Annotated in this window: 38 protein-coding genes and 1 pseudogene; 28 read left to right on the top strand and 11 right to left on the bottom strand. The window is 65.7% G+C overall.

Annotated elements, in window-relative coordinates:
- From VKM35_RS08065 to VKM35_RS08030, 8 genes are all read left to right on the top strand, one after another.
- The coding region (locus VKM35_RS08065; protein WP_324320199.1) for a 2OG-Fe(II) oxygenase at positions 1 to 453 on the top strand (453 nt) is incomplete at its 5' end.
- Between the two features lie 50 nt (positions 454 to 503).
- Positions 504 to 2,687 carry a glycosyltransferase gene (locus VKM35_RS08060; protein ID WP_324320197.1) on the top strand — a complete coding sequence of 728 codons (2,184 nt, stop codon included), beginning with the start codon at positions 504 to 506 and terminating at the stop codon, positions 2,685 to 2,687.
- Positions 2,656 to 3,708, top strand: coding sequence for a class I SAM-dependent methyltransferase (locus VKM35_RS08055; RefSeq protein ID WP_324320205.1), 1,053 nt, complete (start codon positions 2,656 to 2,658; stop codon positions 3,706 to 3,708). The genes VKM35_RS08060 and VKM35_RS08055 overlap by 32 nt, the downstream gene beginning before the upstream one ends.
- Complete coding sequence (gene wecB / locus VKM35_RS08050; protein ID WP_324320195.1) at positions 3,705 to 4,841, top strand: non-hydrolyzing UDP-N-acetylglucosamine 2-epimerase; 1,137 nt, start codon at positions 3,705 to 3,707, stop codon at positions 4,839 to 4,841. The genes VKM35_RS08055 and wecB overlap by 4 nt, the downstream gene beginning before the upstream one ends.
- A gap of 52 nt (positions 4,842 to 4,893) precedes the next feature.
- The gene (locus VKM35_RS08045; RefSeq protein WP_324320194.1) at positions 4,894 to 5,943 is read left to right on the top strand and encodes a two-component system sensor histidine kinase NtrB; all 1,050 of its coding nucleotides are present in this window, start codon (positions 4,894 to 4,896) and stop codon (positions 5,941 to 5,943) included.
- On the top strand, positions 5,930 to 7,348 hold the full coding sequence (ntrC, locus tag VKM35_RS08040; RefSeq protein WP_324320192.1) for a nitrogen regulation protein NR(I): 1,419 nt from the start codon (positions 5,930 to 5,932) through the stop codon (positions 7,346 to 7,348). The genes VKM35_RS08045 and ntrC overlap by 14 nt, the downstream gene beginning before the upstream one ends.
- Positions 7,349 to 7,446: 98 nt before the next feature.
- Entirely contained in the window at positions 7,447 to 7,917 is a 471-nt protein-coding gene (locus VKM35_RS08035; protein ID WP_324320190.1) for a GNAT family N-acetyltransferase, read from the top strand.
- A 5-nt stretch (positions 7,918 to 7,922) separates the two neighbouring features.
- Positions 7,923 to 9,725 carry a sulfatase-like hydrolase/transferase gene (locus VKM35_RS08030; RefSeq protein WP_324320188.1) on the top strand — a complete coding sequence of 601 codons (1,803 nt, stop codon included), beginning with the start codon at positions 7,923 to 7,925 and terminating at the stop codon, positions 9,723 to 9,725.
- A 21-nt stretch (positions 9,726 to 9,746) separates the two neighbouring features.
- Here the strand turns inward: VKM35_RS08030 and VKM35_RS08025 are convergent, their stop codons facing one another.
- Positions 9,747 to 10,622, bottom strand: coding sequence for a hypothetical protein (locus tag VKM35_RS08025; protein WP_324320187.1), 876 nt, complete (start codon positions 10,620 to 10,622; stop codon positions 9,747 to 9,749).
- Positions 10,623 to 10,692: 70 nt separating this feature from the next.
- Between VKM35_RS08025 and VKM35_RS08020 the strand changes: the two genes are divergently transcribed.
- Positions 10,693 to 11,646 carry a class I SAM-dependent methyltransferase gene (locus VKM35_RS08020; RefSeq protein ID WP_324320185.1) on the top strand — a complete coding sequence of 318 codons (954 nt, stop codon included), beginning with the start codon at positions 10,693 to 10,695 and terminating at the stop codon, positions 11,644 to 11,646.
- Positions 11,643 to 12,923: an acetyl-CoA C-acetyltransferase gene (locus VKM35_RS08015; RefSeq protein WP_324320183.1), complete on the top strand. Its 1,281-nt coding sequence runs from the start codon at positions 11,643 to 11,645 to the stop codon at positions 12,921 to 12,923. The genes VKM35_RS08020 and VKM35_RS08015 overlap by 4 nt, the downstream gene beginning before the upstream one ends.
- Positions 12,924 to 13,005: 82 nt before the next feature.
- Here VKM35_RS08015 and VKM35_RS08010 read toward each other — a convergent pair whose 3' ends face one another.
- Genes VKM35_RS08010 through VKM35_RS08000 form a run of 3 tightly spaced genes read right to left on the bottom strand, consistent with a single transcriptional unit; the run spans position 13,006 to position 16,114 of the window.
- Entirely contained in the window at positions 13,006 to 14,259 is a 1,254-nt protein-coding gene (locus tag VKM35_RS08010; protein ID WP_324320181.1) for a heme biosynthesis HemY N-terminal domain-containing protein, read from the bottom strand.
- The gene (locus VKM35_RS08005) at positions 14,256 to 15,284 is read right to left on the bottom strand and encodes a uroporphyrinogen-III C-methyltransferase (RefSeq protein WP_324320179.1); all 1,029 of its coding nucleotides are present in this window, start codon (positions 15,282 to 15,284) and stop codon (positions 14,256 to 14,258) included. The genes VKM35_RS08010 and VKM35_RS08005 overlap by 4 nt, the downstream gene beginning before the upstream one ends.
- A 50-nt stretch (positions 15,285 to 15,334) precedes the next feature.
- Positions 15,335 to 16,114 carry a uroporphyrinogen-III synthase gene (locus VKM35_RS08000; RefSeq protein ID WP_324320176.1) on the bottom strand — a complete coding sequence of 260 codons (780 nt, stop codon included), beginning with the start codon at positions 16,112 to 16,114 and terminating at the stop codon, positions 15,335 to 15,337.
- A gap of 39 nt (positions 16,115 to 16,153) precedes the next feature.
- Here VKM35_RS08000 and VKM35_RS07995 point away from each other — a divergent pair, with 39 nt between their 5' ends.
- The 5 genes from VKM35_RS07995 to VKM35_RS07975 all read left to right on the top strand — a co-directional run bounded on the left by VKM35_RS07995 (position 16,154) and on the right by VKM35_RS07975 (position 19,212).
- The gene (locus VKM35_RS07995) at positions 16,154 to 16,624 is read left to right on the top strand and encodes a YiiD C-terminal domain-containing protein (protein ID WP_324320174.1); all 471 of its coding nucleotides are present in this window, start codon (positions 16,154 to 16,156) and stop codon (positions 16,622 to 16,624) included.
- 13 nt (positions 16,625 to 16,637) lie between these two features.
- Positions 16,638 to 17,048: a hypothetical protein gene (locus VKM35_RS07990; protein WP_324320172.1), complete on the top strand. Its 411-nt coding sequence runs from the start codon at positions 16,638 to 16,640 to the stop codon at positions 17,046 to 17,048.
- Positions 17,049 to 17,129: 81 nt separating this feature from the next.
- Positions 17,130 to 17,567: a rhodanese-like domain-containing protein gene (locus VKM35_RS07985; protein ID WP_324320170.1), complete on the top strand. Its 438-nt coding sequence runs from the start codon at positions 17,130 to 17,132 to the stop codon at positions 17,565 to 17,567.
- 94 nt (positions 17,568 to 17,661) lie between these two features.
- Positions 17,662 to 18,171: a protein-export chaperone SecB gene (gene secB / locus VKM35_RS07980; protein WP_324320168.1), complete on the top strand. Its 510-nt coding sequence runs from the start codon at positions 17,662 to 17,664 to the stop codon at positions 18,169 to 18,171.
- A 15-nt stretch (positions 18,172 to 18,186) separates the two neighbouring features.
- Positions 18,187 to 19,212, top strand: coding sequence for an NAD(P)H-dependent glycerol-3-phosphate dehydrogenase (locus VKM35_RS07975; RefSeq protein ID WP_324320167.1), 1,026 nt, complete (start codon positions 18,187 to 18,189; stop codon positions 19,210 to 19,212).
- Positions 19,213 to 19,241: 29 nt separating this feature from the next.
- Here VKM35_RS07975 and VKM35_RS07970 read toward each other — a convergent pair whose 3' ends face one another.
- From VKM35_RS07970 to VKM35_RS07955, 4 genes are all read right to left on the bottom strand, one after another.
- Positions 19,242 to 19,697, bottom strand: a complete 456-nt coding sequence (locus VKM35_RS07970) for a tRNA (cytidine(34)-2'-O)-methyltransferase (RefSeq protein WP_324320165.1) — start codon at positions 19,695 to 19,697, stop codon at positions 19,242 to 19,244.
- A gap of 7 nt (positions 19,698 to 19,704) precedes the next feature.
- Entirely contained in the window at positions 19,705 to 19,962 is a 258-nt protein-coding gene (locus tag VKM35_RS07965) for a hypothetical protein (protein ID WP_324320162.1), read from the bottom strand.
- 131 nt (positions 19,963 to 20,093) lie between these two features.
- Positions 20,094 to 20,876, bottom strand: coding sequence for a hypothetical protein (locus tag VKM35_RS07960; RefSeq protein WP_324320160.1), 783 nt, complete (start codon positions 20,874 to 20,876; stop codon positions 20,094 to 20,096).
- Complete coding sequence (locus VKM35_RS07955) at positions 20,873 to 21,580, bottom strand: SDR family oxidoreductase (protein WP_324320158.1); 708 nt, start codon at positions 21,578 to 21,580, stop codon at positions 20,873 to 20,875. Before VKM35_RS07955 ends, VKM35_RS07960 begins: the two co-directional genes overlap by 4 nt.
- Positions 21,581 to 21,689: 109 nt before the next feature.
- Between VKM35_RS07955 and VKM35_RS07950 the strand changes: the two genes are divergently transcribed.
- The 11 genes from VKM35_RS07950 (at position 21,690) to VKM35_RS07900 (ending at position 34,408) form a co-directional block, all read left to right on the top strand.
- Positions 21,690 to 24,578 carry a pitrilysin family protein gene (locus VKM35_RS07950; RefSeq protein ID WP_324320203.1) on the top strand — a complete coding sequence of 963 codons (2,889 nt, stop codon included), beginning with the start codon at positions 21,690 to 21,692 and terminating at the stop codon, positions 24,576 to 24,578.
- Positions 24,579 to 24,653: 75 nt separating this feature from the next.
- Positions 24,654 to 25,037 carry a DUF4156 domain-containing protein gene (locus VKM35_RS07945; protein WP_324320156.1) on the top strand — a complete coding sequence of 128 codons (384 nt, stop codon included), beginning with the start codon at positions 24,654 to 24,656 and terminating at the stop codon, positions 25,035 to 25,037.
- Positions 25,038 to 25,195: 158 nt separating this feature from the next.
- Positions 25,196 to 26,212, top strand: a complete 1,017-nt coding sequence (locus VKM35_RS07940) for a 3-oxoacyl-ACP synthase III (RefSeq protein ID WP_324320154.1) — start codon at positions 25,196 to 25,198, stop codon at positions 26,210 to 26,212.
- A 104-nt stretch (positions 26,213 to 26,316) separates the two neighbouring features.
- Positions 26,317 to 27,138: an alpha/beta fold hydrolase gene (locus VKM35_RS07935; RefSeq protein WP_324320201.1), complete on the top strand. Its 822-nt coding sequence runs from the start codon at positions 26,317 to 26,319 to the stop codon at positions 27,136 to 27,138.
- A 279-nt stretch (positions 27,139 to 27,417) separates the two neighbouring features.
- Positions 27,418 to 29,079: an olefin beta-lactone synthetase gene (gene oleC, locus VKM35_RS07930; RefSeq protein ID WP_324320152.1), complete on the top strand. Its 1,662-nt coding sequence runs from the start codon at positions 27,418 to 27,420 to the stop codon at positions 29,077 to 29,079.
- The gene (locus tag VKM35_RS07925; RefSeq protein ID WP_324320150.1) at positions 29,076 to 30,101 is read left to right on the top strand and encodes an NAD-dependent epimerase/dehydratase family protein; all 1,026 of its coding nucleotides are present in this window, start codon (positions 29,076 to 29,078) and stop codon (positions 30,099 to 30,101) included. Before oleC ends, VKM35_RS07925 begins: the two co-directional genes overlap by 4 nt.
- Positions 30,102 to 30,158: 57 nt before the next feature.
- Positions 30,159 to 30,803: a ubiquinone biosynthesis accessory factor UbiJ gene (locus VKM35_RS07920; protein ID WP_324320148.1), complete on the top strand. Its 645-nt coding sequence runs from the start codon at positions 30,159 to 30,161 to the stop codon at positions 30,801 to 30,803.
- Positions 30,800 to 32,452: a ubiquinone biosynthesis regulatory protein kinase UbiB gene (ubiB, locus tag VKM35_RS07915; RefSeq protein WP_324320146.1), complete on the top strand. Its 1,653-nt coding sequence runs from the start codon at positions 30,800 to 30,802 to the stop codon at positions 32,450 to 32,452. Before VKM35_RS07920 ends, ubiB begins: the two co-directional genes overlap by 4 nt.
- 142 nt (positions 32,453 to 32,594) lie before the next feature.
- Entirely contained in the window at positions 32,595 to 32,966 is a 372-nt protein-coding gene (locus VKM35_RS07910; RefSeq protein ID WP_324320144.1) for an endonuclease domain-containing protein, read from the top strand.
- Positions 32,967 to 33,011: 45 nt separating this feature from the next.
- A complete protein-coding gene (locus VKM35_RS07905; RefSeq protein ID WP_324320142.1) occupies positions 33,012 to 33,704 on the top strand; it encodes a pseudouridine synthase in 693 nt (230 codons plus the stop codon).
- Between the two features lie 71 nt (positions 33,705 to 33,775).
- Complete coding sequence (locus VKM35_RS07900) at positions 33,776 to 34,408, top strand: thymidine kinase (RefSeq protein WP_324320140.1); 633 nt, start codon at positions 33,776 to 33,778, stop codon at positions 34,406 to 34,408.
- Positions 34,409 to 34,413: 5 nt separating this feature from the next.
- Here the strand turns inward: VKM35_RS07900 and VKM35_RS07895 are convergent, their stop codons facing one another.
- The 3 genes from VKM35_RS07895 to mutM all read right to left on the bottom strand — a co-directional run bounded on the left by VKM35_RS07895 (position 34,414) and on the right by mutM (position 39,006).
- Positions 34,414 to 37,206, bottom strand: a complete 2,793-nt coding sequence (locus tag VKM35_RS07895) for a serine/threonine-protein kinase (RefSeq protein WP_324320138.1) — start codon at positions 37,204 to 37,206, stop codon at positions 34,414 to 34,416.
- A 12-nt stretch (positions 37,207 to 37,218) separates the two neighbouring features.
- A complete protein-coding gene (locus tag VKM35_RS07890) occupies positions 37,219 to 37,779 on the bottom strand; it encodes an ECF-type sigma factor (RefSeq protein WP_324320136.1) in 561 nt (186 codons plus the stop codon).
- 414 nt (positions 37,780 to 38,193) lie between these two features.
- Positions 38,194 to 39,006 (bottom strand): bifunctional DNA-formamidopyrimidine glycosylase/DNA-(apurinic or apyrimidinic site) lyase, encoded by an 813-nt coding sequence (gene mutM / locus VKM35_RS07885; protein WP_324320134.1) that lies wholly within the window; start codon positions 39,004 to 39,006, stop codon positions 38,194 to 38,196.
- A gap of 200 nt (positions 39,007 to 39,206) precedes the next feature.
- Here mutM and VKM35_RS07880 point away from each other — a divergent pair, with 200 nt between their 5' ends.
- On the top strand, positions 39,207 to 40,496 hold the full coding sequence (locus tag VKM35_RS07880; protein WP_324320132.1) for a CVNH domain-containing protein: 1,290 nt from the start codon (positions 39,207 to 39,209) through the stop codon (positions 40,494 to 40,496).
- Positions 40,497 to 40,663: 167 nt separating this feature from the next.
- Positions 40,664 to 41,149, top strand: a pseudogene (locus tag VKM35_RS07875) (acyl-CoA desaturase); the annotation flags it as partial.

The raw sequence follows: 41,149 nt of genomic DNA, 5'->3' as shown, positions 1-41,149 counted from the left end.
TGGCGGCGCCTGGCGCAGGATCTGCGTTCGCGCGCTTATCGCGAGGCGATGTCCACGCTCACGGGTCTGGACCTGCGGACGGTGCCGATGGAGGTGAATGTTTTCCACTACGGGCCCGGTGCCTGCCTCGGGCCGCATCCGGACCTGCCTGACAAGTTGGCCACGCATATTCTTTATTTCAATCCATCGTGGCGTCGCGACGACGGTGGCTGCCTGGGTATTCTGCGCTCCGCAGATCCCGCCAGCATCGTTGCCGAAATCGAGCCGGTCGTCGGCAATTCCGCGGTGCTGGTGCGCTCGGACGACTCCTGGCATGCGGTGTCGCGCGTGGTCGAGCGCAGCGCCTCGTCGCGCCGCAGCCTGACCGCCACCTTCTATCGCCCCGGCTCCGCGAGTTCGATGTGGCCGGATGGCGATACGACGCTGCTGCATGATTTCCGGGTACGCGGCTGATGTCCGTGCACAACCATGACGTGCGCCGTCCGAATTCCGGAGCGCCGGTCGTGAGCGATGTCGATTCGCCAGCGTCCGAACGCGAAGCCCTGATCGCCGCGCGTGACTTCGCCATCGCCGAGCGCGATATCGCGCTCGCGGAACTGGACCGGCTGCACAAGACCCGCTCATGGCGACTGACCAAGCCCTTGCGCTGGTTGGCGAATGTGTTTCGCCGCGGATTGTCCTGGGAAGATCGGCAGCGCTGGCGGGCGCTGCTGCGCCATCCTTGGCAACGCACGACGATCGCGGGCGCGGTCCCGGCCATCGCGCCGGTGGTGCAGCCGATATCGCGACCGATCGCGGCGCCCGTGGCCGAAGGGCGCCTGGACATCGTCTGCTTCGCCAATATCGATTGGGCGGCGCGCTTCCAGCGGCCGCAGCAATTGATGAGCCAGTTCGCACGGCATGGCTACCGCGTTTTCTATGTCGTGGCATCGCGGCAGCCGCCCGCCGGTCGCCCGTATCAGATGCACGAGGTTTACCCCGGCGTTTTCGAGGTCGCGCTGCAGGCGCGGGCGGCGGCGGATTTTTATCGGCAGGCGGCGAACCGCGAAAATGTGCTCGCCTACGTCGACGCGCTCGATGCCCTCGTCGCCGACCAGCGCATCAAGACTGCGGTGTCGGTGGTGCACCTGCCGTTTTGGACGCCCTTGGTCGAGGCTCTCAGAGACAGGCATGGTTGGCGCATCCAGTACGACTGCATGGACGACTGGGTCGACTTTCCGAATTTCGGTCCGGCGCTGTTGCGCACCGAAGAAGCACTGGTCGCCAGCGCCGATCTGGTGACAGTGACGGCCGCCGTCCTGCAACGCAAATGGTCGGCGCGCAGTGCCCGCTGCCTGTTGGTGAGGAATGCCGTGGACTTCGATTTCTTCGCGCGCCATGGCGTACCGAGCACGCTGCTCGCCGGCATCGCGCATCCGATCATCGGTTTTTACGGCGCGCTGGCGGAATGGGTCGATCTGCCCTTGATCGCCGCGATCGCGGCGCGTCGACCGGATTGGAATTTCGTGCTCGTCGGCGACATCTTCGTCAACGATCTCGCCGGACTCGATCGACTCGCCAACGTCCATTTGCTCGGCCGCAAGCCCTACGAAGAAATGCCGCTGTACCTCTATCACTTCGATGTCTGCCTGATTCCGTTCCGGCTCTACAACGTCACCCATGCCGTGGATCCGGTGAAGTTCTACGAATTCGTGAGCGCCGGCAAACCGGTGGTGTCGGTTCCGCTCGAAGAGATGCAGATCTATGCCGAGTACGTCGAGTTCGCGACCGGTGCCGACGAGTTCATCGCCAGGATCGCCGCAGCGCTCGCCGAGAACGACCTGACGGCCGTCGGCAAACGCGTGGCGCTTGCCCGCAGCAACGACTGGCAGGCGCGATTCGAAGTGACCCGCGACGCGCTGGTCGAACTGCACCCGAAGGTGTCGGTCATCGTCGTGACCTATAACAACGTCGAGCTGACCCGGGATTGCCTGGACAGCATTCTGCGCAACACCACGTACCCGAACTACGAAGTGATCATCGTCGACAACGCGTCCAGCGACGATACCCGTAATTATCTGCGCTATTTTTCCCGCGGCCACGACAATGTCAGGATCATCCTCAACGACGACAATCGCGGCTTCGCCGCCGCCAACAACCAGGGGCTGGCGATCGCCAGCGGCGATTATTTCGTGCTGCTCAACAACGACACGGTAGTGCCGAAAGGTTGGGTCGATCCCTTGTTGCGCCACCTCGCCGATCCATCGATTGGACTGGTCGGGCCGGTCACCAATTCGGTCGGCAATGAGGCCAGGGTTCCGGTGACCTACAAAGACATGGCGCAGATGGAAGTGTTCGCCGACCGGCGCATGGCCCGGCACCGCGGCAGGATTTTCGATATCCGGATGCTGGCGATGTTCTGCGTGGCGATGCGGCGCGAGGTGGTCGATCGCGTCGGTCTTCTGGATGAAGCGTTCGGCATCGGCATGTTCGAGGATGACGACTACAGCCGCCGCATCCAGGATCTCGGCCTGCGCACTGTCTGTGCCGAAGATGCCTTCGTCCATCATCATGGTCAGGCGTCTTTCAAGAAACTCGTCGCCAGCGGCGCCTATCAGGCGCTCTGGGATCGCAACCAGGCTTATTTCGAAAGCAAATGGGGCGATTGGACGCCGCATGTGCTGCGCGATGCGCACACGGATCATTGATCAGGCGAGGTGGGCGGTGCTCGACAAGATACTGAGGTGGCGGACCGGCAAGACGGAAGCGGCGTCGATGCCGACGACGGCTGAAGCGAAACAGGTCACGGCCGCGCACTGGTCGGAAAACATGGCCGGGTCGGATGCGTTTTCACCGCAGGTCTATTGGCTCGCCGTGCCGGCCGTGCAGGAACGCCATCGTCGCCGCGCTTGCGCAGATACCGGCTACGGCGGATGGGTGAAATACTGCCTCGCACAATTCCTGCGTGCCGATGCGCCGGTGGAACACATGTTGAGCATCGGCTGCGGCAGCGGCGCACTGGAGCGCGAGCTGTTCCAGCTCAACGCGTTCGAACACTGCGACGCCATCGACATCGCGCCAGCCGCGCTGGACGTGGCGAAAAGAGAGGCGGCGGCGTCGGGCGCAGGCAATATCCACTACCAGCTCATGGACGTGGAAGCGGTCGACCTGCCGCAAGGCCGCTACGATGCCATCTGGTTCAATGGCTCGCTGCATCACATCCGCGAGCTCGAGGCGGTCTGCGCACGGGTGCGCGCCGCGCTCAAGCCAGGCGGCTGGTTGTTTTTCAACGAATACGTAGGCGCCAGTTGTTTCGATTTCGAACCGGCGCAGCGCGAAGCCATCCGCCATGCGTTCGCATTGATACCGCCGCGGTTCCGATATTCGTTTGTGGCCGGCTCGGCGGGCACGATCCAGGACAACGTACCGCTGCCGGATCCGCTCGAAGTCAGGCGCGTTGATCCGTCGGAGGCGGTGCGTTCGTCGGAGATCATGAAAGTGGTCGGTGACTTCTTCGACATCGAAACCAGCAATCCCTGTGGCGGCACGCTGTTGCAATTCGTGCTGCACGGCATCGCCGGGAATTTCCGCCAGGATGATCCGGAATCGATGCGGGTGCTGCGCATGCTTTTCGATATCGAAGACGGCCTGATCGAATCGGGAAGCCTTGCCAGCGACTTCGTGGTGGTCGCCGCCAGAGCCGGAACATCGGCAGGAGTGCCGTCATGACGGCGAGGGTGCTCGTCGTCTTCGGCACACGACCGGAGGCCATCAAGATGGCGCCGGTGATTCTTGCCTTGCAAAAGGACGACCAGATCGACTGCCGCGTGGTCGCGACCGCGCAGCACCGGCAGATGCTCGATCAGGTATTGCATGCCTTCGCCATCCGGCCCGACGTGGATCTCGACATCATGCGCGACGGCCAGTCCCTGACCAGTCTGACGGCGCGATTGCTGCACGCGTTCGACGATGTGCTGGGCAAGGAGCGGCCGGATGCGGTGCTGGCGCAGGGCGACACCACCACGGTGATGGCGATTGCGCTGGCCTGTTTCTACCAGGGCATTCCTTTCGGCCACGTCGAAGCCGGCCTGCGCACGGGCGATCTGGGCAATCCTTTTCCTGAAGAACTCAATCGCGTGATCGCAGGCAAGCTGGCGAAATGGCATTTCGCACCAACGCCCGATGCCCGCGCGAACCTGCTGGCCGAAGGGATCGCCGATGCCGATATCTTCGTCACCGGCAATACCGGCATCGACGCGCTGACCAGCCTCCCGGAACGACATGGCGACCTGCCGTTCGCGCTGGCCGCCGACCAGCGCCTGCTGCTGGTGACGGCGCACCGACGCGAGAATTTCGGCGAACCGTTCGAACGCATCTGCCGTGCCGTGCTGTCCCTGGTCGATGCCAATGCCGACCTGCGGGTGGTTTTTCCGGTACATCCGAACCCGAACGTGAAGCACGTGGCGCACGCGCTGCTCGGTTCGCATCCGCGCATCTCGCTGTGCGAGCCCCTCGATTACGCGACCTTCGTCGCGACGATGAAACGCGCCTACCTGATCCTCAGCGATTCCGGCGGCGTGCAGGAAGAAGCGCCCGCGCTGGGCAAGCCCGTACTGGTGCTCCGTCGCGGGACCGAGCGGCCGGAGGTGATCCGCGAAGGTGTCGCGAAGCTGGTGGGAACCGATCACGATGCCATCGTCGCAGCCGCGCAGTCGTTGCTCGATGATCCCGCCGCGTATGCGCGGATGGCGCGCGGCGTTTCCCCATACGGCGATGGCCGCGCGGCGGCGCGGATCGTTGCCGTCCTGCGCGCGCATTTCCAGCGGGAAAAACGGTCTTTGGGTAGCGTGCTGCCCGGATAAAGCGTGGGCGGGGCGGCGCCCACCGCTCCGCCCCTTGCCCTATCATGGTGCAATGACCGACCCGGTGATCCCTGCCCTCGACCAACTCGCCACGCCCGTGGCTTGGCTGGACGCGGGCGGGCGGATGGCGGGCTGCAACGCGGCGTTTGCGAGCTGGTTGGGGGTCAGTGTCCGGCGCTTGCAGGGGCTGACGATCAACGAGCTCGATGTCGAGGTCGGCCGGCTTTCGGCGTTGCTGGAGCGGTTTCCCGATCACGGCAACGCAGTGCGCGTGCATCGTGCGCGATTGGCATTTCCGGGCGGCGCCGAACATTTCGCCGAGCTCTGGCTCGCGCGCGATGAGGCCGGCGGCGTTCGCATCGAGGCGCATCCGGCCGACGAATTTCCCGGCGAGGATCCGGCGACGGCGTTGCCCGCCGCTTTGTCGGCGGCGCTCAAAGGCCTCGCGCACGAAATCCGTAATCCGCTCGCCGGTCTCAAGGGCGCGGCGCAACTGCTGGCGCGGCGCGTGGAGGGCGAGGACGCGCTGGAATTGCTCGAACTGATCGGCGCCGAAGTCGATCGTCTCACCACGCTGGTCGATCGCCTGATGAATCCGGCGCCGCCGCAGGAATTTTCCATCATCAACATCCACGCCGTGCTCGAGCGCGTGCGCCAGCTCGCCGATGCCGAGGCGGGCTGGTCGGTGAAACTCGTGCGCGACTACGACCCCAGCCTGCCCGATATCGCCGGCGATGCCGATCGACTCGCGCAGTCGTTGTGGAATCTGGTGCGCAACGCGCTGCAATCCGGCGCCGGCACGGTGTCGCTGCGAACGCGCGCCGAGCATCACGTGCTGATCGGCGACGCACCGCATCGCCTCGCGGTGCGCGTGGAAATCGCCGATGACGGCCGCGGCGTGCCCGAGGATCTGGCCGAAAGAATTTTCCTGCCATTGGTTTCCGGCCGCGCCGAAGGCACCGGTCTGGGCCTGCCGCTGGCGCAGCAGGTAGCGCGCGAACACGGCGGATCGCTGAGCTATCGCTCGCGCCCGGGCCACACGGTGTTCACGCTGTTGTTGCCGGTGCCGCTGGAAGAGGAGGTCGAAGATGGCGAACGTTGAACGCGGCGGCGCAGCGCGGATCTGGGTGGTCGATGACGACCGCGCCGTACGCTTCGTGCTGACCGAAGCCCTGCGCGAGGCTGGCTATCGCGTGCAGTCGTTCGACGGCGCGCAGGCGGCGCTCGCTGCGCTCGCTGCCGGCGGCGCACCCGATCTCGTCTTCACCGATGTGCGCATGCCCGGCATCGACGGCCTCGCCTTTCTCGACACGCTAAAGACACGCGCGCCGGAATTGGCCGTGGTGGTGATGTCGGCGTACACCGATATCGCGAGCACAGCCGGTGCATTTCGCGGCGGCGCGCATGAATTTCTGTCCAAGCCTTTCGATCTCGACGAAGCCGTCGCGCTCGCGGCGCGCGCGCTGCCGCAGGAAGCAGCGGTCGCGGCGGTCGTGACGACGATCGAGGCCGGCGATGCACCGGAATTGATCGGCGACACCGCGACGATGCGCGAACTGTTCCGCGCCATCGGCCGGCTCGCGCAGGCGCCGCTGGGCGTGCTGGTCACCGGCGAAACCGGCACCGGCAAGGAGCTGGTCGCACGCGCGCTGCATCGCGAATCGCCGCGCGCGGGCAAACCCTTTATCGCGCTCAATACCGCCGCGATTCCCGCCGAGCTGCTCGAAAGCGAATTGTTCGGCCACGAGGCCGGTGCGTTCACCGGTGCGCACAAGCGCCAGGTTGGACGCTTCGAACAAGCCAACGGCGGCACGTTGTTCCTCGACGAGATCGGCGACATGCCAGCGGTGTTGCAGACGCGGCTGCTGCGTGTGTTGGCCGAGGGCGAGTTCTTCCGTGTCGGCGGCCGCGAATTGATCCGCGTCGACGTGCGCGTGATCGCCGCGACCCATCAACCATTGGAGGCGCTGGTCGAGGATGGTCGCTTTCGCGCCGACCTGCTGCATCGCCTCGACGTCGTGCGCCTGCGCGTGCCGCCGCTGCGCGAGCGCAAGGCCGACATCGCCGGGCTGGCGCAGCGCTTTCTCGCTGTCGCGGCGAACAAGCTGGCGACGCCGCCGAAACATTTCCACGCCGACGCGCTCAAGCGCCTGGAACAACACGACTGGCCGGGCAACGTGCGCGAGCTGGAAAATCTCTGCTGGCGTCTGACCGCGCTCGCCGCCGGCGACACCATCAGCCTGCGCGATCTGAAAACCGCGTTGCGCACGGAGGCCGGCAGCCGCAGCGCCGACTGGACGCAGTCGTTGACCGAAGCGGTGGCGGCGGCGCTGGCGCGCGGCGAGACCGGACTGCATGCTGGCCTGCGCGCGCGCTTCGACCAGGTGTTGCTGGAAGCCGCACTTGAGCACACCGGCGGCCACCGGCAGCAGGCCGCCGAGCGTCTGGGCCTGGGCCGCAATACACTGACGCGCAAGCTCGGCTCGGTGCGTACGCGGAAAACCTAGCAGCGACAGTTTTCTTTTGCCGAAAGCGGCGCCGATTTTCCGGCGCACCGATCCCTCCCGCATCGTTTCAAACAGCCACTGCCGGCATCGAGGAAGCCATGACCAACATCGTGATCCGTCCCGCCCGCGAAAACGACATTTCGCTGATGGCGCGCTGGGCCGAGGCCATGGCCTACGAGACCGAGCACAAGCGCCTCGATCTCGCCATGGTCACGCGCGGCATCGAGACCGGGCTCGCCGATCCGATGCGCGCACGCTATTTCATGGCCGAACAATCCGGCGAGCCGATCGGCACGCTGATGCTCACGCCCGAATGGAGCGATTGGCGCAATGCCTGGTGGTGGTGGATCCAGAGCGTCTACGTGCCCGAACAGCATCGTCGCAAGGGCGCCTATCGCGCGCTGCATTCGCATGTCGTGGAGTTGGCGAAAGCTGCGCCGGAGGTTTGCGGGCTGCGCCTGTACGTCGAGCGCGAAAACGTCAATGCGCAACGCACCTACGAATTCCTCGGCATGGCGGACCCGGGCTACCGCATGTACGAATTCGCGATTCACCGCAGCGAGCGTTGAAGCGGATGGCATTGACCGGCGACGCTGCTTCGAAGCAGGAAGCGAGAAGTTTTTTTGGCCTGCGCGCCGCCGATGTCTGGGCGCTGCTGGCACTGCTGGCTCTGGCGGCGTTGTCGGGATACCGCGCGCATCTGGTCAACGCGGCGTTCGGACAATACACCGCCTGCCCGCACTGCCTGGATACGACAGTCTGGGTCGACGACGCATGGTTGTTCGCCGTGCTGCCGGTATTGCTGGTGCTGTCGCAATGGCTGCGCAATCGTCCGTTGCGGAGACTGTTGGCGTTGACGGTGGCGATCGCGGTGATCGCCTACGGCGTCGACATCGTGGTGTTCCGCTTGCTAACGCAGCGTCTGCTGTGGATCGATGTCCTGCATTTTGCCGGCGATGGCGCTGCGATGTTTTCGGTGTTCCGGCCGCTGCTGACGCGCTGGCAGGGTTGGGTGCTGCTGCTGACAATCCTGATCGCGGCGTTCGCCGCGGCGGCAGCGATCATCAGTGCCGCAAACAGCCGCCGCCGCATGTTGTTCTGGAGTGTCATCGCCGCGCTCGCAGTCGCGGCAGGCTGGCTGTTTCCGCCGCTGCCCTACATCAACATGCAGGCCTACCAGAATCTTTGGCAGGTCAATCACGAGATCGATCCGGGTCGCGCCTACAGCACCGAATTCCATCGCCAGACGCTGGCGCAACCGCCGCCAGCGCTGCAATGCGAAACCGGTCGCGCGCAGAAAACATCAGTGGTTCTCGTCGTGGTCGAATCGCTGTCGGCTTATCACAGCAAACTGTTTTCCGGACTCAACGACGACACGCCGCAACTCGACCAGCTGGCACGCGGCGGCAGTTACTTCAGCCACTTCTACGCCAACGGCTATTCCACCGAAGGCGGATTGATTTCCCTGCTCACCGGCTATGTGCCGATCCCGACCGCGGGAAGTTTCGGGACGACCATGGCTTTCACGCAGACGCAGGGCGATTTTCATCGCTGGTTGCGCGGCCAGGGTTACCAGACCGCCTTCTTCACCAGCGGCCTGATCACGCTCGGCAATCGTGGCGGCTGGCTGCAAAAGCTCGGCATCGAACATGCCGAGGGCAGCGAGCAGCCGTTCTATGCCGGCATGCCGCAGGGGGCGTTTGATGCGCCCGAAGATGGCGCGCTGGTCGAACGTTTTTTGCAGTGGCATGCGCACGAACGCCGGCCGGGCCCGTTCATGGCGACGGTGTTGACGGTGGGCACGCATCCGCCTTTCCTGCTCGCCAACAGCGGCCGCATGGACGAAACGGCGAGCGTCCGCGAAGTGGACCGGCAACTCGCGCATCTGGCGAGCGTACTCGCGGCGCGCGGTTTTTTTCGCGACGGACTATTGCTGATTGTTGGCGACCATCGTGCGATGACGCCGATCCGTCCCGCCGAGCAGCGCGTGCTCGGCGCGTCGGCATCGGCGCACGTGGTCGCGCTCGCGCTGGGCAGGACCGGCCTGCCGCTGGGCGAATCGCCGCAACACCTGCAGCAGACCGACCTGATTCCGTCGCTGCGTTATTTGATCGGCGACCGCGCCTGCCGCAACGATTGGCAGGGACTTTTTTTCGGCGGACCGCCGCAGCCGGCGAAATATGTCGTGCATACCGACCCGATGCGGCGTAACGAGGTCTCGGTGCTCGCCGGCGATAGCGACTACCGCCTGCTGCTCGATGGCGACGCAACGCATTGGCGGCAGGCGCCGGCGGATTCCGCCGAGGCCGATCGCCTGCGCACGCAGGTCAATCGCGAGCGCATGTCGCGCATGGTCGAGTTCGGTTATCGGCCGTGAGTTTGTAGCGACAGAGTGCGCTCAGCCGCGTAACAGCGCGCGTGCGTCCGCGCCAGTCGGGCAGTAGTCGAAGGTGACGGGAATGCCGTGCGCTTCGAGCAGCGCGGCGATCTGCCGCTGGCGCATCTGGAAGCGATCGAAGGCGCGCGACAAACGCGCATCATCGTTGTCCAGCGTGGTGAAGCCGCCCTGCGCCCAGGCTTCGCAATCGAGCAGGGCGATATGCGCTTCACCGGCGGAGACGCGCAGCAGCGGTTCCGGCGGCGCGTCCAGCCAGTGTTCCTGGTCGGGCGCGAACAAGGCCGTTTCGATCAGCGGCCAAACCGCGCCGAGGCCGACATGGTCGTACTGCATCGCGATCATCGCGGCGAGATCGTTGACGCTCAGATAGCGAGCGTGTTCGATGCTGGCGGCGAAGGTGCTCTGCGCGAGCAGTGCGGTATCGGCACCGGCCATGCCGATATCGAGCAGCACTTCCTCGAGATGCGAGCCGGTCGACGATACCGCGCCGGCATCGCCGCGCAGCACGAACGGCAGCAGGCGCATCGGACCGTTGGCGAAGGCCGGATCGGGATTGAGGCCGACGGGCAAAGCGCCATTGCTCGCACCCAGCGCGATGACGCGCCCACCGTTGGCGCCGGGCGCGAGCGCAAGCAGGCGTTCGAGTTCGGCATGCACGGGATAGCGCGGACGCAGCAGTTCGACCGGATCGAACAGCGCCGCGGCGACGATCAGGTCGAGTGCGCTCGCCGAGGGGGTGAGCTTGGCCAGGTCGCGGGCGATCAACTGCGCCAGCGCGCCTGCAGCTTCCGTTTCCGAATGCGGCTGCGCGGCCATCGTGCCGGGCACCATTTCGATGGCGAGCGCGCCGAGGAAGGAAAGGGCGGTGTCGGGCATGGGCTCTAAAAGAAAGCGGTTATCATCCAATCATAGCCTTCCCGCCTCGCTGCGGCTCGTCAGCGACCTCATGGATTATCTCGACTACAAGTCTTTCTGGAACGAGCGCGCGGCTTCCCCGGCCGGTGCGATCGCGGCTGTCGACGGCAGCCAGAACGAAACCACGCTGCAGCTCACCGGCGCCTATTCGGCGCGACAGGTCGCTGCCGCCCTTGCGCTGCGAGCCGGCGATCGCGTGTTCGAACTCGGCTGTGGCGTTGGCCGCATCGGTCGCGAACTCGCTGGACATTTTTCGCACTGGCATGGCCTGGACATCGCCGAGAACATGCTCGCCGTCGCCCGCGATCGCCTCGCCGGCATCGATGGCGTGCAACTGGATGTGCTCACCGAATCGCGACTGACGCCGCTCGCCGACGCCAGCGTGGATAAGGGCTACTGCGTCGCGGTGTTCATCCACATGGACAAGGAAGATTTCCTACTCTATCTGCGCGATGTCGCGCGCGTGCTAGTGCCGGGCGGGCTGTTTTATTTCGATCACTGGAATTTCGCGCATCCGGTCGGCTGGCGTCGCTTCGATCTCGAAGTCGCGCAGGCGGCGATCACACCGGCGAACACGCGCAAGAACGTCGCGCGCAACCAGTTCTGCATTCCCGAGGAAGTCGCAACCTATGTGCGTCACGCCGGTCTCGAGATCGTGCATGCGCAGGCGGATTCGCCCTGGGTGCAGATGGTGGTGCGCAAGCCCGATGGCGATGCCGCTGCTGCCGAACGCGAAAGCGCGCGTTGCCGCGCGCAGGCCGCGACGATCGCCTACGAACCGAAGTGGACGGAATATTTCGACGGTCTGCTCGATGCCGAAATCGATCGCCAGCCGCCGCATGCGCTGCAGGCGAAACTGGCGGCAGCAGCGCAGACGGAATTGGTGACGCGCATGTATCGCGCCTACTTGCGTGGGCTTTGGGCCCTGCGCACCGAACAATGGGGCCCCGTGCCCGCCGAGCTCGACCTGGAGATCACCGCATGAGCACTGCCCGTCGTGTCGCCATCCTTGGCGGCGTCCGCATCCCCTTCGTCAAGAACAACACCGCGTATTTCGACGTCGGCAACCTCGGTCTGTCCACCGTCGCACTCGGCGCGCTGGTGGAAAAATTCGGTCTGCAGGGCGAAATCCTCGGCGAGGTCGCGATGGGTGCGGTGCTCAAGCACTCCTCCGATTTCAATCTCGCGCGCGAAGCAACGCTGTCCTCGGGCCTGTCGCCATTGACGCCGGGCGTCACCATCCAGCGCGCCTGCGGCACCAGTCTCGACACCGTGATCACGGTCGCCAACAAGATCGCCCTTGGCCAGATTGACGCCGGCATCGGCGGTGGTTCCGACACCACCTCGGACGTGCCGATCGCGGTCAACAAGAAACTGCGCCGGCGTCTGCTCAACGCCAACATGGCCAAGAGTTTCGGCGCGCGCGTCGGCGCTTTCCTCAAGGGCTTTTCTTTCTCCGAACTGAGACCGGAGTTTCCCGGCGTCGGCGAGCCGCGCACCGGGAAGTCGATGGGCGAGCACTGCGAGATGATGGCCAAGACCTGGCAGATTCCGCGCGAGGCACAGGACCAGCTCGCGTTCGAATCGCACAAGAAAGCCGCAGCGGCCTACGAGCGCGGGTTTTACGACGACCTCGTCGCGCCGTTCCGTGGTCTCAAGCGCGACAACATCCTGCGTGCCGATACCACCGTGGAAAAACTCGCGACGCTCAAGCCGGCCTTCGACAAGACCTCGGGCCAGGGCACGCTGACCGCGGGCAATTCGACGCCGCTCACCGATGGCGCGTCGGCGGTGCTGCTGGCTTCGGAAGATTGGGCGCAGGCGCATGGCAAGGAAGTGCTGGCGTATTTCGTCGACGCGCAGGTCGCGGCGGTGGATTTCGTCGGCGGCGAAGGCCTGCTGATGGCGCCGGCCTGGGCCGTGCCGCAGATGCTCAAGCGCAATGGACTCACGCTGCAGGATTTCGATTTCTACGAGATCCACGAAGCGTTCGCGGCGCAGGTGCTGTGCACGCTCAAGGCCTGGGAGTCGGCGGAATTCTGCAAGGACCGCCTCGGCCTCGACCAACCGCTGGGCACGATCGATCGCAGCAAGCTCAACGTGGTTGGTTCGTCGCTGGCGCTCGGTCATCCATTCGCCGCCACCGGCGCGCGCATCGTTGCGACGGCAGCGAAACTGCTCAAGGAAAAAGGCAGCGGCCGCGCGCTGATTTCGGTTTGCACCGCCGGCGGCATGGGCGTGACGGCGATCATCGAGCGCTGATTGCCGTGACGCAGGTGTAGGAGCCAGCTTGCTGGCGATTTGAACAATGTCGCCAGCAAGCTGGCTCCTACAACACCGATGATCAGCGCCGTGCTTGCGGCACGCCGAACTCGTTGCGTTCTTCGCCGACGGCTTCGGCAGCGATCTGTTCGCGCAGGCTGCGGCCGCCCAATCCGATCGCCGGTTCGCCGCGGCTTAGGCGCAGGGCGTTGGCGTAACTGGTTTGCGCAGCTTCGGGTTGATTCTGCGCGGTATGCAGATGGCCGAGCTCTTCCCATGCTGCCGCACCGCCGCCTTGGGCGATCGCGCGATGCAGGAAATCATCGGCCTTGCCCCAGAGTTGCTGTCGGCGATACAGGCGGGCAAGCGCGAGCGACAGCGCGGCATTGGTCGGTTGCTGCGCCAGCCAGCGTTCGGCATGCGCCAGGCGCTGATCGTCGCGCGCGGCGGGGAGCAAGGCCAACTGTTCGATCAGTCCGTCCTGCCATTGCCGATCCAGCGCATCGGTCAGCGTCGTCGCTGCTTCCGCTTCGAGACCCAACGCGCCGGCACGCTGCGCATAAGTCGTGACGAGTTCCGGCTGTTCCTGCAAACGCGCCGGCAACTGTTGCCAGCGGCGATGCAATTCATCGGCGTCGGGCGACTGCTGCAGGGCGGCGTTTTGCCAGCGTCGCTCCAGTGTCGCCAGGGCGTCGACGGAAAGATTCTGGCCGCTGCGCAAGCCGTCGAGCATCGCGACCGCTTCGATCGCGCGCTGGTCGTTGCACAGCGCCTCGCCACGCAGCAGCAGACCGCGTGGCGGCAGGCTGCGGTTGTCGAGAATTGGCTGCAGCACATCCAGTGCTTCGCCGGCTTTTCCCTGCGCGAGCAGAGCCTCGGCGGTGTTGAGCGTGGCGGCGGGCGCATCGAATTTCGCGAGTTCCGATTGTTGCGTGGCGGCGGCGAGCAGATCGCCGCGGCGCAGTGCCGCCTCGCGCGCGGCCAGACGCGCGACGCTGCGCGCGTCGGTATCTTCGGCGGCTTTCGCGAGCAGATTTTCCGCGCGCTGGTGACGGCCTTCATGCAGGGCGATCAAGCCGTTGATCAGGCGATTGCGCCCCTGGCGTTTGGCGTGGTCGCGCCAGGCGATGAAGGGCAGGCGCGCGAGTGTCCACAGCGCCCACAGCGAGAAGCTCAGCAAACCCCAGGCAAGCAGCGCGAATGCGACGGTAGTGCGCGCGGTGTAGCCATGCCAGCGGATCACCACTTCGCCGAGATCGGGCGTGAGAAATTCCCAAGCCAGTGCGCCCAGCGCGGCGAGCGCCAGCCACCACAACAAAGTGCGATAGAAACTCATGGCGCCGCGCTGTCCGCGTGCTGGCGACTGCGTTCGAGCGAGCGCAGTTGCTCCAGTGTGGTGCCGGCTACCGGCAATGTCGTGGACAGCGGCAGCAGCGCGAGCCGGCGCAGGCGCTCGCGGCGATCGCGCAGCAGCGCGCCGTCGGCATACAGGCGCCGCAGCCAGCTGTCCATGCGCTTGAGCGAAAGGCGGAACGCGGCCTGGTCGCGACGATCGAGCGCGGTGCGTGCCAGCGCGATTTCCAGCGAGAGCGCGGCTTCGCCGGCGCTGCGGTCGGCAGGCGAGAGCAGATCCTGTTCGCCGCTGGGGCGCACCTGCACCAGCGCATCGAGCAATCGCTGTAGACCTGAGCCGGACGGCGCAGTGCTGGCAACGACATGATTGGCCGGACCGGCGGCGGATATCTGCGGCAGCACGGCTTCGAGGGCATCGAGTTCGCCGGCGGCGATCGCCTGCGGATTTTTCGGCATTGCACGCAGCGCGCTCAATTCCTGCGCCAGCGTTTGCCGCAGATTGAGCATCGCCGGATCGCGCAGCGACGAAAGCACGCCGTCGGCGAGTTCGGTGGCGCGGATCGCGCCGGGCAGATCGTTGGCGAGCAGCAGGCGTTCCTGCGCCATCGTCAGCAGCAGTTCGGCTTCGTCCATGCGCAGCGAGGCGACGCCTTCGTTGCGTGTGCTCGACAACTCGCGGACGCTGTCTTCGATCAATGCCGAACGTTGCGTGACGCCGAGAACTTCATCGCGCAACAGGCCAGTGCGCGCGCTGGTATCGGTGAGGCGCTGGTTGATGGTTTCCTGCGCGTGGCGCATCGAAGTGACTGCCGCCTCGTTCTGCAGCAGGCGCGAATCGAGGGCTTCCGGACTGAGATCGACCGCATCGCTGGGTGTGGCCTTGTCGGCATCGGCGCCTGACCACGCACGCCAGGCGACGACAGCAGCGACCAGCAGGGCGATGGCCAGCAGCAACCAGAGAGTGCCGCGCATGCGGCGCGGTGCGGCGGCAACAGAGGATTCGGACAAGGGATCGCTCATGGGGGAAGGGCGAGGGCCGGCGCGGCGTTGCGCAAATGCTACCGGAAGCGACCGCGGCCCACATGCGCGGCGAGCGCCGCCAGCAGGTCGGCGGGCAAGGCGCTCGCCGCGATGATCGGTGACGGCCATCCGAGCGCCTCGACCTGCGCCGCCAACCGCGCGCTGCTGACCACGCAGGGTCGGCGCAGAAGCGCGTGGCGGTCGTCGTCGGCCAGCGCCTGCCAGAGCGTCGTCAAGGCCTCGCCACTGCTGACCAGCAGCGCGGCGGTTTCCGGCAATGCGCGCAGCTGGCGCAGGCGTCGCGGCGACGGCGTCATCGCGACGCGACGATAGACATCGGCGCGAAATATTTCCGCGCCACGAGCACGCAGTGTCGTCGCGATCAGATCACGCCCTGCAGGTGCAGTGAGCACACCGATGCGCAAACCTTTCGGCGTCGCGAGCCAGGGATGCGCGAGCAGCGATTCGGAATCGAAACCATGCTCGGGCGTATGCACATCGGCGATGCCCATGCGCCTGAGTACAGTCGCGGTTCCCGTGCCGATCGCGAGCCAGCGTTGTCCGCGCCGCGCCTTCAATAAATGCTGCGCCGACGCGCTGCGCGCCGCACTGGGACTGGTTGTCAGCACGATGTCGGTGCGCAGCGCGGCCTGCAATTGGCGACCTGCATCCATCGTTTCGATGCGCATCGTAGACACTGCGAACACGCGCGCACCAAGACGATGCGCCACACGGCGCAGTACGGCGTGACCATCCTTCGGACGCAATGAAATGACGTACCATTTGTGCAGGGACGTTGCAGTTTTCGCGCGCGGCATGCGGCGAGCTTGGCACAAGCCCACCGACAAGGCCACGCAATGACAGCGATGACAGAACTCAGCGCGCTCGATAGGTATTTCGACGCGATGCCACCGGCTGCCGCGATGCGGATCCGCGCCGAACGTTTCGATGGCGACCTGCTGGCTTTGCATGCGCCGCTGACCGCCAATCTCAACGACAAGGGCTGTGCTTTCGGCGGCAGCCTCGCGAGTGTGATGACGCTCGCCGGTTGGGGGCTGCTGACGCTCAAGCTCAAGCGCGCCGGTCTCGACGCCGAGGTCTACGTCGCCGACAGCCAGGTCCGGTATCTCGCGCCGCTTTACGACGATCTGCGCGCCGAGGCCACGCTCAGCGACGGCGGCGATTGGGACGCGGCCCTGCATTGTTTCCGCAGTCGCGGCCGTGCCCGGTTGGCCCTGGGCGCGTTGGTGCGATCGGCGGATGGCCGCCTGGTCGCCAGCCTGCAGGCGCGGTTTGCGATCATGCCGCAGACAAATGGCGGCCAATAGGCATAATGGGGTCATGAACGCACTCGCCCGCTTCGTCGCCCCTGCCCTGCTCCTGCTGCTCGTTGCCTGCGGCAGCGGCAACGTCAAGAACAGTCCCGACAAGGTGTTCTTCGATTACAACGGCGCGATCCGCTGGAGTGAATTCGACCAGGCCTGGGCCTTCGTCGATCCGGCCGTGCGTATCGAAAAACCGTTGACCGATCTGGAGCGCGAGCGCTTCAAGCAGATCCAGGTCACCGGTTACGAGGTCAAGAGCCGCGATGATTCGCAGCCCGGCATCATCGATCAGGTCGTCGAGATCCGCCTGATCGGCAAGAACACGCAGGCCGAGCGCACGATTCTCGATCACCAGACCTGGCGCTGGGACGAGGCCGGCAAGCATTGGTGGCTGATGAGCGGCCTGCCGAATTTCGACAACCAGTAGCGCCTCCGTTTTGGCGCGCTTGGCGGCGGCGACCCCGACGCCGATAATGCCGGCCGGCATTACCCATCGAGTCCCACCCCCATGACCCTGGCTTCCCTGCTGGCCTTCGCCAGCGCCAATTCGTTTCTTTCGTTCGCCCTGCTCGGCCTGACCCTGGCGCTGATCTACACCGAGCTCAGCCGCCTGATGGTGGGTTACAAGTCGGTCAATCCCGCCGCGCTGACCGCCCTGATCAATCGCGAGAACGCCTTGCTGGTGGATGTCAGCCCGGCGGCGGATTTCGAGAAAGGCCACATCGCCGGCGCACGCAATGTGCTGGTCAGCCAGTTCGACCCCGAGAACAAGCTGCTGGCCAAGGCCAAGGAACTGCCAGTGGCTGTCACCTGCCGCAATGGCGTTGCTTCTTCGGACGCGGCCAAGCGGCTGGTGAAGGCTGGCTTCCAGAAGGTGTATTGGCTCGACGGCGGCGTCGCCGCGTGGCAACAGGCCGACCTGCCACTGATCAAGGGCAAAGGCTGAGTCCTTCTGGCGTGCCGGCCATTGATTTGGTCGGCCTTGGACGCCATGCAATAATCGTTGTTTCCCCTTATCGCAAGACTTCCGGAGTTTCCCCATGACCGACCAGACCACGCCCGTTGCCGGCGCCGATGCCGCTGCGCAGCAGGCCCAGTTCACCGTCGAGAAGATCTACCTCAAGGACGTGTCCTTCGAGGCGCCGAACGCCCCGCAGATCTTCAGCGAGCAGGGTCAGCCGCAGCTGAACATGAACCTCAACCAGAAGGTTGCCCGCATCGGCGAGGAAATGTTCGAAGTCGTGCTCGGCGTCACCCTGACCTGCACCCTCGCCGAGAAGACCGTGTACCTCGCCGAAGTGCAGCAGGCCGGCGTGTTCGGTCTGGCCGGTTTCGACGAGCGCACGCTGGACATGATGCTTGGCACCTACTGCCCGAACGTGTTGTTCCCGTACGTGCGCCAGTCGGTCAGCGAGCTGATCGTCAGCGGTGGTTTCCCGCCGTTCTACTTGCAGCCGATCAATTTCGAAGGCCTGTACGCCGAAGGCCTGCGTCGTCGCTCCGAGCAGGGTCAGGGCCCGGTTGCCCTGGCCGAGGGCGGCAACGCCTGATCGGCTAGCGGGGCCATGAGCACCGCCAAACCTGCCATCGCGGTATTGGGCGCCGGTTCCTGGGGAACCGCGCTCGCCACCCTGCTCGCCCGTCATGAATATCCGACGGTGATCTGGGGGCGCAATGCCGAGCAGATCGCCGCGATCGATCAACGGCACGAAAACCCGCGCTACCTGCCGGGCGTGCCGCTGACCGAATCTCTGCGTGCCACCACCGATCTTGCCGCCGCCGTCGCGTCGGCCGATCTGTTGCTGGTGGTCACGCCCAGCCATGCCTTTACCGAAACCCTGCGCGCGCTCGCGCCGCATCGCCGGCCGGCCGCCGGCGTGGCTTGGGCGACCAAGGGTTTCGAGCCGGGCTCCGGTCGTTTTTTGCATGAGGTTGCCGAAGAAATCCTCGGCACCGGCGTGCCGCTTGCCGTGGTCACCGGGCCTTCTTTCGCCAAGGAAGTCGCGCAGGGTTTGCCCACCGCCGTCACCGTGCATTCGGACGACGAGGCATTCGCGCAGACCGTCGCCAACGCATTGCATGGCCCGGCATTCCGCGCCTACACCGGCAACGACATGCTCGGGGCCGAACTCGGCGGCGCGATGAAGAATGTACTCGCCGTTGCCACCGGCATCGCCGACGGCATGGCGCTGGGTTTGAACGCGCGCGCCGGTCTGATCACCCGTGGTCTCAATGAAATGCTGCGCTTGAATGTCGCGCTTGGCGGCCGTGCGGAAACGCTGATGGGTCTCGCCGGACTCGGCGATCTGGTGCTGACCTGCACCGGCGACCTGTCGCGCAATCGCCGCCTGGGCCTGGCCTTGGGGCGAGGGCAATCACTGCAGGAAGCCGTTGCCGAAATTGGCCAGGTGGTGGAATCGGTGCAGACCTCGGATGAAGTGATGCGCCTGGGCGATCGCCACGGCCTCGAGTTGCCGATCAGCGCGCTGGTGCACGCCGTGCTGCATGAAAAGATCACTCCGCGCGAAGGCCTGCAACGCCTGCTCGCGCGCGAGCAGAAACCCGAATATCCCGACGGCTTGTTCGAGTAGCGCGCTGCGCTGCAGTGTTCGCGGGCCGATCAGGCGAATTGCAGCTGCCGCCAAGCCTCGAAAACCGCGATCGCGACGGTATTGGACAGATTGAGGCTGCGCTGCCCGGGCCGCATCGGCAGAGTCAGGCGATGGTTTTCAGGCAGGGCCGCGAGCACTGGCTCCGGCAGGCCGCGCGATTCCGGGCCGAACAGGAAGGCATCGCCCGCCTGGTATTGCACCGTGTCGTAGCGCTGCCGGCCGCGCGTGGAGAAAGCGAACAGTCGCGACGGTGCCAGCGTTGCCAGGCAGGTTTCGAGGTTGGGGTGGCGCCGGATCTCGGCAAACTCGTGGTAGTCGAGGCCGGCGCGGCGCAGCTTCGCGTCGTCCAGCGAGAAACCCAGCGGTTCGATCAGATGCAGCTGCGCGCCGGTGTTGGCGCACAGACGGATGATGTTGCCGGTATTGGGCGGGATTTCGGGCTCGAACAGCAGGACATGCAGCATCCGGCCATTATGCCCGGCAGGCCCGGCCCCATCGCGCCGACAGATTGCCCAGGTCGGCCGGCGCGGCGGCCAGACGCAGGGTCATGAACCGGTGCTCGACCAGCTCGCAGGAATGCCGGGCCTGGGCGATCACGGTCACGGCAGTGACGGTCGTCGGCAGCTGGTCTGCCGAAGCGGCCGGCGGTGAGGTCAGGGCCAGTAGTGCGAACGCGGCCAGCAATGGCAGGGCGAGGGCACCGCGGGAGAGTTGCGTGGAAAGCGACATGGTCGTTCACCGTTGGCTGGGATGACAGCCATACAGCAGGAACCGTGCCATGCAACAAGTTATTGAAAATCATGTAGATACGTGGCGGCAAAGCATGTCCGGGTGTCCGCTTATGCGTCCAGCCGTCCGCCTCACTGTCCGGTTTTGCAAGCGGACAGCGGCGCCTGCAGGCCCGCCTGCCATTGCGCCTCGGCCGCCGCGCGCGGCGGGCTGGCGAAATCGATGCGTGTCGTCAGCTGCGCATCGCCCTGGTCGTCGCGCAGATTGCTCAGACCTTCGAAACGCAGCAGGCGCCGGCTAGCCTGACCATAGAAGACGTCGATATGCGGCACCAGCCAACCCAGCAGGCCGCCGAGCTGCAGGCGGAAAATCCATGCCGGCTCGCCGGCGATCTGCAACTGGCCGATCCGGCGCACGGTGAAGCCGATGCTTTCGAGTCGTGCGGGGACGGCGAAATCCAGCGGTACCGCGCGTCCGGCCAGCAGCGGCTGCCAGTGCTCGCGGATGAATTCGTCGAAGCCGGCATCGACCACCAACTGCTGCGGCGAAAGCGCAGCGGATTTTTCCGGAGCGCCGCTACTGCTGCGCACGAACACCGTCGGCGTCGCGCCTTGGCGCAGGCCTTCGCGATAGCCGCTGCGGCTGTCTTCGAAATGGAAGGCGGGCGCCGTTGCCGACTGCCGGTAGTCGACCTGCTTGCGCCCGAACAAGGTGCCGTCCGGGCAGCGATAAAGCACCAGGCGCTCGGTCGGGTGGTCACCGTCGCTGCGCAGCCAATGCTGTTCGCGGTACAGCTCGGCGTGGGAGTCGGGATTGCTGGCGATGCCTTCCTCGAAGGTCAGCCCGGCGCTCGCGATCGCCGGCGTCAGTAAAAATAAACTCGACGACGCGGCCAGCCACCAGCGCGACCTCACCACGGCAGCGGCTCGCCGTGGCGGTCGAGAAATACGCCGGTGGTTTCGATCGGCAGTCGTTTCAGGGTGGCCAGCATCGCGTGCACTGCTTCCTCGGGTTCCAGGTTGGCCTGCGGCCCACCCATCTCTGTACGCACCCAACCCGGATGCAGATTCACCACGCGGATGCCGGGCTCGATCAGCGCCTGCGCCATCATCACGCCGGCCATGTTCAGGCCGGCCTTGCTGATCGCGTAACTGGGCGTGTGGAATTGATGCGTGCTGGCGATAGATCCCAGCGTCGAGCTGATGTTGGCCACCAGTGGCGCGTGACCATGCGTGAGCAGCGCAGTCAGCGCCTGCGTCAGCAGCAGTGGCGCGATCGTGTTGATGCGCAATGAAGTCTCCAGCGCGCTGGCGTGCAGCTGGCCGAAGCGCTCGCCCGGCACCAGCACGCCGGCATTGTTGATCAGCAGGTCCAGCGCCTCGATGCGTTGGCCGACCGCATACGCGAATTCCGGCAGGCGATCGAAATCGCCGACGTCCAGCGCGACGATCTGCAAAGCCTCGCCGTGCAGCACCTGCAATTCGGCCAGCGCCGGCGTCGTCTGCCGGGAAGCGGCGACGACGGTATCGCCCCCACGCAGCAGCTGGCGCACGAACTCCAGGCCGAGACCGCGGCCGGCGCCGGTGACCAGACTGCGACGGGGCAGGGACGAGATCATCACGGGACTATGCCTTCAGGCCTAGTGTAAGCACCGTCAAGGCTGGGCTAGGATGCGCGACCCGCGTCACATTCCCTCTGTCCCCCAGGTGCTTTCCATGACGACCCTGCTGCGCCGGCCACGTGCCTCCTTGCTTGCCCTCGCCATCGCGCTCGCCGCCGGCTTCCCGATGTCCTACGCCGCCGAAACTCCGCAGGCCAGTCTGGACATTCCGTTCGAGCAGTTCACCCTGGCCAACGGCCTGCGCGTGATCGTGCATTCGGATCACAAGGCGCCGGTAGTGTCGGTGGCGATCTGGTACCACGTCGGCTCCAAGGACGAACCCACCGGCAAGACCGGCTTCGCGCACCTGTTCGAGCACCTGATGTTCAATGGCTCGGAAAACCACAAGGGCGAGTATTTCGAACCCTTCGAAAAAGCCGGCGTTTCCGACATCAACGGCAACACCTGGCTCGATCGCACGATGTATTTCGAAACCGTGCCGACCACCGCGCTGGACATGGCGATGTGGATGGAATCGGACCGCATGGGCCATCTGCTTGGTGCGATCGACCAGGCCACGCTTGATGAGCAGCGTGGCGTCGTCCAGAACGAAAAGCGCCAGGGCGAAAACCAGCCCTACGGCCGCGTCGACGAACGCATGCTGGCGCAGACTTTCCCCGCTAACCATCCCTACCACCACGACACCATCGGCTCGATGGCCGACCTCAACGCGGCCTCGCTCGCCGACGTGAAGACCTGGTTCCAGAACTATTACGGCGCGGCCAATACCGTGCTCGTGCTCAGCGGCGACATCGATGCCGCCACCGCCAAAGCCAAGGCGATCAAGTATTTCGGCGACATCCCCGCCGGCCCGGCCGTGACCCGCCAGGCCGAATGGGTCGCGCCGCGCGCGACCTCGACCCGCGACCAGATGGATGACCGCGTCGCCCAGACCCGCATCTATCGCGAGTGGAATATCCCGGCGCGCAGCGAGCGCGATTTCATCCTGCTCGATCTCGCCGCCGACATCCTCGCCAACGGCAAGACCTCGCGCCTTTACCAGCGCCTCGTCTACAAGGACAAGCTGGTCGACGACGTCGAGATCGGCGTCACGCCGTTCGAACTCGCCAGCCAGTTCGTGCTGCAGGCCGATGTGAAGCAAGGTGTTGATCCGGCCAAGGTCGAAGCCGCCGTCGCCGAGGAATGGAACAAATTCCTCGCCGAAGGCCCGACCGCCGACGAGTTGTCGCGCCTGCAGGTGCAGAACCGTGCCGGCACCATCCGCGGCCTCGAGCGCGCCCTCGGCAAGGCCTCGCGCCTCGGCGAAAGCGCGCTCTATCTCGGCGACCCCGATGGCTGGAAGCGCACCTTTGCCTGGAACCAGGACGCCACGCCCGCCGACGTGCAGGCCGCCGCGAAGAAATGGCTGAGCCATGGCGACTACACCTTGACCGTGGTCCCGACCAAGACCGCGCCCAAGGAAGAAGAAGTCGCCGGCTTGCCGGCGTCGTCCGATCGTCCTGCCGACAAGGCCGGCGCGCCGACCGACAAGCTCACCGTCACGCCCTCCGACGTCAATCGCGCCCTCGGCGTGCCGGCGGTCACCAGCTATCCCGACCTGAGCTTCCCGAAGGTCGAGCGCGGCAAACTCAAGAATGGCATCGAAGTCGTGCTCGCCGAGCGCAACACCATTCCGGTGGTTCGCCTCAGCCTGCAGTTCGACGCCGGTTACGCCACCGATGCCGGCCACAAGCTCGGCACCGCCAGTTTCGCCACCGCCTTGATCGATGAAGGCACCAGCAAGCTCGATTCGGTTGAAATCACCCAGCGCCGCGAACGCCTGGGCATGACCATGTCCACCGGCTGCGGTCTCGACAGCTGCACCGCCGGTACCAGCATCCTCAAGAGCAATCTCGCGCCGTCGCTGGCCCTGCTCGCCGACGTGGTGCGCAACCCGGCCTTCCGCGACGCCGACATCGAGCGCGTGCGCGCGCAGTGGCTGGCCGGCATCGCCCAGGAAAAGACCCAGCCGGTCGGCCTGGCGCTACGCACGCTGCCGCCGCTGCTTTACGGCAAGGGCCATCCGTATGCGATCCCGTTCTCGGGCACCGGTACCGAAGCCGCAATCAAGGCGCTGAACGCCGCCGACCTGCGCAGCTGGCAGGCCGCGTGGCTGCGCCCGGACAACGTGCGCATTCTCGTCGCGGGTGACACCACCCTGCCCGAGATCATCGCGCAGCTCGATGCCGTGTTCGGCGACTGGAAGGCCCCGGCAACCGCCCGCGGCCACAAGGCGATCCCCAAGGTCGCCAACCAGACCGCGCCGCGCGTGTTCCTGATCGACAAGCCGGGCGCGCAGCAGTCGCTGATCCTGGCCGGTTTGCTGGCGCCGCCGACCACGGTCGCCAACAACCTCGAGATCCAGACCATGAACGGCGCGTTCGGCGGCGCCTTCACCTCGCGCCTCAACATGAATCTGCGCGAGGACAAGCACTGGGCCTACGGCGCCTACAGCTTCAGCCAGGACGCCCTCGGCCAGCGCCCGTACATGCTCTATGCGCCGGTGCAGACCGACAAGACCGCGGAATCGGCCGCGGAAATGTTGAAAGAGGTCAAGGGCGTGATTGGCGACAAGCCGCTGACGTCGGCCGAAGTCAGCAAGATCAAGAACAACGACGTGCGCGGCCTGCCGGGCGGTTACGAAACCGCCGGCGCGGTGCTCGGTGCGCTTGAGGACAATGCTTTGTACGGCCGTCCGGACGATTACGTCAGCACGCTCAAGCAGCGCACGGAAGCGCAGACCGACGACCAGGTCCGCGCCGCCGCCAAGCAGGTGATCAAGCCGCAGTCGCTGACCTGGGTGATCGTCGGCGATCTGTCGAAGATTGAAAGCGGCGTGCGTGCGCTCAACATCGGTCCGGTGCAGGTGATCGATGCCGACGGCAAACCGGTCGCGACCAAGGCCGCCGCGAAGCCCGCCGCCGCGAAGCCGGCGTCAGCAAAACCGGCGAAGTAAGCTCACGGCTCATTGCTGATTCACGACGGGCGGGGCGACAATCCCGCCCGTCGTCATTTCTGCTGGAGTCTCCGCATGCGCTTTCCTGTCCTGTCCGCCGTCCTCGTGCTGTCCCTGTCGGCCTGCACCTTCGTGAAGATGGCGCCGGGTGGCGAGCAGATCAAAGTGGTCGCGGCCAACCGCGATATGGCGGCCTGCGAGAAGCGCGGCGAGATCGAGGTCTCGGTCAAGGATCGCCTCGGTCCGTATTCGCGCGACGCGCTGCGTGTGCGCGACGAGCTCGAAACCCTGGCGCGCAACGAGGCGCCCGGTCTCAAGGCCGACACCGTGCAGCCGAAAACCGAGCCGAAGGATGGCGTGCAGCGCTTCCTGGCGTTCCGCTGCAATGGCGCCGCCACGCCGGCCACGGCACCGGTCAAGGATCACGACAGCGCCGTCACCACGCCGCTCAAGGAATGACCAACCCGATGCGATGCCTGATCCAGCGCTCTTGTGGCAGCAGTTGCCGGCAGTTTTCATGATGTAGCGCGCGTTTTTGCCGCTCTTCACGGCGGTTCGGGTTGAGTACGGGGGCCGAAAGCGGTAACTTTGACCGGTTTCCCCCTAGGTTGCCTCCCATGCTGTTCACCCACGTCGCGATCGCCGGCCTCGCTCACATCGATGCCCCCCATGCCCTGAGCTCGGCCGACATCAATGCCCGGCTCCAGCCCACCATGGATCGCCTCGGCATCAAGACCGACGTGCTGCAGGACATCGCCGGCATCTTTTCCCGGCGCATGTGGGACGACGAGACCCAGGCCTCCGATGCCGCGACGATGGCCGCCGAGAAAGCCCTGATCGACGCCGGCGTGCCGCGCGACAAGATCGGTTTGCTCGTCAACACCTCGGTCAGCCGCGATTTCCTCGAGCCGTCCACGGCATCGATCGTCTCGGGCAACCTCGGACTCGGTGAAAACTGCCAGAATTTTGATGTCGCCAACGCCTGCCTGGCTTTCCTCAATGGCATGGACATCGCCAGCCGCATGATCGAACGCGGCGACATCGAATATGCACTCGTGGTCGACGGCGAAACCGCCAACCTCGTCTACGAAAAAACCCTGACCCGCCTTTCCGATCCCGGCGTCACCGAAGAACAGTTCCGCAACGAACTCGCCTCGCTGACCCTGGGCTGCGGTGCCGCCGCGATGGTGCTGGCGCGCGCCGAACTGGTGCCGGATGCGCCGCGTTACCGCGGTGGTGTCACCAAGGCCGCGACCGAGTGGAACACGCTGTGCCGCGGCAATCTCGACCGCATGGTCACCGACACCCGCATGCTGCTGATCGAAGGCCTCAAGCTGGCGCAGAAAACTTTCGCCGCCGCGCGCCTCGCGCTCGGCTGGGCGGTCGAGGAAATGGACCAGTTCGTGATCCATCAGGTCAGCCGCGTGCATACCGATGCCTTCATCAAGGCGTTCGGCATCGACCCGGCGAAAGTGCTGACCATCTTCAACGAGCACGGCAACATCGGCCCGGCCTCGGTGCCGATCGTGCTGAGCAAGCTCAAGGAAATGGGCCGGCTCAAGAAGGGCAATCGCGTCGCGTTGCTGGGTATCGGTTCGGGCCTGAACTGCTCGATGGCCGAAGTCGTCTGGTGAGCCACCCGTCCCTGAGCGCCGAGCAGGCGCGCATTCTCCACAAGGGCCCGTTCCCGGATTATCCGTTCAACCCGCGCCGCTTCGATCGTGGCGCCGGCATCGAGATGAGCTATCTCGACGAAGGTCGCGGCGATCCGGTGGTGATGCTGCACGGCAATCCGTCGTGGAGCTACTACTGGCGCAAGCTCGTGCTCGGCCTGCGCGACAACTACCGCTGCATCGTGCCCGACCACGTCGGCATGGGCCTGTCGGACAAACCCGGCGACGACAAGTATCTGTACACGCTGCAGTCGCGCGTGCACGACCTCGACCGCCTGCTCGATTCGCTGGACCTCGGCGACAACATCACCCTCGCCGTGCACGACTGGGGCGGCATGATCGGCTTCGGCTGGGCGCTCAAGCACAACGCCCGCGTCAAACGTCTGGTGATCCTCAACACCGCCTCGTTCCCGTTGCCTGCAGCCAAGGCGATGCCCTGGCAGCTCAAGCTCGGTCGCGATTCGAAAATCGGCACCGGTCTGATCCGCGGCTTCAACGCCTTCGCCGGCGGCGCCACCAAGCAGGGCGTGATGATTCCGATGTCGGCGGCAGTCAAGCGCGCATATGTCGCGCCCTACGATTCCTGGGCCAACCGCATCAGCACGCTGCGCTTCGTGCAGGACATTCCCCTGGGCACCGGCGACCGCGCCTGGCCGCTGCTCGACAAGGCGCAGAAAGCGTTGCCTTCGTTTGCCGACCGCCCCGCCTTCATCGGCTGGGGCCTGCGCGACTTCGTGTTCGACAAACACTTCCTCGACGGCTTCACCGACGCGCTGCCGAAGGCCGAGAAGCGCGTGTTCGGCGACGCTGGTCATTACGTGCTCGAAGACAAGGCCGACGCTCTGGTGCCGGCGATCCGCCACTTCCTCGACGCGCATCCGCTCTGACCCGCTTCGTAGGAGCCAGCTTGCTGGCGACTATGCTTGTCTCAAAGCAATGTCCGCTCAAGACCATCTGCTCGCGGGAATAGGGGCGTGCAGAAATCTCGCCATCGCACCCGCGCCGCCGCGGCCGACGGGGAATCCGTGCCGGTTCGGTCAGCACTTCCTGTCCTGACCGAACCGGCAGCGTCGTACCGGGAGCTTCGGGTACGCGGGTGCGAAAGCGCGGTGTCGCGCGCGTGTCTATCGCGCGAACAAAGGCTGCAGTCGGGCACAATTCAACCCATGACCGATCCCTGCAATATCGCCGCTACCTTGCCGCGCATGGCCGCCGAGCGCGGCGATCAGGTGGCGATGCGTTGCCCGGGCCGGCGTGGCGGCGAGGGTTTCGCCAGTTACGACCAGACGATCACCTATCGGCAACTCGAGGTTCGCTCCAACGCGATCGCCGCCGGCCTGACGCGCATCGGTATCGCCCGCGGCATGCGCACCGTGGTGATGGTGCGGCCGTCGCCGGAATTTTTCCTGTTGATGTTCGCGCTGTTCAAGATCGGTGCGGTGCCGGTGCTGGTCGATCCGGGCATCGCGCGCTCGGCGCTGAAACAATGCCTCGACGAAGCCGAGCCGCAGGCCTTCATCGGCATCCCGCTCGCGCATGCCGCGCGTCTGTTGCTGCGCTGGTCGCGCAGCGCGCGCATCCGGGTCACGGCGGGGCGACGCTGGTTCTGGGGCGGGCACACGCTCGCGCAAGTCGAAGCGCTAGGCGTCGACGCTGGCGCGCAACTCGTCGCCACTGCGCCCGATGACATGGCCGCACTGCTGTTCACCTCCGGCTCGACCGGCGTGCCCAAGGGCGTGGTGTATCGGCACCGGCATTTCGTCGCGCAGATCGATTTGCTGCGCGATGCGTTCGGCATCGAAGCCGGCGGCATCGACTTGCCGACGTTCCCGCCGTTCGCGCTGTTCGATCCCGCGCTCGGTCTGACATCAATCATCCCCGACATGGATCCGACCCGGCCGGCGCAGGCCGATCCGCGAAAATTGCTGCATGCGATCGAAAAGTTTTCCATCACGCAATTGTTCGGATCGCCGGCGCTGATGGCGGTGCTGGCGAAACACGGCGCCAAGCTGCCGACGGTCCGGCGTGTCACCTCCGCCGGCGCGCCGGTGCCGCCCGACGTCGTGGCGAAAATGCGCGAACTGCTGCCGGACGACGCGCAATTCTGGACGCCGTACGGCGCCACCGAATGCCTGCCGGTTGCGGTGATCGAAGGCCGCGAATTGCAGGCGACGCGCGCGGCGACCGAACGCGGCGCCGGCACCTGCGTCGGTCTTCCGGTGGCGGCCAATGATGTGCGCCTGATTTCAATCACCGATGCGGCTGTCGCCGAATGGAACGACGATTTGCAGGTTGCACGCGGCGTCGTCGGTGAAATCACCGTCGCCGGCCCGTCGGCGACCGACGAATATTTCCGCCGCCCGCAGGCCACGGCGCTGGCGAAGATTCGTGAGCGTTGCCATGACGACAGCGCGCGCATCGTACATCGCATGGGTGATCTCGGCTGGTTCGACGAACACGGCCGGCTGTGGTTCTGTGGCCGCAAATCGCATCGCGTGCAGACAGCGAGCGGCGCTTTGTTCACCGAACAGGTCGAGCCGGTATTCAACACGCATCCGGAAGTACGGCGCACGGCGCTGGTCGGTGTCGACATCGCGCCGAAGCAGCGACCGGTGCTCTGCATTGAATTGCGCGCAGGTGTCGCGGTTTCCGAGCAGGCGCGCATCCGTGCCGAGTTGTTGAAAATCGCCGCTGGCTTCGAACATACCCGCGGCATCGACACGATTCTTTTCCACGCCGGATTTCCGGTCGACATTCGCCACAACGCCAAGATCGGTCGCGAACAACTGGCGGCATGGGCGAGCAAACAGATGGGCGCGCGCGCATGAATGTCCTGGTCACCGGCGGCAGCGGCTTTCTTGGCCGCGCACTCTGCGCCGCGTTGATCGCCCGCGGCTATACCGTCAGCAGCTATCAGCGCAGTTTTTCGCGAGACCTGGAAACGCTGGGCGTGCGCCAGGTGCTGGGCGATCTCACCGATGCCGACGGTCTGGCGAAAGCCTGCGTCGGCCAGGATGCGATTTTCCACAATGCGGCGAAAGCCGGCGCCTGGGGCAGCTATCGGAGTTATTTCGACGCCAACGTGCGCGGCACGGAAAACGTGATCGCCGCCTGTCGAGAAAATTCCGTGGGAAGAATCGTTTACACCTCCACGCCCAGCGTCACCCACAGCGGCCGCACCCCGGTCGAAGGCGGCAACGAGATCAACACGCCCTACGGCGAAAATTTCAAGGCGCCGTATCCAGCGACAAAAAAAATCGCCGAGCTCGCGATGCTCGCCGCGAACGACGCACAACTCGCAACGGTCGCGTTGCGTCCGCGGCTGATCTGGGGCCCGGGCGACACGCAGTTGCTGCCGCGCCTGGTCGAACGTGCGCGCGCTGGGCGACTGCGTTTCATCGCCGGCGGCGACAACCGCATGGACACGACCTACATCGACAACGTCGTGCAGGCGCACCTGGCAGCCTTCGATCATCTCGCGCCCGCCGCGGCCTGCGCCGGCAAGGCCTATTTCATTTCCAACGGCGAGCCGACCAGCGCACGCGAGATCGTCAACGCGTTGCTGCAGGCAACCGGCACACCCGCGATCAGCGCCAGCATTCCGTATCCGATTGCGTATGCCGCCGGCGCGCTGCTTGAAGCCGTCTGGCATGTATTGCCGATGCGCGGCGAGCCGCCGATGACGCGTTTCCTCGCCGAACAATTGTCGACGCCACATTGGTACGACATCAGCGCGGCAAAACGCGACTTCGGCTACGCCCCGACCATCGACCTCGCCGAAGGCCTGCGCCGCACCGCTGCCGATTGGGCGCGACGCTCCGTGGGAGCGGGCACGACCGCGAACCCATGATGTGCCGCACACGGTCCGTCGCGGCCATGCCCGCTCCCACATGACTACAATGCGCCCATGAGCACACCCTCGCCCTTCGCTGCCCTCAAGCCGATTGCCGGCCGCGCGCTGGAAATCGCGCTCAATCGTCTGGTCGCGCTCGATCCCGATACGCGCAAGGCGCTCGCTGCCCTCGACGGCAAGCGCATCGAGCTCGCGCTGGAAGCCCCGGCCATCGCGCTGTCGATCACGGTCCGTGATGGCAGCCTCGATGTCGGTCCGGCGAATCCGGACAGCGAGGCCGATCTCGGTCTGCGTGCGACGCTCGGCGGTCTGTTCGCGCAGTTGCCGTTCGCGCGTAGCAGCGGCGCTGCGCCGGTTGGCAAGCTGCGCATCAACGGCGATGCCGAACTCGCGCGCACGTTGCAGCAACTGGCCGACCGTTTCGATCCCGACTGGGAAAAACCTTTCGCCGACACCCTCGGTCCGATCATCGGCCCGCAGGTCGCGCGTACCTTGCGCGAAGGTCTGCGCGCCGGCAGCAAACTGGCGCAGAACCTCGCGCGCGATGCCGCCGAATTCGTCACCGAGGAGTCGCGCGATGTCGTCGCCAAGGCGGAGCTCTCTGCCTTCCACGATGACGTTGACGCGCTGCGCGATCGCAGCGAACGCCTGATCGCGCGCGTCGACAGACTGGCGACGAAAGCGGGCGACCCGGCATGACGAAATCGGCCTTCCGCGCGCTGCGCATCGTCCGCGTGCTGCTCAAGCACCGGCTCGACGGCCTGCTGGAAAACACCGCGTTCGGGCGCTGGCTGTGGTTGCTGCGGCCGTTTTCGGCGGTGCGCAGCGACGAGGCGAACCTGCCGCGCGGGCAGCGTCTGCGTCTGGCTTTGCAGGAGCTCGGACCGATCTTCGTGAAGTTCGGCCAGGTGTTGTCGACGCGTCGCGATCTGCTGCCACCCGACATCGCCGACGAATTGAACCTGCTGCGCGACCAGGTCGCGCCGTTCGACGGCGAGCTCGCCAAGAGCGAAATCGAACGCGCGCTGGGCAGGCCGGTCGGCGAGTTGTTCGCGAGTTTCGATCCCACGCCGCTGGCGTCGGCGTCGATCGCGCAGGTGCATCCGGCCACGCTGCACGATGGCCGCGAGGTCGTGATCAAGGTGTTGCGTCCGAACATCCGCGCGCAGATCGACGCCGACATCGGCCTGCTGCGCACGCTCGCCTCGTTCGCCGATCGGCATCATCCGAACGCGGAGAAAATCCAGCCACAAGCGGTCGTTTCGGAAATCGAAGGCACGCTGTACGCCGAGCTAGACCTGCAGCGGGAAGGCGCCAACGCCAGCCTGATGCGCCGGCTCTGGCTCGATTCCGACGACCTGTACGTGCCGGAAGTGCATTGGCCGCTGTCGAGCGAAACCGTGCTGACGATGGAGCGCGTGTACGGCATCGGCTCCGACGATGTCGCCGCGATCGACGCCGCCGGCATCGACCGCAGCGCGCTCGCCGCCAAGGGCGTGCGTGTGTTTTATACGCAGGTGTTTCGCGACAATTTCTTCCACGCCGATGCCCACGCCGGCAATATCTGGGTGGACGCGACGCGCAAGGACAATCCGCGTTTCATCGCGCTCGATTTCGGTATCGTCGGGCAGTTGCCGGCGCGCGACCAGTTCTACCTCGCCGAGAATTTCATGGCGATCTTCCAGCGTGATTACCGCCGCATCGCCGAGCTGCACGTCGAGGCCGGCTGGATGCCGGCGCATATCCGCATCGATGAACTCGAAGCCGCGACGCGCTCGGTGTGCGAACCGTATTTCACCCGGCCGCTGTCGGAAATCTCGATCGCCGAAGTGATGGTGAAGTTGTTCCGCACTGCGCAGCGCTACCAGCTGACGCTGCAGCCGCAGTTGATCCTGCTGCAGAAAACCCTGCTCAATGTCGAAGGCGTTGCGCGCCTGCTCGATCCGAAGCTGGATATTTTTTCCGTCGCCTCGCCGGTGCTGGAAAACATCCTGCGCGAGCGCTACAGCCGCAAGACCTTGATGGCGGAATTCCGCAAGCGCCTGCCGGAACTGATCACCCATGCGCCGGACATGCCGCGCCTGCTGCGCGACTGGTTGTCGCAGCAGGTCGATGGCCGGCATTCGTTGCGCATGCAGTCCGACGATCTCGCCGAGCTCGCGCGCATTTCCCGCGAAGGCCAGCGCCACGCCGTGTACGCGATCCTCGGCACGGGGCTGATGATCACCGCCGCAGTGCTCTTCACGTTCGACCGCGGCGGCCCGCATCTGCTCCACCTCACCGCCGCCACCTGGATCGCCGCCGCCGCCGCGCTGGGCGCGTTCATGGCGGCGTGGCCGCGGCGCTGATTTTTCGTCTCTTGTTTTCCCTTACTCCTCGCCGAGGGTTTGCTTGATCGCAGAAAGCCGCCTTCCGGGCAACAATCCCGTTCCGAACACGCGAAATGCCCCTCCCCCTGTTCGCAGGGGGAGGCTGGGAGGGGGTAGAGGCTTGCGGCAGATATGGAACAACGCACGACATCTGCGCAGAAGCATGACCGACGCCGAACGCGCGCTTTGGCGACATTTACGCGGGGAGCAGATGCGCGGCTTGAAGTTCCGTCGTCAGTATCCGATCGCTGGATATATCGCTGATTTTGCTTGCATTGAAGCGAGGATGGCCATCGAGCTTGATGGCGGACAGCATTTGCTTCAGATGGGATACGACCGCAGGCGCAGCCTGATGCTTGAGCGCGACGGGTATCGGGTGCTGCGTTTCTGGAACGATCAGGTTCTATTGGAAATGGACGCGGTGCTGGCGGAGATTTTTCGACAGATTTCTACCCCACCCCGACCCTCCCCTGCGAGCAGGGGAGGGGGATGAGCGGCCTGGAAGGAAATCGAGGCAACAGATGAAACACGAAAGATGATGATCGTCGTTCTCTACGAAGACCCGTACCTCGCCGTCGTCGACAAGCCTGCCGGTTTGATGGCGCATGCGAGTGCGATGGCGCGGGGCGAGGATGATTTTCTCGACGAGCGCCTGCGCGAGCAGTTCGGCAAACCCATCCATCTGATCCATCGTCTCGATCGCGCGACCAGCGGCTGCCTGCTGGTGGCCTTTGATCGCGAGGTCGCGGCGGCGCTGGGACAGGTGTTCATGTCGCGCGAGGTCGACAAGCATTACCTGGCGATCTGTCGCGGCTGGCCCGAGGAAAGTTTCGTCATCGATCACGATCTCGACGGCGGGCCCGGCAAGCCGGTGAAGAAGCCGGCGATCACGCAGGTCGTGCGCCTCGCCACCGCCGAGATCGAGACGCCGAGCGCGCAGCATCCGACCTCGCGTTATGCATTGCTGCGCTGCTCGCCGCAGACCGGGCGCTTCCGGCAGATCCGTCGGCATCTCAAGCATGTATTCCATCACCTGATCGGCGATTCCAGCCATGGCGACGGCCGCCACAACCGCACGTTCCGGATGCGCGGCGTGCATCGGATGTTGCTGCACGCCTGGCAGCTGTCGTTCCTGCATCCGGTCAGCGGCGCGCGCATCACGGTGACGGCGCCGCTGGACGACGAGTTCCGCAAGGCGCTGGACGTGTTGGGGATGAACGCGGTCGAGTGAATTGACGCGGCGCGTGCATGGCGCACATCGAGGGCCTTGAATGCGACCGGATCAGGCGTCAGGCTAGCCGCATGGCCAAGCTCTATTTCTATTATTCGGCGATGAACGCCGGCAAGACCACGACGCTGTTGCAGAGCGCGTACAACTACCACGAGCGCGGCATGCGCACGCTGATCCTGACGCCGCGGCTGGACAATCGCGCCGGCGAAGGCGTGGTCGCTTCACGCATCGGCCTGAAGGCGCGCGGCGTGATCTTCGAACGCAGCGACGACCTCGAGCGCATCGTGCGTGCCGACATTGATGCCCGCGGCAAACTCGATTGCGTGCTGGTCGACGAGGCGCAATTCCTCAGCAAGCCGCAGGTCTGGCAGCTCAGCGAGATAGTGGACGCGCTCAGGATTCCGGTGCTCGCTTATGGGCTGCGCACCGATTTCCGTGGCGAGTTGTTCGAGGGCAGCCAATACCTGCTGGCCTGGGCCGACAACCTCATCGAGATCAAGACCATCTGCCACACCGGCAAGAAGGCGACGATGGTGGTGCGCGTCGACGAAAACGGCCGCGCGGTCACCGACGGCCCGCAGGTCGAGATCGGCGGCAACGACCGCTACGTGTCGGTCTCGCGTCCCGAGTTCAAGAAGATCATGGCCGGCGAAGGCCGCATCGATCTGCAGCAACCGCCGCTCCCGCTGGACGAGGGCCTCTAGAAAGTTCAGATCGGTGCGGGGCAGTTCGCGTCGATCTGCATGAGCCGGCGCAGCAGGCGCAGGCGTTCGGGATCTTCGCGGCGCGCGGTGTCGATGACCTTGCTGCGCTGCAGCTGGCCGGCTGCGCCGGCGCCGTTTTGACACGCATGTGCTGCCTGCAGTGCCAGCGCCTGCCAGCGCAGGCGGCGATACGCGGCTTCATCAGGCAGGCGATCCAGCGCCACCGCGATGCGTTCGGCGGCGTCGGCGGCGCCGGTGCGCAACGCCCAGCGCGCTTCGGTGAGCGCGAGGCCGGCGTCCTTGGCCTGGGCGGCGTCGCGCAGATCCACCTGATCGAGCCAGGCGCGCGCCTGTGCCGGATTGTCGCGATCGAGCGCGGCGTCGGCGAGTGCAGCCAACGCCGGCGCGGGATTTTCGACATCGCGCGCGCGGATCACCGCGATGCATTCGCGGCCGCTGTTTTCTGCCGCGTCGACCTTGGCCTGATCGCTGCGCGCGAGTGCTAGCCAGCAAAGATCCCAGGCATGCGTCGACAGTTGCGTATGCGACCGCCAGGCGCGCACCGCATCGGTGAGCGCGGCTTCGGCATCGGCGGCGTGATCGCGATCCAGCGCGAGACGACCGCGCAGACTGTCGACGCCGGCCTGTTCGAGGCTGTCGTCGCCCCAGCGTGCATGCATGCTGTCCTGCGCAAGGCGCAGCAGGCGGTCGGCCTCGTCGAGCTTGCCGACCTGCGCCAGCACTTCCGCGAGCCGCAGCTGCACGGCGGCCGTGCGCGGATGCTGCGTACCAAAACGACCGAGCGCGATGTCCAGCGCCTGGCGATATGCGGCTTCGGATTCGATCAGGTTGTTCTGGCGGCCGTAGGCATCGCCGAGACTGCGCCAGATGTCGACGCCGAGTGCGTTGCGTTCGCCACCGGCGTTGCGCAGTTTCGCCAGCGCGTCGCGCAGCGCGGAAATGCCGCCGGCGAGATCACCATCGTCGATCTTTAGCAGGGCCAGATCGGTCTGGCTTTCCGCTTCCAGCGCCGGGTTGTCGCCGCCGCCGCGGCGCAGCTGCAAAGCCTGACCAAACAGATCGCGCGCGACCTCGCGGCCTTGCATGCGGCCATGGCAGCGCGCCAGTTGCGAGAAAAATTCCGCGACCACCAGCGGCGAACGCCCGGCCTCCGCCTGCGCGCTTGCGAGCAGCGGGCCGAGCGCGGCGAGGCAGTCCTGCGGGCGATCGAGTTCGCGCAGGCTGCGGCCACGCAGCGCGGCCGATTCCAGTACCAGCGACGGCGGCGCGGACGGGCCGAGGATGTGGATGAGTTCCTGCTGGCGATCGAGCAGTTGCAGCGCTTCCTTGTCGTCGCCCAGGCCCGAGCGTAGTCGCGCGATAAGGCCGAGCAGTTCCGCACGTGCCTGCGGCTGCGTGCCCAGCTCGGTATCGGCGCGGCTGACGCCGGCGTCGAGCAGCGCGCGCACGTCCAGGCCTTGCGCGTTGTTGGCGTTGCCGGTGTTCTCGAACAGCGCGATCACGAAATCCTGCATCGCCTGCGCACGCGTGGCTTCCTTGACGGCGCGGTCGGCCTGCCAGGAAAAAATCGCCAGCGAGACCACCATCAGGCCGCTGATCACGGCGGTCAGGCCCACCGCCACCGCGTGTCGGCGCAGGTATTTGCGCACGCGATAGGCCATGCCCTGTGACCGCGCCTGCACCGGCTGGCCTTCCAGATACCGGCGCAGATCCTGGGCCAACGCTTCGACCGAGGGATAGCGCAGCTCCGGCGCTTTCGCGAGCGCCTTGAGGATGATGTTGTCGAGGTCACCGGCGAGCATGCGCATGCGTCGGCGATCGACCAGCAGGCCGCTTTCGCGAGCGAGTTTCGCCACCGCCAGCGATGGCCGCACCGGCTCGGCGGTAAGGATGGCTTCTTCCCAGGCGGCGTCGGTCTGCCGCGGCAGATCGTAGGGAATGCAGTCGGTAAGCAATTCGTACAACACCACGCCCAGCGAATAGACGTCGGTCATGGTGGTGATCGGTTCGCGGCGCAGTTGCTCTGGCGCGGCGTAGTGCAGGGTGAAGGCGCGGCTATCGGTCTGGGTGATCTCGGTGTGTTCGCCAGTCACCTGGTCAAGCAGCTTGGCGATGCCGAAATCGAGCAGGCAGACTTCCGCTGCCGGCGTGACCAGGATGTTGGAAGGCTTGAGGTCGCGGTGCACCACCAGGTTGGCGTGCGCGTGGCTGACCGCCGCGCAGACCTGCGCGAACAGGTTCAGGCGCGTGCGCACGTCGAGGCCGTGTTTCTTGGCGTAGTCGGTGATGGCGTCGCCGCGCACGTAATCGAGCGCGAGATAGGGCTGGCCGTCCTGGCTGATGCCGGCGTCGAGCAGGCGCGCGATATGGGCGTGGCCAAGGCGCGCGAGAATCTGTCGCTCGCGCGTGAAGCGCGCACGCAGGCCGGCGTCGCCAAGGCCGGGGCGCAGCAGTTTCAGTGCGACGCGGCGCTCGTACAGGCCGTCCGAGCGCATCGCCAGCCAGACCTGGCCCATGCCGCCTTCGCCCAGCGGCGCGACCAGGCGGTACGGCCCGATCTCCTGGCCCGCCTGCGGCGAAAACAGCGAAGCATCGACCATGGGTTTGGCGAGGAAATCGGGGCGCTCGTCCTCGAGCAGCAGCATCTTGCGCAGTTCGGTGCCGATCTCGGGATCGTCGGCCTCGATCCGGACGAGGCGGGCGGCGCGCTCCTCGCCCGTCAGTTCCAGCAGTTCATCGAGCAGGGGCGAAAGGCGCGACCAGCGTTCGCCATGCATGCGCGGCCGACCTCAGCCCTGCAGCGATGCCAGCAGATACATGCGCGCCTTCTGCCAGTCGCGGCGGACGCTGCGCTCGGAGCGCTTGAGCAGCGCGGCGATCTCGGCTTCCGACAGGCCGGCGAAATAGCGCAGCTCCACGACTTGCGCGAGGCGCTGGTCGACATCGGCGAGGCGGGTCAGGGCGACGTCGAGGCCGAGCATGTCCTCGTCCATGCGCATGCCGCCGCCGAGGTCCTCGGGCAGGTCGGTGACGCGGTGCAGGTCGCCGCCGCGCTTCACGGCCAGTCGCTGGCGGGCGTAATCGACCACCACACTGCGCATCGCCGAGGCGGCATAGGCGAAAAAGTGCGCGCGGTCCTCGAACTCGGCATCGGCGCGGCCGACCAGGCGCAGGTAGGCCTCGTGGACCAGGCCGGTGGCATCGAGGGTATGGCCGTTCTGGCCGCCGAGCTGGCGCCGGGCCATGCCGTGCAGCTCGCGGTAGAGCGTGGACAGCACGAGATCGAGCGCACTGCGGTCGCCACCGCGTGCTGCGCTCAACCACTGCGTGATGTCTGCCGTTTCGCTCATGAGTCCCCGGACCCGTCTACGCGGGTTGCCGACACTATAGCCCGAACGTGACGGGTGTCACGTCGGGGGAATGGGAATGGGGAGAGGGGAGACGGGAGACGGGAGACGGGAGACGGGAGACGGAGTGAGCGGTGAGCGGTGAGCGGTGAGCGGAGAAGGTGAGGCTTCGGGGTTGATGGGGGTTTGGTATGGCTTTCGATATTCCCTTGAAATATCCCGTCATCCCCGCGAAGGCGGGGATCCAGTGACTTTCTGTTTCGTCGCCCGGGGACACAAAAGCAAAGACGCTGGATCCCCGCCTTCGCGGGGATGACGAAGCCCCATATGCTTTTTCCGCTCACCGCTCACCGCTCACCGCTCACCGCTCACAGCTCACCGCTCACCGCTCACCGCTCACCGCTCACCGCTCCCCGCTCACTTCTGACACCGCCCGCACCACGCCGAAGCACGACCACCTATGCGAGTGTCGCGGATGCGGCGGCCGCAGACCTTGCAGGGTTCGCCTTCGCGGCCGTAGACAAACAATTCCTGCTCGAAATAGCCCGGGGCGCCGTCGGCGTTGAGGAAGTCGCGCAAGGTGGTGCCACCGCGTTCGATCGCGTGGGTGAGGATGTCTTTCACCGCGGCAGCCAGCTTCGCATAGCGCTCGCGGCTGATCGTGCCGGCGGCGCGGGTCGGGGCGATGCCGGCGCGGAACAGGCTCTCGGCGACGTAGATGTTGCCGACGCCGACGACGATGCCCTGATCTATGACGAAGGTCTTGACCGGCGCCTTGCGGCCACGACTGAGGGCGAACAGGTATTCGCCGTCGAAGTCGTCGGACAGCGGCTCCGGCCCGAGATCGCGCAGCAGGTCGTGGGTCTCGCCGGTGGCCTGCCAGAGCAGGCAGCCGAAACGGCGTGGGTCGGTGAAGCGCAGCACGCGGCCGGAATCGAGCGCGATGTCGACATGATCGTGCGCGCCGATCGCGCTGTCCGCTGGCAGGATCCGCAGCACGCCCGACATGCCCAGGTGCAGCAACGCGCTACCGGCGTGGGTGTCCAGCAACAGGTATTTGGCGCGGCGGCGCACGGCGAGAATTTTCTCGCCCGGCAGCAGCTCGCGCACCTCCGCCGGAATGGGCCAGCGCAGATCGGGACGGCGCAGCGTGACCGCAGTGATGCGGCGCTGCGTTAGATGTGGCATCAGGCCGCGACGGGTGGTTTCGACTTCGGGCAGTTCGGGCATGGGCCGAAGTGTAGCGCTGCGGTGCAGCGAGACCGCGAGGTGACAAGCGCCATGGTGAAGGGCTACCTTCATCCGGGATTCAAACCGCCGGGGCCTACACTCCGGCGCAATCGAGCCAGGCCCGCCTGGCGTCGACACTCCACGCCTACGGGCGCTGGCCCCGGGCAACCGGTCACGCAAGATCGAGAAGGAGATTTTCGATGCGCGCTATATCCAGGGCTGTTCTGCTCGTACTTATCTGTTTCGCCGGCTTCGCCGCGCCGGTCGCGGCCCAGAGCCTGCCCCCGGGCAGTTATCTGGAAACCTGCACCAACGCGCGCGTCGACGGGGGCTGGGGCAACACTTACGCCGGCACCTTGCGCGCTGATTGTTCCGACAGCCGCAACCGCATCAAGTCCACCAGCATCGCTGCCGACTGCGATGGCGACATCGTCAACAACAACGGCAAGCTGCAGTGCATGCGCTACGGCAATGGCTATGGCAATGGCTACGGAAACAACTACGGCAACAACGGTTACAACATCCCGGCCGGCAGCTATCGCATGACCTGCTACGGCTCGCGCATGAACGGCGCGATGCTCACCTCGATCTGCCTCGACGACCGCAACGGCCAGCGCACGACCTCCATCAATGCCGATAGCTGCCAGGGCCGCGACATCGGCAACGTCAACGGTGGCCTGCGCTGCCTGAACCCGCCGCCGGCCGGCTCCTACCAGCAGACCTGCGACAGCGCCTACGTCAATAGCAACACCCTGACCGCACGCTGCGCCGACCAGAACGGTTACCCGCGCCGCACCACGCTCAACGTCAACAGCTGTCGCAATCGCGACATCTCCAACAACGGTGGTCGCCTGTCCTGCAGCAACAACGGCAATGGCGGCTTCCCGATCGGTTCCTACCAGCAAAGCTGCAACAGCGCCTCGATCAAGGGCAGCACGCTCACCGCGACCTGCCTGGACGGCAACAACTATCCGCGGCGCACGTCGATCAACGTCAACAACTGCCGCGGCCGCGACATCGGCAACAACAACGGTTACCTGCAGTGCAACGACTACAACAACGGCTATAACAACGGCTATAACAATAACAATGGCTATGCCAACGGCATGCCGCTGGGCAGCTATCAGCAGAGCTGCACCGGCGCCTACATGAGCGGCCGCACGCTCAACGCCACCTGCGCCACGGCCAATGGCTCGACCCGGCGCAGCTCGATCAACGTCGACAACTGCCGCGGCCAGGGTATCGGCAACAACAACGGCTACCTGCAGTGCAGCGATACCGCTTACAGCGGCAACAACGGCGGCATCGCCGGCACGGTGCCGCCGCAGGGCAGTTATCAGGCGACCTGCACCGGCGCCTACGTGCGTGGCGGCATCCTCGCCGCGACCTGCCCCGACTCTTACGGCCGCTTCAAGATGACTTCGCTGAACATCGCCACTTGCTACGGCCGCGATGTCGCCAACAGCAACGGCACGTTGACCTGCCGTTGATCGTGCAGCGGATCGCCCTGGCCGGATAAACCGGTCAGGGCCTCCGGGATAGCTTGTCTGGGGGCCGCGCGCCCCCATACCTGGGGGCAGGGTGACGTCGCGCCGATCGGTGGGCATCATGCCCGCCACGCGCCGCCCGCCCGGCGCCGATTCCGGAGTTTCCCGCGATGTTTGCCGCTTCACTCGATTGGCTTTCCCGCGGCCTGACCCAGGCCGCGTACTGGCAGATGGCCGTGTATTTCCTGGTGATGGTGCAGCTGACCATTTTCACCACCACGCTCTACCTGCACCGCAGCGCGACGCATCGTGGCGTCGATTTCCACCCGTTGCTCACGCACGCATTCCGCTTCTGGTCCTGGCTGACCATGGCGATGGTGACCAAGGAATGGGTCGCCGTGCATCGCCTGCACCACGCCCGCTGCGAAACCGCCGAAGATCCGCACAGCCCGCGTTTCCACGGCATCAATCAAGTGCTCTGGCGCGGCGTCGAGCTCTACCAGGACGCGCGTCTGGACAAGGCGATGCTGGAAAAATACGGCAAGGGCACGCCCGACGACTGGCTCGAGCGCCACGTCTATACGCCGCGCTCGACGCTGGGCCCGATACTGATGCTGGTGATCGATGTCGCGTTGTTCGGCCTGCCGGGCCTGTTG

Source organism: Arenimonas sp. (assembly GCF_035312645.1).
Lineage (GTDB): Bacteria > Pseudomonadota > Gammaproteobacteria > Xanthomonadales > Xanthomonadaceae > Arenimonas.
The sequence above is the reverse complement of the archived record's forward strand: the minus strand, read 5'-3'. Positions and strand labels throughout refer to the sequence as shown.

What these genes read in the sequence shown, in the direction of transcription:
- VKM35_RS08055 (WP_324320205.1), top strand. Translation starts at nt 2,656, where the DNA reads ATGTGCTGCGCGATGCGCACACGGATCATTGATCAGGCGAGGTGGGCG.
- wecB (WP_324320195.1), top strand. Translation starts at nt 3,705, where the DNA reads ATGACGGCGAGGGTGCTCGTCGTCTTCGGCACACGACCGGAGGCCATC.
- VKM35_RS08045 (WP_324320194.1), top strand. Translation starts at nt 4,894, where the DNA reads ATGACCGACCCGGTGATCCCTGCCCTCGACCAACTCGCCACGCCCGTG.
- ntrC (WP_324320192.1), top strand. Translation starts at nt 5,930, where the DNA reads ATGGCGAACGTTGAACGCGGCGGCGCAGCGCGGATCTGGGTGGTCGAT.
- VKM35_RS08035 (WP_324320190.1), top strand. Translation starts at nt 7,447, where the DNA reads ATGACCAACATCGTGATCCGTCCCGCCCGCGAAAACGACATTTCGCTG.
- VKM35_RS08030 (WP_324320188.1), top strand. Translation starts at nt 7,923, where the DNA reads ATGGCATTGACCGGCGACGCTGCTTCGAAGCAGGAAGCGAGAAGTTTT.
- VKM35_RS08025 (WP_324320187.1), bottom strand. Translation starts at nt 10,622, where the DNA reads ATGCCCGACACCGCCCTTTCCTTCCTCGGCGCGCTCGCCATCGAAATG.
- VKM35_RS08020 (WP_324320185.1), top strand. Translation starts at nt 10,693, where the DNA reads ATGGATTATCTCGACTACAAGTCTTTCTGGAACGAGCGCGCGGCTTCC.
- VKM35_RS08015 (WP_324320183.1), top strand. Translation starts at nt 11,643, where the DNA reads ATGAGCACTGCCCGTCGTGTCGCCATCCTTGGCGGCGTCCGCATCCCC.
- VKM35_RS08010 (WP_324320181.1), bottom strand. Translation starts at nt 14,259, where the DNA reads ATGAGTTTCTATCGCACTTTGTTGTGGTGGCTGGCGCTCGCCGCGCTG.
- VKM35_RS08000 (WP_324320176.1), bottom strand. Translation starts at nt 16,114, where the DNA reads ATGCCGCGCGCGAAAACTGCAACGTCCCTGCACAAATGGTACGTCATT.
- VKM35_RS07995 (WP_324320174.1), top strand. Translation starts at nt 16,154, where the DNA reads ATGACAGCGATGACAGAACTCAGCGCGCTCGATAGGTATTTCGACGCG.
- VKM35_RS07990 (WP_324320172.1), top strand. Translation starts at nt 16,638, where the DNA reads ATGAACGCACTCGCCCGCTTCGTCGCCCCTGCCCTGCTCCTGCTGCTC.
- VKM35_RS07985 (WP_324320170.1), top strand. Translation starts at nt 17,130, where the DNA reads ATGACCCTGGCTTCCCTGCTGGCCTTCGCCAGCGCCAATTCGTTTCTT.
- secB (WP_324320168.1), top strand. Translation starts at nt 17,662, where the DNA reads ATGACCGACCAGACCACGCCCGTTGCCGGCGCCGATGCCGCTGCGCAG.
- VKM35_RS07975 (WP_324320167.1), top strand. Translation starts at nt 18,187, where the DNA reads ATGAGCACCGCCAAACCTGCCATCGCGGTATTGGGCGCCGGTTCCTGG.
- VKM35_RS07970 (WP_324320165.1), bottom strand. Translation starts at nt 19,697, where the DNA reads ATGCTGCATGTCCTGCTGTTCGAGCCCGAAATCCCGCCCAATACCGGC.
- VKM35_RS07965 (WP_324320162.1), bottom strand. Translation starts at nt 19,962, where the DNA reads ATGTCGCTTTCCACGCAACTCTCCCGCGGTGCCCTCGCCCTGCCATTG.
- VKM35_RS07955 (WP_324320158.1), bottom strand. Translation starts at nt 21,580, where the DNA reads ATGATCTCGTCCCTGCCCCGTCGCAGTCTGGTCACCGGCGCCGGCCGC.
- VKM35_RS07945 (WP_324320156.1), top strand. Translation starts at nt 24,654, where the DNA reads ATGCGCTTTCCTGTCCTGTCCGCCGTCCTCGTGCTGTCCCTGTCGGCC.
- VKM35_RS07940 (WP_324320154.1), top strand. Translation starts at nt 25,196, where the DNA reads ATGCTGTTCACCCACGTCGCGATCGCCGGCCTCGCTCACATCGATGCC.
- VKM35_RS07935 (WP_324320201.1), top strand. Translation starts at nt 26,317, where the DNA reads ATGAGCTATCTCGACGAAGGTCGCGGCGATCCGGTGGTGATGCTGCAC.
- oleC (WP_324320152.1), top strand. Translation starts at nt 27,418, where the DNA reads ATGACCGATCCCTGCAATATCGCCGCTACCTTGCCGCGCATGGCCGCC.
- VKM35_RS07925 (WP_324320150.1), top strand. Translation starts at nt 29,076, where the DNA reads ATGAATGTCCTGGTCACCGGCGGCAGCGGCTTTCTTGGCCGCGCACTC.
- VKM35_RS07920 (WP_324320148.1), top strand. Translation starts at nt 30,159, where the DNA reads ATGAGCACACCCTCGCCCTTCGCTGCCCTCAAGCCGATTGCCGGCCGC.
- ubiB (WP_324320146.1), top strand. Translation starts at nt 30,800, where the DNA reads ATGACGAAATCGGCCTTCCGCGCGCTGCGCATCGTCCGCGTGCTGCTC.
- VKM35_RS07905 (WP_324320142.1), top strand. Translation starts at nt 33,012, where the DNA reads ATGATCGTCGTTCTCTACGAAGACCCGTACCTCGCCGTCGTCGACAAG.
- VKM35_RS07900 (WP_324320140.1), top strand. Translation starts at nt 33,776, where the DNA reads ATGGCCAAGCTCTATTTCTATTATTCGGCGATGAACGCCGGCAAGACC.
- VKM35_RS07895 (WP_324320138.1), bottom strand. Translation starts at nt 37,206, where the DNA reads ATGCATGGCGAACGCTGGTCGCGCCTTTCGCCCCTGCTCGATGAACTG.
- VKM35_RS07890 (WP_324320136.1), bottom strand. Translation starts at nt 37,779, where the DNA reads ATGAGCGAAACGGCAGACATCACGCAGTGGTTGAGCGCAGCACGCGGT.
- mutM (WP_324320134.1), bottom strand. Translation starts at nt 39,006, where the DNA reads ATGCCCGAACTGCCCGAAGTCGAAACCACCCGTCGCGGCCTGATGCCA.
- VKM35_RS07880 (WP_324320132.1), top strand. Translation starts at nt 39,207, where the DNA reads ATGCGCGCTATATCCAGGGCTGTTCTGCTCGTACTTATCTGTTTCGCC.